Origin of the sequence: Rhizobium sp. Root1220, from assembly GCF_001426265.1 — a bacterium.
GTDB lineage: Bacteria > Pseudomonadota > Alphaproteobacteria > Rhizobiales > Rhizobiaceae > Rhizobium.
In genome coordinates, this window is record NZ_LMDG01000001.1 from 509,467 (window position 1) to 567,137 (window position 57,671).

The following is a 57,671-nucleotide window of genomic DNA, read 5'->3' on the forward strand; positions in this document are numbered from 1 at the left end:
CAGCAGCACTGGAGCGACCGCCTGAGGGACGGCGGCGAGCCGGAGACCTCGGGTGCCGACAACCTGAAGACCTTTGCGCTTGTCGAGGCGGCCTATGAGAGTGCCAAGACCGGCAAGCCCATCGACGTAGAGGCGATGCTGCGATGAGTTCCGAAATCTTCGCTCTCTACGGAACGCATGAAGCCGAAGAGCGTCCGGTTTCGCTTTCGGCCGGGCGCTTATCGGCCGATCTCGCCAACGGCAATCTGCGGACGATCCGTTACAACGGCATCGAGGTTCTACGCGCCGTCTCCTATCTGGTCCGCGACCGCGACTGGGGAACCTACAGCCCTCGTATCCAGAACCTTGTCGTCGACCAAGGCAGGGATACGTTTTCAGTCCGCTATACCGCCGGTTGCGCCGGGCCGGAGGATAGCGCACTTGCCATCTTCGTCCATATCGCAGCGACTGAGAACGAACTGACCTTCGATGCCGAAGCCCTCTCCCCGACGGGCTTCGAGACCAACCGCTGCGGCTTCTGTATCCTTCATCCGATTGTCGGAGTAGCCGGTGCTCCGGCGACGGTCGAGTATGTGGATGGCCGCGCCGTCGACACGGTGTTCCCCGATCTGATCGATCCTTGGCAGCCCTTCAAGGACATGCGGGCGATCAGCCATACGGTCGCCGACGGCATCACCGCGAGATGCCTGATGGAGGGCGACACTTTCGAGATGGAAGACCAGCGCAACTGGTCGGATGCATCTTACAAAACCTACGTGCGACCGCTCGCTCTGCCCTGGCCCTATAGGATCGAGGCCGGTGAAACGATGCGGCAGCGCATCGTGCTGACCATCAACGACCGGCGCCCTCGCAACCATCCGATAGCCCGTTCCTTAAAACCGCAAATAGCAGAAATAACCAAGGGTGAACGATCCGGCACGATGCCCCCCATAGGAGTTATCGTGACCCCGGCAGAAGCGCGCGCGACGTTGGCTTCGATGGAAATTCTGAACGAGGTCGCTCCGCAGCATATCCTCTTCCATTTTGACCCCGCCGCCGGCCATGGAGTGTCGGCACTTCGGGATTTCACCGCTCTTGCGAAAATCCATTCCGGTTCGACAACGATAGAGATCGCGCTACCCTGCGCAAAATCCCCCGCGCAAGAAGCCCGCGAGATCGCGGCACAAATGGAGTCAGTTGGTTTCGTACCCAATGCAATTGTCGTCTCCCCCTCCGTGGACAGACAATCAACGCCGCCCGGTAGCAAGTGGCCCGAATGCCCTCCGCTGGAAGAAATCTATGATGGCGCGCGGGCTGCATTCGGCGATGTCCGGCTCGGCGGTGGGATGCTGAGCTTTTTCACGGAACTCAACCGCAAGCCTGTGCCCGCGGAACATCTGGATTTCGTCGCGCACTGTACCAATCCAATCGTCCACGCCGCCGACGATCTGAGCGTCATGCAGACGCTGGAAGCATTGCCGTTCATCACCCGCTCCGTACGATCGACCTACGGTCACAAGCCCTATCGGATCGGCCCCTCGACAATCCCCATGCGCCAAAATCCATATGGCAGCAGGACAATGGACAATCCCGACGGAAAGCGGCTTCCCATGGCCAGTTTTGATCCGCGGCACAATGGCAGGTTTGCCGAGGCTTTCGCTTTTGCATATGCGCGGCAAGTGGCAGACGCTAACCTTGAATGCCTCACGCTTTCGGCAGTGACTGGACCTTTTGGCCTCATTGCCGGCCCGAGGGAACCCTCCAGTCCCGGTTCGCCTCGCCCGATCGTCAACACGATCAAGACGCTTTCGTCGCTGGCGGGCTGCCAATGGCTCGAATGCCGCTCATCAGCGCCCGCAAACGTCCTGGCTTTGCTCACCGTAGGGCCGACACGACGCCAGCTGCACCTTATCAACATTGCGCCGACACCGCAGCTCGTCGACACCAGCGCTTTGATCGCTGATCAGAGCAGCCCGCAGACGTTGCCACCTTTTTCCGTCGTATCAATTGGTGTCTAGTGAGCGCATGGTACGCCGCTTGGCCACGAGCGACCAATTGTGCGTTGAACGAGATCGCGGCCGGCTTCCCGGCGCCGACTGGTCCGTCGTTCCAGAAGCGCCGTCGTGCGGTTTGTTCATGCTCGTGTCCTACTTCTGCACGGAGAACCTTCGTGGGAGGCCGGGAGCTCCACGGCCCACTGCAGTGATGTTGCCAAGAGGTTGGAACCGTTCTGTCCGGTCGACATTCCCCTTTCCGAGTGCGCGCTGGGCCAACCGGACGCGACAGATATGGTGAACGCAGCGGTTTTTCCGGTTTCCCGCCGTGGTCGACGAAACGGCAGACGAGCGCCCCATCTGTCCGGCTCCGCCTCAACCAATTCGGGGGCTACATGAAGATCGCCACCTACAACGTGAACGGCATCAACGGTCGGCTGGCAATCCTTCTTCGATGGCTGAACGAGGACAAGCCCGATGTCGTGTGTGTTCAGGAATTGAAGACAACGGACGACAGGTTTCCTCGGCGGGAAATCGAGAAGGCCGGATACGGAGCGATCTGGCATGGGCAGAAAAGCTGGAACGGCGTCGCCATCCTTGCAAGAGGCCAGGAGCCGCACCTGACCCGGAAAGGACTTCCCGGCGATCTGGACGACAGTCATAGCCGTTACATAGAGGCGGCCGTCGAGGGTATGCTGATCGGTAGCCTCTACCTTCCGAACGGAAACCCGGCACCAGGGCCGAAATTCGAATACAAGCTGCGCTGGTTCAAACGCCTGCAGGACTACGCGTTGGAACTTCTCCAACTCGAAATCCCCGCCTTGCTCGTCGGCGACTTCAACGTGATGCCGACTGACCTCGACGTCTACAAGCCCGAACGATGGCTTGATGACGCCCTTTTTCGGCCTGAAGTGCGCAAGGCATACGCCGATCTCATCGCCCAGGGCTGGACGGACGCGATCCGCCATCTGCATCCGAACGAGCGCATCTACACCTTCTGGAAATACTGGCGAAATTCGTTCGAGCGCGACGCCGGGCTTCGGATCGACCACTTCCTGCTCAGTCCGGTCGTCGCACCACGGCTGAAGTCGGCGAGCGTGCGCAGGAAGCCTAGAAGCTGGGAACACACGAGCGATCACGCTCCCGTGATGATAGAGATCGATATTCCGAAACGGGATGAGGACGGATAAGTCACGACGGCACTTTCGACAAACCCGCGGCGTGCCGGGGCGATCTTAGCTTATCGCCGTGCGCTTAAATATAATTGACCTCGACGACTGCATACTCGACTCGGTAAACGACATTCGAACGGCCATAGTCAGTCACCTTTCGGCGAGCAACGTGAGCAGCCGCCTGCGGTCAGTTGAATCTACGCAAACGCAGGGCCACTAATGGTCTCCGGTCCGCCAAGGCCGTCCGGAGGCGGCCCTTGTGACCAACACTCGAAGTTCTTCGATCATAACAACCGCGCGAAAAGAGGCAGCTTGAAGCTGGACGTCGCTGCGTCCTCCCGCCCTCGCGTGCGACGCCCGCGACGCGACCCTGGATGATTCCGTGGCGGTTAGAGCCTCGATCTTGACGACCACCCACTGACCGATGGACACAAAACCAATGTGGTACGAACGACACTTCGCACATTTTCGCGGAACTATGTAACAAATGCCAAAGTTTCTTGCAGTGTCAGCCCCAGAGATTAACGAGAGTTGGACTGTGGAACGTTCGCGCTGCCTCGACAAAAATGCCGAGGTCAACCAAGTCTGGGATCGAGCGCCGTCGGCCGCCGCCGATACCATCGTCATGCAGCCGGCATTCACCTCGATTATATCTTGATCTGCCGCAAATAGCCTGCCTCCTTGCATCCTCGCACAATGGAGAAAACCTTTTCTCACTTGACAGTCATGCTGAGAAAAGGTTTTCTCTAGACGACGGAGGAGAAGTTTGCTGAGCATAGAGAACTCAAAAAAACGGGTGACCATACACGACGTTGCGGCGGCGGCTGGTGTAAGTATTTCGACCGCGTCAAAGGCCCTTAACAATACCGGACGCGTGGGGATCGAGACGCGGGAGCGCGTGAAGCGCGTGTCGGTCGAGATCGGCTTCCGGCCGAATGCGCTCGCCAGAGGACTGCTCAGCAAACGCAGCTTTACGATCGGACTCCTCACCAATGACACCTACGGCCGCTTTACGTTGCCGCTCATGGCCGGTGTCGCCGAAGCGCTGGTCGATCACGGGGTTTCAGTCTTCCTGTGCGCCATCGAGGATGATCCGGCGATGGGACAAATCCATGTCGAGGCGATGCTCGACAAGCAGGTCGACGGGATCATCGCGACCGGAAAGCGCATCGATCGCAGCTTGCCTGTCGATCTCTCGAATCTTCCGGTGCCGGTCGTCTACGCGTTTACAGAGGGCCGGGCCGATAGCGTGAGCTTTCGCTCGGACGACGGGCAGGGTGCGAAATTGGCGGTCGAGTGGCTGTCGCGGATCGGGCGACGGCGGATCGTTCATCTGACAGGTCCGGAAGCGTTTTTCTCGGTGCGGGAACGGGCTGCAGCCTATAGCGCCGCTACCGCTCACAAGGAGCCTGTCCTTTACGGCGTGTGGTCGGAAAGCTGGGGCCACGAGGCGGTTGCTCGGATCTGGAGTGCGCCCGGCGAGAAGCCGGATGCGTTGTTTTGCGGCAACGACCAGATTGCCCGTGGTGCGGTGGATGCCTTGCGCGAGCACGGGATCAAGGTGCCGGAAGAAGTATCGGTCGTCGGCTTTGACAATTGGGAAATTGTCGCGGCGCAGACGCGGCCACCACTGACGACGGTTGATATGGAGTTGAAGGAGCTCGGGCGGCAGGCCGGCTTGACCGTTCTGGCGCTTGCGGAAGGACGGCCTGTCGAGCCGGGCGTGCGGAAATTGCCATGCCGGCTGGTTGTCCGGCAATCATGCGGGGGGCAGCCCTCGGAAAAATGAGCAAGGGCGCTGAGGAGAGCGCCCGTTTGGGAGGAGTGTCATGATGAAGCGTTTATTGGCAGCGACCAGCATCGCTACCCTGTGCCTGGTGGCCAGCGCATCGGCCGCCGAAAAGGTGGAGATGTGGGTTCGCACAGGCGTCGGCGATGCCTTCAAGAAAACCGTGGAAGCCTATAACTCCAGCCACGAAAACCAGGTCGCGATGACCGAGGTGCCGTTTTCGGAGCTGGTGCAGAAGTATGCGACCGCGATTGCCGGTGGGCAGGCGCCCGACGCCCTGTCTATGGACCTGATCTACAATCCCGCCTTTGCGGCGGCGGGTCAGCTTGAGGACCTGACCGATTGGGCGAAGTCCCTGCCCTATTTCAATTCGCTGTCGCCGTCCCACGTCAAGCTCGGCACCTACCAGGATCGTATCTATGGCCTGCCCCTGTCTGTCGAGACGTCGGTCTTCGCCTGGAACAAGGATCTCTACAAGAAGGCGGGGCTGGACCCGGAGCAAGCGCCTAAAAACTGGGACGAAATCACCGCCAACGCCGAGAAGATCCGTGCTCTGGGCGACGACACCTACGGATTCTACTTCTCTGGCGGCGGTTGCGGCGGCTGCATGATCTTCACCTTCACTCCGCTCGTCTGGGGTTCGGGCACCGACATTCTATCCGCAGACGGCAAGACGGCAACCCTTGATACGCCGGCAATGCGCAAGGCCGTCGATATCTACCGTACCATGGTCAAGAAGGATCTCGTGCCAGCCGGTGCCGCCAGCGACAACGGCGCGAATTTCCTGAGCTTTACCAACGGAAAGATCGGTCAGCAGAGCCTCGGAGCCTTTGCTATCGGCTCACTGGTCACCGAGCATCCTGATATCAATTTCGGGGTAACGCTAATCCCAGGTGCCACTGGCGGTACGTCATCCTTTGCCGGCGGTGACAATTTTGTCGTCACCAAGGGCACGCCGAAGGTCGCCGCCGTCAAGGATTTCCTCGAATACATCTATTCCGAGGAAGGCCAGAAGATCATGGCCAAATACGGAAGCCTGCCGACACGCGGTGATATTGCCGAAAAGGTCCTGAAAGGCCTCGATCCGCGCTTGCAGGTTGGCATCGATGCGATCGCGGTGGCCAAGACACCCTATACGCTGCAGTTCAACGACCTGATCAACAGCGCCAACGGTCCTTGGGCGACCTTTGTCAGCGCGGCGATCTTCGGTGACGATGTGGATGGTGCCTTTGGCAGTGCGCAAAGCGAAATGCAGTCGATCATAGACAGCGGCCAGTAATCTCTCCCCAAGGCTGCTGTGACCGGAAGGCAAAAGTTCGCCTTCCGGTCACCCTTTCCAAGAACTTCCGCGGAGCCCCTGGATGACACTTTCCAGCTCGAACGTTTTGTTGCCCAGACGCAGACGGTCGCGCAGAACCGGCTGGCGCGGATTGGTCTACATCGCACCTGCCATGGCGCTCGTCATCGCATTCTTCGTCATCCCAGTCGTCTTCACTGGCTGGATGAGCCTGCACAATTGGCCCCTGATGGGCGGCACACGTTGGATCGGGATGAAGAATTACGTTCGCATGCTCAACGATACGCGCTTCCTGACCGCGCTACAGTTCACCGCCTACTACACCGTCATCGTCACCATCGCGATCTTCGCCGTTGCCTTTCCGCTGGCGATATTTGTCGAGAAGCAACGGCGCTTCGTCAGCGCATACCGCACCGTCATTTTCCTGCCGGTCGTCATCGGTCTTGCTACCGCCTCGCTGCTCTGGGTCTGGCTTGCAAATGTCGATAGCGGCTTCATTGGCCCCGCCCTGAAGGCGCTCGGCTGGGTGGACAAAAGCCCGAACCTGCTCGCTAACTTCGACAGTGCCTTCTTTACCATCATCGTCATGGTAGTCTGGAAGATCGCCGGGTTTACCATGATCATTCTGTTGACCGGCCTGCAGGCCATACCCGCCGAACTAACGGAGGCAGCCCGGATCGATGGCGCAGGCCGCTGGCAGCGTTTTCGGCACCTGAAGCTTCCCCTGATGCGCAAGACGATCGCACTGGCGCTGATCATTTCGGTTACCGGTTCGATCCTGGCCTTCGACCAGTTCTACATCATGACGTCGGGCGGGCCGCAGAACCGGATGATCTCGGTGGTCTACTACATTTTCAACCAGTCCTTCGTCTCCTTCAACCTCGGCTATGGCGCGGCGCTCTCGATCGTTCTGCTCGCAATTCTGGTCGCCATCAGCGTCGTCCAGCTCTGGCTCCTGCGCGTGCGGGAGGAAAAATCGTGACAGCCATCAAATCGACATTCGCCAAGCAGCGCCGTGCTCGTAGGGCTGCATGGTCGAACGGCGTCTATCACGTCACCGGTATCGCAATCTCCCTGTTCTTCCTGGCGCCCTTTGCCATCGCGTTTCTCGCGTCTTTCCGCCACGGCGCCGAAGCGGGCCTGCCGCCGCTGCCGCCATGGCCGACCAACGGTTTCCGCCTTGACGCCTATGGATCGCTCGATGGTTTCGGCGCCGGCATCTGGCAGCATATGTTGAATTCGCTGCTGGTTTCCCTTGCCACGGTGGTCTTGACCGTCATCGTGAGCCTGCTCGCCGGCTACGGCTTCTCGCGCTATCGGTTTCCGCTGAAAGACGTGCTGTTCGTTTTGATCATTGCCACGCTGATGATCCCGTTCCAATCCATCCTGACGCCGTTGTTCATCATTCTGGCGAAGCTTGGCCTCAACAATTCGCTGCTCGGGCTGACGCTCATCTACGTGACGCTGCAACTGCCATTCTCGGTCTTCATGATGCGCAATGCGTTTGATGCAGTCCCCAGGGAGATCGAAGAGGCCGCCCGCATCGATGGCGCACGCGATCTCAGGCTTCTGGTGCGGGTGCTTTTGCCGCTGGTGCTACCGGGCGTCGCGACAGTCGCGATCTTTGCTTTCCTGAATGCCTGGAACGAGTTCCTCGCGGCACTGATCCTGCTTTCCAGCAACGAGAAATACACGTTGCCGGTCCTGATGATGGCCGTGCGCGCTGGGCGTCTGGGCGCGGTCAACTGGGGCGCGGTGCAAGCCGGCGTCGCCGTCATGACGATCCCTTGCCTGATCGTCTTCCTGCTTTTGCAACGCTATTACATGCGCGGGCTGATGGCCGGCGCGGTGAAATGATCTCGAGAAACGGATGAAGCCATGCACATGATGAAAAAAGACCGCCAGTTTCGCCCTTTGCCCGTACCCAGTGTCGATATTCACGGCCTGTTCGGCGATCGCCAGAATGCGATTTGCGATACCACCGCCGAAACACTGCTCGACCGCTGCGTTGAGGCGGGCATGATCGATGCCATCGACACCAGCAAGGAAGGTCCCGGCATCGTCATTCCGATCCAGCCCTGGGGCGGCACGACGCAAATGTTCTGGGACTCGGATCTCGGCAAGTCGATCGAGACGGTCGCTTATTCGCTCTATCGTCGGAAAAACCCGAAGCTCGAAGCTCGTGTCGACGAGATCATCGAGATGTACAGCACGATGCAGGATGAGGACGGCTATCTCAATGCTTGGTTCCAGCGCGTCCAGCCGGACCGGCGCTGGACAAACCTGCGCGACCACCATGAACTTTATTGCGCCGGCCACCTGATCGAAGGCGCCGTTGCCTATTTCCAGGCAACCGGCAAGCGCAAGCTGCTCGACATCATGTGCCGCTATGCCAACTACCTGGTCAAGACCTTCGGCCGTGGCGAAGGCCAGCTGCGCGGCTATTGCGGCCATGAGGAAATCGAGTTGGCATTGGTGAAGCTGGCGCGTGTGACGGGTGAGAGAAAATATCTGGACCTCTGCAAGTTCTTCATCGACGAGCGCGGCACCGAACCGCATTATTTCACCCAGGAAGCGATCCGCGACGGACGCGATCCCGCTAACTTCATCCAGAAAACCTACGAGTACAGCCAGTCTCACGCTCCGGTCCGCGACCAGAAAAAGGTCGTCGGCCATGCCGTGCGCGCCATGTATCTCTATTGCGGCATGGCCGATGTGGCCACCGAATACTATGACGACAGCCTGACGGCGGCGCTCGATATCCTTTGGGACGATCTCGTCACCAAGCAGATGTACGTCACGGGTGGCATCGGGCCTGCCGTCTCCAACGAAGGCTTTACCGACTACTACGACCTGCCGAATGAAAGCGCCTATGCCGAGACTTGCGCCTCCGTCGGTCTTGTCTTCTGGGCAAGCCGGATGCTCGGGCGCGGCCCGAATCGGCGCTACGCCGACGTTATGGAGCAGGCGCTGTACAATGGTGCGATGGCGGGTCTGTCGCTCGACGGCAAGACCTTCTTCTACGAAAACCCGCTGGAAAGCGGCGGCAAGCATCACCGCTGGATCTGGCACCCTTGCCCATGCTGCCCGCCCAATATCGCCCGACTGCTCGCCTCCATCGGCTCTTACATGTACGCGGTCTCGGACGACGAGATTGCCGTGCATCTCTATGGCGAGAGCCAGGCCCGTTTCGAAGTCGACGGAGCGAATATCGGACTTTCGCAAAAGACGCGCTATCCCTGGCACGGCGCCATCGGCTTCGACATCACGACGGACCGGACGGCACGTTTCGGCATTGCGCTGCGCATTCCCGAATGGGCTGATGGTGCGACGCTAAAGGTCAATGGCGAAGCAGTCGATCTCAACGCTACCACGATCGACGGTTACGCCCGAATCAAACGGGACTGGAAGAACGGCGATCATATCGACCTCGACATTCCACTGGCGCCACGCGCACTCTTTGCCAATCCGCTCGTCCGGCAAGACGCCGGGAGGACCGCCCTGATGCGCGGACCGATGGTCTATTGTGTCGAGGCAACCGATAATGGCGACGGCTTGAATGGCATCAGATTGACGGGCAGCGTTTCGCAGGCGACGACGGTGGAGATGGCTGACCTCGGCGGCGCTGTTGCGCTTGATCTGCCCGTGACCCGCGACAAGGCTGACTGGGGCGACGCGCTCTATCGCACCCGCCCGCCTGAGACGGAGCCGGCAACGGCGCGTTTCGTACCCTATCCTTTCTGGGACAACAGAACGCCGGGCGAAATGCTCGTCTGGGTCAGGGCGGGCGAACGCAACGATGCGTGAGGAAGTAACCAGAACGGGGGTCGTGCTCACCGATATCCGAAAGAGTTTCGGCAATCTGGAGGTGATTCATGGCATCGATCTTCAGATCGTCGAAGGATCCTTCGTGGTTTTCGTCGGTCCGTCCGGCTGCGGAAAGTCAACGCTCTTGCGCATGATCGCCGGGCTTGAAGAGGTCACCGACGGAGAAATCGAGATCAAGGGACGCGATGTCACCGATCTTGATCCGTCCGATCGCGGCATCGCCATGGTGTTCCAGTCCTATGCGCTTTACCCGCATATGAGCGTACGTGACAATCTGGCGTTCGGCCTGAAAATGGCGCGGACGCCGGAGGCGGAAATCGAAGCGCGGGTCAAGGCGGCCTCTGCAATCCTTAAGATCGATCCGCTGCTCGACCGCCGACCCGGCCAGTTGTCGGGAGGCCAGCGCCAGAGGGTGGCGATCGGCCGGGCGATCGTGCGCAAGCCCGACGTCTTTCTATTCGACGAGCCGTTGTCCAATCTCGATGCCGAATTGCGCGTGTCTATGCGCATTGAGATCGCCCGGCTGCACAGGGAATTGCGCAATACGATGATCTACGTCACGCATGACCAGACGGAAGCGATGACGCTTGCCGACATGATTGTCGTCTTGCGTGACGGTCGGATCGAGCAGACCGGAAGTCCGCGCGAGGTCTATGAAAATCCCGCCAATATCTTCGTCGCCGGCTTTATCGGCTCACCGCGGATGAACCTCCTGAACGTGCAGTGGACGGGCGATGGATCGGTGCGTCTCGGCGCGCGCCAGATCCCGGTGTCACTCGAAACAGGGCCACTGCCGCCCGGTGAAAAGATCACGCTGGGCATTCGCCCTGAACACCTGATGGTCTCGACCGCGGGCGAAGGGATGCTGCAGGCCAGGGTTGATTTCTCGGAATATCTCGGTGGCACCCAGTTTCTGTACTGCCAGACGGAAGAAGGACAGGCGATTGTCGCGGAGCATCGGTCACCGGTTCCCGTTGACGCTGGCGACACCGTCCATTTTTCCTGGGACGGCGCGCAGCTGCGCTTTTTCGACAGCGCCGGCTTGCGCATCTATGACGTCGGCAGGCTTCGGGGCTGAACTTTAACAAGAGCGATCCACACAGAAACTCTGCTAGCTCTGAGTTAGCTTTCGTTCGGCGCTTCCTTGGTGATCGCCGACGGTGCCGATTGCTTGTTTTGGCGATCTCCGCTCGATCGGCTTGTCGGGGGCTGCTTTTCGATAGAGCAACGCCTGTCGGTGCTTTGGCGGCCATTTCTTGCTTCGTATTCCCACCAATTCTGTCTCCCCGCAAACGCCAAAGAACCTAAGCGACAAACCGAACGAGTAACGCATCTTCCCGGCGAAGAATTAGAAAATTTTTCGACATATCGCTCTGTTGGCGATTTGCTTGCGTCTCTACTTCCTGCAACGAACCGCTATAAAACTCCCGCTACGATATTAAAACATAAAGGGTTTTAAGATGTTGACCACTGGCCGCCGCCGATTGCTGGGCGCCGCACTTCTAACGGGGCTGATGTCCACCGCAAGCTTCAGCGCTGCGTTCGCAGAAACACCCGCGAACGCTCTTGTCGTTGCGCAGTCGATCGACGACGCCGTGAGCTTCGATCCTGCCGAAGGCTTCGAGCTGACAACAGTCCAGTCCTTCAATAACCTGTATCAGCGCCTGATCCAGTCGGACCGCACCGACGCGACCAAGATCATTCCGGGACTGGCAACGTCTTGGTCGGCTGGTTCTGACGGAAAGAGCTTGACCTTCAAACTCGACCCGAATGCAAAATTCTCGTCGGGCAACGCGCTTCGCCCCGAGGATGTCGTCTTTTCGCTTTCGCGTGCGGTCAAACTCAACAAGTCACCGGCGTTCATCCTGAACGAACTCGGCTGGAAGCCGGAAACGGTCGACAGTGCAGTCGAGAAAATCGACGGCAATACCGTCAAGCTGAGCTGGACGGCCGATGTCGGTCCGTCTTTCGCACTATCGCTACTGACTGCCCCGATCGCCTCGATCGTCGATGCGAAGGTCGTTGAGGCCGAGGTCAAGGACGGTGACTTCGGCAATGGCTGGCTGAAGACCAATTCTGCCGGCAGCGGCGCATTCACGATTGCCAGCTATACGCCGCACGAGGCACTGGTGCTGCAGGCGAACCCCGCAGCCAGCGACAAGCCGAAGCTGGAAACTGTCATCCTTCGCAACGTCCCTGACGTTGGCGCCCGCCGCCTGCTGGTCGAGCAGGGCGACGCCGACATCGCCCGTGGCTTGTCTGCCGACCAGATCGACGCGCTCAAGTCGAAGCCGGGCGTCAAGGTCCTGGCCGTTCCTTCGGCCCGCACCGACTACATCCTCATAAATTCGAAGGCCAATCCGACGCTGGGCAACCCTGCGTTCTGGGAGGCCGCGCGCTACCTCGTGGACTACAACGGCATCGCCACGGACCTGCTGCGCGGTCAGAGCCAAGTTCACCAGGCTTTCCTGCCTGTCGGCTTCCCAGGTGCGGTTACCGACACACCTTTCAAGCTCGATGTCGACAAGGCGAAGAAAATCCTTGCCGATGCCGGCATCAAGACGCCGGTGAAGGTTCAGTTCATCGTCTTCAATGACCAGCCCTTCCTGTCGATTGCCCAGTCGCTGCAGTCGAGCTTCGAAAAGGCGGGGATCGAGCTGGACATCCAGCCGGGCGTCGCCAGCGAGATCTACGCCAAGGGCCGCTCTGGTCAATACGAGATGACGCTACGCTACTGGATCCCGGATTATTTCGACCCGCATTCCAACGCCAGCGCTTTTGCGATCAACCGCGACAACTCGACCAACACGGCAGCGAAATATGCTGGCTGGGTGATCCCCGAGCTGACCGACGAGACCTTGGCTGCGGTCAAGGAACAGGATGCCGCAAAGCGCGTCGAGCTCTATCAGGACCTGCAAAAGAAACTGCAGAAGAGCTCGCCTTTCGTTTTCATGCTTCAAGGCAGCGATCAGGTCGTGCTAAGCGACAAGGTCAAGAACTACGTTCAAGGCCTGAATGCCGATCAGGTCTATTACGACAAGGTGGAAAAATAAGTGCAGGCTGCGGATATCCGCACGCAATCCGACATTGAAAACTCCCGTCAGCCGGCCGGCTGGCGGGGGTTTGCTTTGTTGTGGAGGCTGTCGCGCTGGCTCTGGTCCTTCGCGCTGACGCTGCTCGGACTTGCGATTGTGACCTTCGCGATGACGCGGCTGGCGCCGATAGATCCGGCGTTGCAACTGGTTGGCGATCATGCCAGCCGTTCCAGCTATGACGCTGCACGCCTGGTGCTCGGCCTCGACCAGCCGCTCCCGGTTCAGTTCTTGCGCTACCTGCAGGCAGCGCTGTCCGGCAATCTCGGCCAGTCGGTCTCCACAGGCCAGCCGGTCGCGCTCGACATCGCCCGCACTTTTCCCGCAACTGTTGAGCTGGCCACCGCAGCGATCATTCTCGGCGCCATCGTCGGACTTGCGCTCGGCATAGCCGCGGGCATGAAGCCGGGGACCTGGGTTGACGCAGTCTCGCGTGTTGTTTCGCTGTTCGGCTACTCCGTGCCGGTCTTCTGGCTTGGCCTGCTGATGCTGCTGCTCTTCTACGCCCGTCTGCATTGGGCGCCCGGCCCGGGTCGGCTGGATGTCGTATTCCAGTACACTGTCAAGCCTGTCACCGGTTTTGCCATCATCGACGCTTGGCTCTCGGGCAAAGCAGGCGCGGTTCGCGACGCGTTCGCGCATCTGGTGTTGCCGGCAACGGTATTGGCGCTCTATGCGCTTGCCGGCATCTCGCGGCTGACACGGGCCGCCATTCTCGCCGAACTTGGCCAGGAATATGTCACAATGGCACGTGCCAAGGGCGCCAGCCTCGGGCGCGTCGTCTTCGTCCACGTTCTGCCCAACATTTCGGGTGCGTTGATCACCGTCGTCGCGCTTGCATATGCGGGCCTGCTCGAAGGCGCCGTGCTTACCGAGACGGTCTTTGCCTGGCCCGGCATCGGGCGATATCTGACGACAGCGATGTTTGCCGGCGACATGCCGGCGATCCTCGGCGCGACGCTCGTTGTCGGCAGTTCCTTCGTGCTGCTGAATGCAATGACCGATCTGGTGGTCAGCACCATCCTAAAGGATCGGGTGCGATGAGCCTCGCCGTTCAAACAGTCGTTCGACCGGCATCGATCTTGCGACGCATCTTTCGCTCCCCGACCTCGGCAACCGGTGCGCTTATCGTTCTTGTGGTGCTTGCCACAGCGCTGCTCGCACCCTTGATTGCCCCCTACGACCCCAACCTGCAGGAAACGGCGAACCGTCTTGCTGCCCCTAGCACACAGCATCTCCTCGGCACCGATGCATTCGGGCGCGATCTCCTGTCCCGCCTGCTTTACGGCACCCGGCCAACCCTGCTTCTGGTGGTCTTCGTCATCGTTCTGATGGCGCCGATGGGTATATTCGTTGGCATTCTCGCCGGCTATTTCGGCGGTATCGTCGAACGCGTTCTGATGCGCCTCACCGACGTGGTCATGTCATTTCCGCGACTGCTGCTGGCCTTCGCTTTCGTCGCCATCATGGGCCCCGGGCTGCTCAATGGTGCGCTCGCGCTGTCGCTCACGAGTTGGCCTGCCTATGCGCGGCAGGCTCGGGTTGAGACTGCAGCGCTGAAACGCAGCGACTATCTAGCCGCCGCAGAGATGGTCGGCATCAGGGGCATCCGGCTGCTATGGGGACACGTTCTGCCGCTGGTTCTGCCGTCTTCCATCATCAGGCTGGCGCTCGATCTATCCGGCATCATCCTCGCCGCGGCCGGCCTCGGTTTCCTCGGTCTCGGCGTCAGGCCGCCGACTGCCGAATGGGGCTCGATGGTTGCGGAGGGGACACAGGTGATTTTCGATCAGTGGTGGATCGCCGCCGCACCCGGCTTCGCTATTCTCGTCACGTCGCTCGGTTTCAATCTCGTTGCCGACGGCCTGCGCGACATTCTGGACCCTCGCCATGACTGAGCACCTCCTTGCTGTGGACGGCCTCACTATCGCCTTTCCGTCAGATGCCGGTCCGATCCAGGTGGTGAAGTCGATATCATTTACAATCGGGCGCGAAATCGTGGCGCTGGTTGGCGAATCGGGCTCGGGCAAGTCGATGACCGGCCGCGCTATCATGGGTCTGCTGCCGCGCCGCGCCGAGGTGACTGCAAACAGCCTTTCCTTGAATGGTGATGATCTGCTGCGACTGAAGCCCAGCGCGTGGAACCGCCTGCGCGGCAGCGGCATGGGCCTCATCCTCCAGGATCCGAAATTCTCGCTCAACCCCGCCCACCGCGTCGGCCGGCAGGTCGAAGAGACACTTCTGCTTCACAGTGAGCTTTCCGCGGCAGAGCGCCGTAACAGTGCGCTCGATATGCTGGAGAAGGTCGGCCTCGCCGATCCCGCGCGCGTCTATGCCAGTTATCCTGCGGCCCTGTCGGGCGGCATGGGGCAGCGCGTCATGATCGCCGCCATGCTGATCAACCGGCCAAAGCTGATCATCGCCGACGAGCCGACATCCGCGCTGGATCAGGAACTGCAGGACCAGATCCTGACGTTGCTGCGTTCGTTGACTGAAGAATTCGGCACGTCATTGCTGCTCATCAGTCATGACCTGCAGCAGGTGGCACGCTATGCCGATCGGGTTCTGGTCATGCGCCACGGCCAGATCGTCGACCGACTTGCGGCCACCAGCCTTGCCGATGCACAATCAGCCTACACAAGGGGCCTCTGGGCCGCTCGTCCCTCAGCCGCCACCTATGGATCTCGGCTTCCCACGCTCGGCGCTGCCGGAGGCACCGCATGAGCGCGCTGTCGGTCGACAATCTCTCCATCGTCTTCAACGGCAAAGACGGAGGCTTCACGGCTGTCGATGCCATCAGTTTCGATGTCGCCGAAGGCGAGACCTTCGGGCTTCTCGGTCCGTCCGGCTGTGGCAAGACGACCGCGCTGCGCGCCGTCGCCGGTCTGAACCTTGACTGGAGCGGATCGATCAATGTGTTCGACACACCGCTGCGGCCCAACCGCAAGATAATCGGTCCGCTGCGTCGAGATATCCAGATGGTTTTTCAGGACCCCTACTCCTCGCTTCACCCACGCCACCGAATCCGGCGCATTCTCGGTGAGCCGCTGACCGTCGCCAAAATCGAAGACGTCGAGGCGGCGGTGCTCGCCGCACTTGATCGGGTCGGGCTCAAGGCCGACATCGCCGGCCGCTATCCGCATCAACTGTCGGGTGGCCAGCGACAGCGCGTTGCGATTGCTCGCGCATTGCTGCTGAAGCCACGGCTGCTGCTCCTTGATGAGCCGACGTCGGCGCTCGACGTTTCGGTGCAGGCCGAGATTCTCAACCTGTTGAACGATTTGAAGCGCGATTGTGGCATGACGCTCGTGCTGGTTAGCCATGATCGCGGAGTGGTGGCTCACATGTGCGACCGGGCCGTCGAGATGAGCAAGGGAACCATCCGACATGCCCTCGCACGCTCAGATCTCGAAATTTACTAGCGGCGTCCGGATCATTTATCCCCTTTCTGATGCGCCGATTGCTCGCCCAGTCGCGAGTTGTTCAGCAACATATGGTCCAGCGGGACGCGGCGTGCTCTGCGTGGTGTCAAGCTCGTTATCTCCGATGCTCAAGAAGGCATCAAGGCTGACAACCGAATGACGAGACCATCTAGCTCGGTTTGGCTTCGCGAGACCCGGCCCGCATACCCAACCAGCGCTTACTCCCCGGACCACTCATGCGTAATGGCAGGTGGCTATCCCGACCTGCGGGCTGTTCGATCACCATTCACAATGTACGAATGGGGGCACCATTCAGCCACGCGAGCAGGTTTTCCACCATGTCCCGGTAGAAGATCCCATAGGATTGCTCGGTCACGAAGCCGACGTGCGGCGTGCCGATCACGTTCGGGATCGTCCGGAGCGGATGAGCTGACGGCAGTGGTTCGCGATCGAACACGTCCAAAGCGGCTCCAGCGATCGTCCCCGCTTGGAGGGCGGCGATAAGCGCGGCCTCATCGACGAGTGGTCCTCGCGAGGTGTTTACCAGCCAAGCGGAAGGCTTCATCATCATTAGTTCATTGTGCCCGATGACACCCCTTGTGCGCTCTGACAGCACCAGATGAAGCGTTACCCAATCAGCTTGGCGAAGGAGTGCCTGTTTTTCGACGCGCCTGACCCCGGCGGCATTCGCCGCGTCGTCGGTGAGGTTCTGGCTCCACGCGATGACCTCCATCCCGAAGGCGAGGCCCACTTTGGCGATTTGTCGCCCGATACGCCCCAGGCCGATAATTCCGAGCGTGCTCCCTGAGATATCCAGCCCTACGTTGGTTTGCCAGCCCCCGCTCCGAAAGGAGGCGACCTCTGTGGTGACGTGGCGCGCGGCCGCGAGGATGAGTGCCCAAGTCAATTCAGGAGCACCTGACCCATTCGCGCCGGTCGCCGACACCGTGATGCCGAGATCGTGTGCCGCTGAAAGGTCGATCGACGCATTGCGTGCTCCCGTCGAGGCGATGAACCGGAGGTTCGGCAGGCGCTCGAGAATTCTTCTGGGCAGCGGAGTTCGCTCGCGCATAACGCACACGGCGTCGAACGGCAGGAGCCGTTCTGCGATGCTTTCCTCGTCATCGAGATGGTCATTGAAGACTGTGACCTCCGCCCGGTCTTTCACTGGCGTCCAGTCGGCGCTTTTTATGGCGACTCCCTGAAAGTCGTCCAGCACTGCGATCCTCTTCGTCACCATCTTGTTTACGACCTTCTTTCGTTCGCGAGTGGCGAGACCTCCGTCAGGCACCACTAGCGACCCTGACGATGACCTTGCCGAAGCTCGCGCCCTTCAACATCCCTACGAAAGCCGCAGGTGCGTTTGCAAGCCCTTCCACAACGTCTTCACGATACCTGATCTCGCCAGCTGCGACCCGCGGCCCGATTTCATTCAGGAAGGTGTCAAAGTGCTCAGCCGCGAATTCGGTCTGGATGAAACCTCGCACAAGAACGCTTCTTCTAAGAATGACGGACATCGTCGTCGGGAGGCGGTCGGCGTCTGTCTGTCCTGCCCCATTATACTGTGCAACGAGGCCACAGACCGGAACGCGAGCGAACTGGTTCAACCTTGGAAGCACCCCGTCCCAGACATGGCCACCGACGCTTTCGAAGTAGACGTCGATCCCCTGCGGGCAGGCGACATCTATGTCACTGGCAAAGTTCTTCGAGCGATGGTCTACGACCGCATCGAAGCCGAGCGCGTTTTTCACGAAGGCGCACTTGTCCGGCCCACCCGCAATCCCGACCGCCCTCGCCCCGGCGAGCCTTGCGAGCTGTCCGACCATCGACCCCACCGGTCCCGAAGCGGCGGCGACCGCGACTGTCTCGCCTGCCTTGGGTTGACCTATAAATTTGAGGCCGCTCCATGCGGTGAAGCCTGGCATACCAAGCACTCCGACCGCGGTAGTTATTGGGGCACCGTGCGTATCGACCTTCCGAAGGACATCGCCGTTGATGACCGCGCCAGTGCACCACCCGGTTCTTCCGCGGACGATCTCGCCCGGCGCGAACCCGTTATGTCTGGACTTGACCACCTCGCATATTGTCTCGCCTTCCATGATTCCGTCGACCGGGACCGGCGCGGCGTAGGATTTGGCGTCGCTCATGCGCCCGCGCATATACGGGTCGAGCGAGAGATAGAGAACGCGTAGTGTAACGTCACCAGCGCCCGCATCCCTCAGATCCGTCTCCTCCTGTCGAAAATTCTCAGCGGAAGGTTCGGCGGTCGGTCTGCTTGCTAGCACGATGCGTTTAATCGTCGTCATTGAGCGGCCCTCATTTGGTGTTTCGCGTGGCAGGGTTAGCCGCCTGCCGCCGCTGCGGGAGGCGCCCGGCAAACCGCCGACACCGTGCCCCGATCGATTACCATAACGCGGTGACCGCAGCCGTCACTCCCGCCAACGCAGTAACCGGCGCTCGGCGACGCTGGCGAGCCGGTTGAACGTGAAGCCGACAAGGCCGAGTATGATGACGCCGACCATAACGAGGGCCATATCGAAGCGCTCTCGGCCCGCGATGACAAGACCGCCGATGCCAGGGCCGACGGCCAGGAAATACTCCGCGCCGACAGTTGCCAGCCAAGAATAGATCAGGCCAAGGTGAATGCCGGTGGCAATCGAGGGGAGTGCGACCGGGAGATAGATGCGGCTGATCCTCTGCCAGGAGTTGAAACGAAGTGCGCGGCCGACTTCGACCAATTCGCGAGGCGCGTCCCGAATGCCATCGTAGGTGTTTAGCGCAATCGGAATGAATGCGGCGAGCGCAACAAACACGATCTTCGCCTGTTCGCCGAATCCGAACCAGACCGAGATCAGCGGTATCCATGCGAGCAGCGAGATCTGCTTTATGCCATTGAAGGTCGGCATCACGAGCCGGTCGGCAATCCTGACCACGGCAAGCAGCGTCCCGAAACTGATGCCAAATGCGGCGCCGATCAGAAATCCTGCGATGTTGCGTAGCAGGCTCGCGCCCAGTTCACCGGCCAATCCGTTGTCGATGATCTCGTGCTTTGCCGTCATTATAACGTCCTCGATCGGCGGAAGGAAACGGATATCGACCAGACCAAAGCGGCTTGATGCTTCCCATAGGACCAGAAGTAGCAGCGGCAGCGTCAGGCCCCTACGGATGCGGACGGCGGTTGATGTCTGTTCTGTCACCGTCAGTCCTCCACCTGTCGCTTCCAACGCCGGATCAGCACCTCGGAAGCTCCCAGTCCCCGATCCATTGCAAAGCCGATAATGCCGATGACGAGCATCGCGATGATCACGGTATCCAGCCAGAACATCTGGCGGCCCCAGACCAGCAGATATCCCAACCCTTCAGAGGAGGCCAATAGCTCGACGCCGACGAGCGACGTCCACGCATGCGTCAATCCATAGCGGATGCCGGTAAAAATCGATGGCACCGCACTCGGGAGAATGATCAGGCGCAGCGTCTGCCAGCGGCTGAACCGCAGCGCCCTGCCGACTTCCAGATACTTGCCGGGAACGCTGCGAATGCCCGAAAACGTGTTGAGCGTGACCGGCACAAGCGCGCCCTTGGCGATAATGATGATCTTCAAGGTCTCCTCGATACCGACGAGGAGCATGAGCAACGGGATCCAGCCAAGGGTTGGAATCTGGGCAAATGCAAGGAAGATTGGCTTTAAGTAGTCCTCAAAGCGCCGGGACAGGCCCATGGCGATTCCGAGGATCATGCCGAGAGCGGCACCGATCGCAAAGCCGATCACGACACGGCGCAAGCTGACACCGGCATGATAAAACAGTTCACCCGTCGAAATCATCTGACGTCCGGTATCAACGACGTAGGCGGGTGGCGGAAGGATCTGTTCCGGCAGCCAGCCGCATGCCGACGCGATCCACCAAAGTGCGATGAGAGCGACCGGGAAGAGGAACGCCTCTCCCCGGAGCACCCAGCGAATGACTGCGTGCGACCAAGTCCGCCGCCGCACTTGTCCTTCGAACTCCAAGCTGATCGCCATGCCAGGTCTTCCAATCTGCCAGATCAGGACGCCACCGGCTTGCCGTCGGCGCCGTAGGCCTGCCAGGAATTCTTCAGGCCAAGGCGTTCGATCGCACTGTTGAGATAGCGTGGCTCGAACCAGCCCTTGAGATCGACATCGCGGCGGATAAGACCATATTCTTTGCTCTTGGCGCCCTGCTCCGTATATTGGGAGACGAGCAGATCATCGATCAGCGGCGAGTTGCGGTAGGCGAGTGTGTCGCCCTTAAAATATTCCTCGAGAATTGGGATGGCAGTGCCCGATTTGTGCCAGAGCTCGAAGAGCGCAGCGCGGTTCGGCTCGTCCGACGACCATTTTGCCGCCTTGACGAAGGCGTCGACGACACGCTGGGTGATTTCGGGATGCGCATCGATAAACGCTTCGCGGCCGATGATACCTGCATTGCGGCCGAAGCGGGGATCGTCGCCCTTGGTCGTATAGATGACATCAGCAGCGCCCTTTGCGGCGAGATTGATGAGCTGCGTGTCGCCAAAGGCTGCATCGATATCCTTGCTGGTCAATGCGGCGACGGTTCCTGCGCTATCGAGATTGATCACCTGGACGTCACGTTCGCTTAGCCCATGGGTTTCCAGGATCTTGATCGCCGCGAGATGGCCGTTGGTCCCACGCTGCAAAGCGATCTTGCGGCCTTTCAGGTCCTCGACCGATTTGATGCCCGAACCCTTGGCGACTGCCAGATAGAGCGGTTTTCTCGCGCCGCTCGCCAGCAGATATTTGGTCTTCAGGCCAGTGGCCCGGCCGATCAGCGCCGGCAGATCACCCTGATATGCGAAGTCTAGCTGGTTGTTGGCAAAACCTTCGTTGACTGCCGGACCCGCGCCCTTGAAGAAGGTCCACTCGATCTTGACGTTCGGGTCGTTGGCAAATTCCTTCTCCAGGAATTCGCCGGCGCGTGCCGTGGCTGCCGATGTACCTTCCGAATAGGGCCGGTTGTCGACGCCGATTGCCGCGTAGCCAACATGGATGACAAGGGGATCCTCAGCTCGAGCGGGCGTTGATACCGCCGCGATCAGAATGGCAAGGCCGGCGGCCAGATGTTTGAACTTTAAGGGCGTCATGATGGTCTCCGTTGATGCTTATCGTGCGATGGCAATTGCAGGCCGCGGGCGAACCTGTTCGGGCATTTGGGCTGGACGCGAGACCGGGGTGCCGGCTTCGCCGGTCGCGTGAAGGCTCGTGAGCACGCGGTCCCGAACCGCTGCGGTTTCTGCGGAGGTTCGTCTGCGTGGCCGTTCCAGCGTGACGGGAACGATCTCGCGCACGCGACCCGGCCGGGGCGACATGACAACAACCCTGTCCCCGAGATAGACCGCCTCTTCCACGTCATGGGTGACGAGTACCATGGTGACGCCTTCCTTGGCCCAGATCTCCTGAAGTTCGTCCTGAAGCCTCGCCTTGGTGATAGCGTCGAGCGCGCCGAACGGTTCATCCAGGAGAAGGACATTCGGGCGACTGACCAGTCCGCGGGCGATGCCAGCGCGTTGCGCCATGCCACCAGACAGTTGATGCGGATAGACAGTGGCAAAGCCGCCGAGCCCGACGAGTTCGAGATGCTCGCGTACGAGTTCGGCTTTGCGAGCCTTTACAAGCTTGGTGTTAAGCAGGCCGAGTGCGACGTTCTGCTCCACCGTCAGCCAGGGGAAGAGGCGAGGCTCCTGAAAGACGATGCCGCGGTTGAGACTTGGCTCGCTAACATCAGCGCCAGCGTGGCGGATCTGGCCGGCAGTTGCGGCATCGAGACCGGCAAGCAGCCGCAGTAGCGTCGATTTTCCACAGCCGCTTGCGCCGACGATCGTAACGAATTCGCCTTTTGCAACGTCGACGCTGACATCGTCGAGTGCCGTCAGCGTATCGGTTCCTATCTTGAAACGGCGCGTGACATGGTCGGCTTGAAGGTGGGAGATGCTCATAATGATCCTACTCGGCTGCAAGAGGGGCTGTGGCCGGATGTTGGGGAACACGAAGCCCCAGATTCTGGCGAAGCGTCTTTCCTTCGTATTCGGTGCGGAATAGGCCCCGGCGGCGCAACTCCGGCAACACGAGATCGACGAAATCACGAAGGCCGGCAGGCAGATGTGCAGGCATGACGTTGAAGCCGTCAGCCGCTCCACCGATGAACCAGTGCTGCATTTCGTCGACGATCTGGGCCGGCGTTCCAACGATCTGCCGGTGTCCGCGTGCACCGGCGATCCGAAGATAAAGCTGTCGGATGGTCAGATTTTCGCGATATGCGAGGTCGAGCAGCAGGCGTTGGCGGCTTTTGCTGGCGTTGGTTTCCGGCAAAGCCGGGACTGGTCCATCGATGGGATAGGTAGAGAGATCGACGCCGCCGGTCATACCGCTCAGCAGCGAGAGGCCGACAACAGGGTGGATCAGCTCCTGAATTTCTTCGAATTTCTCTTCGGCTTCGGCCGTCGTCCGACCGACAACCGGGAAAATGCCGGGCATGACCTTCAGGTCTTCAGGATCTCGGCCGTACTTGCCGAAGCGGCCCTTGAGATCGGCATAGAAGGCCCGGGCATCCTCGAATGTCTGGTGGGCGGTGAACACCACTTCCGCAGTGCGCGCCGCGAGTTCCTTGCCGGGTTCGGACGAGCCTGCCTGGACGAGGACTGGTTGCCCCTGAGGTGAGCGTGCGACATTGAGCGGCCCGCGGACCTTGAAGAACGTGCCTTTATGATTGAGGACATGCTGTTTGGCGGGATCGAAGTAGAGCCCCTTTTGCTTGTCGCGCGGAAAGGCTCCCTCCTCCCAGGTGTTCCAAAGACCGGTTACGACATCGGCAAATTCCTCGGCGCGTTCGTAACGCTCGCCGTGGGCATAATGTTCATCACGGCCGAAATTGTGCGCCTCGTGCTCGCTTGACGACGTGACCAGGTTCCACCCTGCCCTTCCGCCGCTGATATGGTCGAGGGAGGCAAACTTACGGGCGATATGGTAGGGTTCATTGTAAGACGTCGATGCGGTCGCGACGAAGCCGATATTTCGCGTTACCGCCGCCAGTGCCGACAGAAGCGTGATCGGCTCAAACTGGGCAACATACCGGGTGGCCGTTCGGCTCAGAGCGTCGATATCCGTTCCTCGCGTGCCGACCCCATCGGCCATGAAGATAAGATCGAACTTGCCACGCTCGGCGAGCTGCGCCAGCTCAACGTAATGTGCGAAGTTGGAACCTGCGTCCGCCTGGGCATCCGGATGACGCCAGGCGGCGATATGGTGTCCGGTCGGGTAGAGAAACGCGCCGAGCCTGAGTTGGGATCTTTCGCCCATTTCGATCTCCGTTCGAAGGAACGGTCAGGGTAGATCAAGAAAATAAAAGCTATAGAAAAGATATTCTATTTCGCACACCTTCAAGGAACTTTTGTAGTTGGAAAGTGCCTGCTCCAGCGGGCATGTTTCCCGTCCACACTGTGATCCGTGCATTGCCAAGGAGATACGAATGACTTTGTCCGCGCCCAGCACGCCGGAAAAAGACAGACTGACTGCATTGGCGGCGAGCCGGTATCGCAACGGTCAAAAGCTGTCCGCAAGCTGGAACGAGGCGCTGGATGCAATCCTCAGTCATCGCAGCGTTCGCAGCTACCTTCCGCAATCTGTGCCCGACAATATAATCGAAATCGCGGTCGCGGCGGGACAATCGGCACCAACTTCATCGAACCTTCAGGCGTGGAGCGTGATCGCCGTCGAGGACAAGGATCTTCAGGACAGGCTGAATGCCGTCGCGGGCAACCAGCGTCAAATCACCGAGGCACCGCTTCTTCTGGTCTGGCTTGCCGATCTGGCCCGGTCGCGCGGCATTGCAACGGAGAAGGGCAGGACGGCGGATGGCCTCGATTATCTTGAGAGCTTTCTGCTCGGCGTCATCGATGCCGCGCTAGCTGCACAGAATGCCGTAGTAGCGCTCGAGTCCCTTGGCTTCGGCACCTGTTACATCGGTGCTATCCGCAATGATCCGGAAGCGGTTTCGCGCGAATTGGGGCTGCCTGATGGGGTATTCGCGGTCTTCGGCCTGACTGTCGGATATCCCGATCCCGCCCGGCCAGCAGACGTCAAGCCAAGGCTTTCCCAGCAAGCGGTCTTGCATCGCAATCGCTACGATCCGACGGCACATCGAGCCGCCCTCGTGGACTACAATCACGCGCTCGGCAGCTTTCAGAGAGAGCAGGCGATGCCACCGGCCGACTGGACCGAACAGGTCAGCAGCCGCATTGGCACAGAGACCGCGTTGAAAGGCAGGCACGTCCTTAAGGGCGTCATTCGCAAGCTCGGCTTCACGCTCAAGTAATCCGGTGGCCTTCATGGCGCACGAAACAGCCCATAAATCGATAAGCAGGCAGACGCATGAGCAACACCTCCGAATTCCTCTGGTATATTCCAAACGATGTCAGAGCTGGTCACCGCGGCGATAGCGCGACCCTCGACCACAACAGCCTCGAAACGCTGACGGAGCAAGCCCGCGCACTTGAAGAGCACGGCTGGAAAGGCGCCCTGATCGGCACCGGCTGGGGCCGGCCGGACACGTTTACCGTTGCGGCCGCAGTGGCGGCGCGCACAACGACCTTCGAACCGCTGATCGCAATTCGACCAGGCTATTGGCGGCCCGCGAATTTTGCGTCTGCTGCGGCAACACTAGATCATCTGAGCGGCGGCCGGGTCCGCGTCAACATCGTCTCGGGTCAGGACAATCTTGCCGCCTACGGAGATAGCGAGGGCGATCAGGCACATCGCTACGCCCGCACGAAGGAGTTCATGCGCCTTGTCCGCCGTCTCTGGACCGAAGAAAACGTCACATTCTCGGGCGGCCACTTCAGCGTAGAAGGTTCGACTGTTCAGCCGCGCATCACAGAGAACGGCCACCGCCGCCATCCGAAGCTCTATTTCGGCGGCGCGTCGGACGCGGCCGAAACAGTCGCTGCGACCGAGGCCGACGTCCAGCTTTTCTGGGGCGAGCCGCGCGATGGCGTCAAGGAGCGCATAGAGCGCCTGAAGGCACTGAGCAAGAAGCTTGACCGAGACCTCGCCCCATTGGAGTTCGGCCTCAGGATCACCACCCTCGTCAGAGACACGCGGGAAGAGGCCTGGGCCGATGCCGAGAAGAAAGTTGCGGCGATGGCGGCCGGCCAGGGAGGCACCTGGCAGGACCATCGCTTGACAGTCGCCGTCGGCCAGCGTCGCCTGCTCGAACTCCACGAACGCGGCGATGTACTCGACGACAACCTCTATACCGCGCCGGGAAAATTCGGCGGCGGCGGAGCGGGAACCACCTGGCTCGTCGGCTCGGCCGAAGACGTTGCCTCATCGCTGCGCAAGTACGAGGCGCTTGGCATCACCCATTTTGTTCTCTCGGACACGCCTTATCTCGGGGAAATCAAGCGCCAGGGAGAGCAGCTGCTGCCGCTCATGAGAAAATAGACAGATGCACTGCCGGTTATCCGGTATTCTGTAAGCCAGAGGTTTGTCAAACCGAGATTGCGAGCCGCGCCACGCCGGGCATCATGGATAGAATTGATCACAAGATTCTGACCCAAGGCTAGCTTAACGCAGACATTCACGGTCCCGACCGAACTGGAAGGCGGACCTCCACCGCGCCTTCTTGGCGCCGGGTGCATAAGCTGAGAAAGATAAATCGTCCACCAACGGGTAGCGCTTCCGGCTTCAAATGGGTCAGATTGGCCCAGCGCGTACCAGTCCATATTGAACTCGATGCACCGCTCCCGGTAGAGAACATGCCCAGCCCGCGGGTAAACACGCTCAATGATAACTCCCCGGACTGTGGTATTGTTGCTCTCGTATCGCGCGAAGGTACTTCGGTTGCCATCGACGCCCGGACCGGACTCTCAACTTCCCCGTTATCGACCCTCGCCACACAGATTGGCATGGAGTTATATGATGGGTTATCTAGGTGCGTGCAGGCATATTCTGGAGCTCGGCGAGAGAAAATGACGCCGGTCTCTCAACCATGCCTTTGCCGCGGGATGCGGGATGCGGGAAGTTTAGGGGTTCGAGCGTGTTACGGGAAGCAGCGACATGGGTCGCCGACAAATGGCCGCTGTTGAGTCGGCGCGCCCGGCGCGCCGCCAGTCAGTCATGAAGGCCTGCTCGAAATGACCTGAAACAAGCTAGTGATTGGAGAGACCGACCGTCATCGATGACCGCGAGGTCCAAAATGACGGCGTTTGCCACCGTCATGGGGACGACAAGCGACTGAGACTCGCCTGGCTCGCCCCGCGAAACAACGATTTGGTGGTCAGGCGGGGGCTCTATCCTCGCGGCACTGTCCGTCAGGGCAAGTGTCCTAACGCCCCTCGCGGCGGCGACGTGGCGCACTTCTCGAACGATCGATGGTGAGTTTCGAAAGGCCAAGATCCACAGAACGTCGTCTTTGGAAAGGCCGTGTAACACCTCAGGCAACTGATGCATCGAGCTCCCAATATCGACGGCGTCGTAACCTGATCGGACCAACCTGAGTGCAATGAGCGACGACAGGGCCGAGGAATGTCCGCGCCCTATGATGTAGATGCGACGACGGCAATCACGCAGGCTCTCGGCAAATGCGCGAATGTCGGCGTCGGAAATGCTGGCTCTCAGGCGCTCCAGAGCGGAGATCTCGCTGTCGAGGATGGATGCGAGAAGGCCGCCTTCCTCCGCCCGCACCAAACGGGCCGCCATGCGAGCAGCGGAACTTTCGAAGTCGTTGCCTCCGTCCCGCAAGCTGCTTTGCAGGAACGCCCGGAACTCAGGATAGCCTTTGAAGCCCAGACGCCGGGCAAGCCGGACAGCCGAGGCGGGATGTACGCCCGCGCGAGACGACACGTCCGTTCCGTTTTCCATTGCCGCGCGTATCGGATCACGAATCATGACGTCAAGGAGACGGGTATCGGCTGCGGTTAGTCGCGAGGAATTGCGGTTTATCAGATCGCTCAGCAGCAAGGGCGACGCGAGGGTATCCTTCATGCATGACCCGATGCGGTTGTTGCACGGACCCGATCAGGACCAAATTCCACCCTCTCGCCACTTGCATCGTCGAAGAACAGCACTTGCTCCAGGTCATAGGTGATCCAGACATCTGCTTTTCCCGGCGGAACATCCTTGCGCGGAGCATTCACGGTCAAACGTCCCGCAGGGGTGTCGCAATGCAAAAGGACGTCAGACCCAGTAAGTTCCGAAACGGTGATACGTGCCGGGAAGGCTGGTTGCGACGGCGCGGCCAAGTGAACTGAAAGCATGTCCGGACGGAGGCCTGCCGTCAGACCTGGTACTCCGTCCCAGCCCGGCAACATTGCCGCTGGGAGCAGGTTAATTGGCGGCACTCCGAGAAAGCTCGCCACAAACCTGTTCCGCGGTCGGTCATAGATCACTTCGGGCCGGTCGAATTGCAACAGGTGGCCGTCCTTCATGACAGCTACGCGGTCGGCCAACGACAACGCTTCGGTCTGATCGTGGGTGACATAGACAATTGTCGCTCCGAGTTGACGGTGCAGTTCTTTGATCTCGGTGCGCATCGCTACCCGGAGCGAGTTGTCGAGGTTGGAAAGCGGCTCGTCCATCAAGAATATCGATGCGTTGCGGGCCATCGCACGCCCCATCGCCACGCGCTGGCGCTGACCTCCCGATAGGGCCCCTGGCTTACGGTCGAGGTATGCCTCAAGCTGCAATGCCTCCGCCACGTTTTCGGCCCGCAGATTGCGTTCGCCTTTCTTCATACCGCGTAGTTCCAGACCGAAGGCGATGTTCTCACGCACGGTCATGTGAGGATACAGCGCGTAGTTCTGGAAGATCATCGCGATGTCGCGATCCTGCGGTGCAACGTCATTTGCTATGCGGCCACCGATTTTGATCTCGCCTTCCTCGCAGCGGTCAAGACCGGCCATGAGGCGCAGCAATGTGGATTTGCCGCACCCGGATGGCCCGACGATGACCACAAATTCACCAGGCTTGATGTCCATCGAGACCCCGTGCAGCACCCGTGGACCGTTCGGATAGGACTTGCGAATATCGCGAAGCGAGATGCCACTCATGCCTTGCCTCCGGCATGGAATTCCTCACGCACGGCTATCGCGAGGGAAGGGCGGTCCGTGGTGAACACTTTGGTCCCCAGTTCCAGGGCCTTTTGTATCTGGTCACGCGTATGGGCTGCCCAGCAACCGAAGTGCAGGCCCGCCTCAGTCACGAATTTTGTCAATTCCTTGTCCGCCGTGTCGATATGAACACCGATCTCGGGGATGTCATGCAACTTGCAGAGCTCGACAATGCCCCTTGGACCAATCTGCTTGAGGACCGGAGGGCTTACAAGCCAGAGCAACGGACGGTCGGTGGCCTTAGACAGATCGTCGATCGACTCGACCAGAAATGATGAGAACGTCGTCCGCTCAAGCATCGATTGCCGCTCAAGCAGCGATACGACTTGTCGCACGAATCCCTGGTAAGGGAGGCCGTCGACGCTCGGTTTGATTTCGCATCGTAAGTTGACGTGGCTGTCTGAATAAAGCGCACAGAGCTCATCCAGGGTCAGGGGATGACCGCCTGAGCTGTACTTGATCGTTGCCTGGCGCACCTGGTCCAGTGTCATACTTGCGATCGCGCCGCACATGTCGGTGGTCGCGTCGAGGGTCGCGTCGTGATGGACGACGATATTGCCATCGGACGTCGGATGGACGTCGAATTCGACCTCGTCCAGCCTCATTCTTGCAGTTGCGGCGAATCCTTGTGGCGTGCTGTCGCCGAATTCGAGAGTGCCACCACGATGGGATGCTATGCGCGTCATTTCAGCGTTGTCCTTGTCATTTTACAGCGCCCATGGTGATGCCGCGCACGAGGTGGCGTTCAACCATGAGGAAACCAAGAAGAACCGGGAGGATGGTGATCGTCGACGCCGCCATCACGAGTGGCCAGTCAACGAGGCCCTCGCCTGGATTGATACGATAGAGGCGGGCGAGACCGATCTGGAGGGTGTAGAGGTCTTGCTTGCCGACGGCGACCAGAGGCCAGATGTAGCTGTTCCACTCGGTCATGAAGATGTAGAGCGCCATCGACGCGATCGCCGGACGTGAAAGTGGCACGATGATACGCCAGAGGACCTTCGACGGCGTCGCGCCGTCCATGTAGGCGGCTTCGTCCAATGCTTTCGGGATGCCGCGGATATACTGCCGGAGAAAGAACGCCGCAAAACCGTTCGAGATCGCCGGCAGAATCAGCCCAGCATAGCTGTCGAGCAGGCCAACCTTGGCCAGCGTAAGATAGTTTGGGATGAGGGTGATGTGGCTCGGGATCATCAAGGTGGCGACGGTCGCGGCGAACAGAAAGTTTCCGCCCCGAAAGTTGAACCGCGCGAAGGCATAGGCCGCCATAGTCGCAAGCGTAATGCCGAGAACTGTGACGAGACCAGAGACGATGATGCTGTTGAGCAGGTAGCGCGCAAAGTTGAACTCGCCAAATGCGCGTGTGTAGTTGTCTACCGTGAAGCTCACCCCGCCGCTGTAGACGGCGTCAACCGTTTGGAATGACATCCAGATCGAATAGAGCACTGGCGATAGAAAGAGGACGCCGGCTACGAGCGCGAGGAGGGCAATCAGTGGATTGTCAGGCTTCATAGTGAACCCTCCGGCCGATGATACGAGACTTCAGGAGCGCCAGAGCAATCAGGAGAATGAACAGCAGGACAGCGAGGGCCGAACCCCGTCCGATGTCAAACAGCACGAAACCAATTTCATAGAGAAGGTTGACCAGCATGTCGGTCGACCCGGCGGGTCCACCATGGGTCATCACGTCGACGATGGTGAAGACTTGGAACGCCTCGATCACCGATATCACCAGCAAAAAGTAGGTCGTCGGCATGACCAGCGGCAAGGTGACCCGGCGGAAGACACGCAGCCACTTGCCTCCGTCGATTGCAGCGGCATCGTAGAGCTCCCGTGGAATTGCCTGAAGGCCAGCAATGTAGATGACGACGTCATATCCAAGCTGTTTCCAGGTGTTGACGAAGATAAGCACCCAGAGAGCCAGGTGGGGCTCCTGCAGCCACTGAACCCTGCCGAGACCGATTTTGACCAGGAGGGCGTTGACCATTCCATAGTCGGTCGCGAATACCCAGGAGAAAACAACGCCGATGGAGACGGTCGAGGTCACCGACGGCAGAAACAGTGCGCCGCGAAGAAGTCGTGAGGAAACGTTCTCTCGCGCCAGGAAGCTGGCGATCACGACCGCGAGCCCCAGGCGCAGTGGAACGGAGAGGATGGTGAAGAGCGCGGTGACTCGCAGGGAGTTCCAAAGCTCACTAGACGAGAGCAGTTGCTCGTAGTTGCGCAGGCCGACGAATGGCATGTCGGGGGACAAGAAGTTCCACTGCCTGAAGCTCAGATCCAGACTCATTATGATCGGAATGTACGTAAATACCGCGATGAAGAGCATCAGCGGCGCTACGAATAGATACGGAGTGAGTTTGCGAAACATCGTATGGGAATCGCCCGGCAAGCAGGAAGCATCCTGCTGCCGGACCCTTTGTGAGATCAGTTGCCAGCCCGCTTTTCTTCGTCTCGCGTTTGCTCAGCGAAGTCCTTCATGGTCTCATCGACGCCGCGTTGGCCCAGGGCCATCGCCTCCCACATCTTGTATTCGGTGGAGCGCATCCAGCTGACGACTGTGGTCCTTGCCCGTCCATGCGCTACCGGGAGCGAGTTAATCGCCACATCGATGCCAGGCTGCGTCGCGAGTGCTTGCGTTGCGGCAGGCAATGCGGCACTTTTCTTGTTGATAGGAAGGTAGCCCGTTGCGGCAAACCAGGTCGCGTTCGCTTCCGGAGAAGCGGCGTAGCTGATGAACTTGTAGGCGGCGTCCTGGACCTCCTTCGGAGAGGTTGCAAGGATACCAATTCCAGCACCGCCGATAGGAACCGAGCAGGTCTTGTTGCAAGGCATCGGACGAACGGCCAAAGCATCGCCCAGCGCCTTCTTGGATCCAACGTAGTTGCCAGTCGAGTTCATCATGATGCCGACTTTCTTGGCCAGGAAGGCGTCACCTCCCTTATCTTCGTCGGTCACGCCATCAGGCGATGCAACCTTCTTCTCGTGCACGAGGGATGCCATCCATTGATACGCCTCGATCGTGTTGGGCTTGTCGAGCAGGATCTCACCGGTCTTCGGGTCGACGAGCTCACTGTCATTGGACATGACCACGCCCCAACGGGCGAACTGACCTGGCGCCGCGATCCCGGAGATGCCCTCGGAACCCAGCTTGTCAGTGATCGTCTTGGCAGCGGCGGAAATGTCATCGAAAGTCTTGAGCGGCGTGTCCTCCGAGAGGCCGGCACGCTTGAAGATGTCTTTGTTGAAATAGACGACTGGCGTCGAGGAGTTGAAAGGCACGATGAAGTTCTTGCCGCCGATTACGCCAACTTCCTTCGCGTAGTCGTAGAGATCCTTCTTCAGTGGATCCGCGTCGAAGTATGGGGTGAGGTCTGTCAGCACGTTGTTGTTGGCAAACAAGCCATAGCGCGTGACTTCCAGGATAACCGCGTCCGGTGCGCGTCGTGCTGGAATGGCAGCCTGAAGCTTGGCAACGATATCGTTGTAGTTTCCAACGAACTCAGCCTCGACTTTTACGTCGGGATTTGCCGCCTCGAAATTGCTGATGACCTTGTTCAGGGCTTCCCCGTTCCCCTTGCTGAAGGCGTGCCAGAACTTGACTGTGGTTGCGGCGTCTGCCGCGCTTACCGTGCTTAAAAAAACGGCGACGCCGGCCGCCAGGACCGTCTGCAATTTCCGTGACATTGATTTCTCCTGCTGCAAAACAGATTGCAATGGAGAGCGTCTAGTTGCCACGCACGACAGCCATTTGACCGTTGCGTGAAGTTTCGATGACGGCCCGAAAAAGAGCGACGTCCACGACGCCGGGCCGAATAATGGCGCGATACCGCTCCAAGGATTAGGCTCAGGACCTATTAAATCACTTGTATCGCTTTTCTGTCTTTGATTCATTGGGATCGAATGGAGAGGCTGTTATGAGTGATTTGATGCTTCTGCCGGAGGTGCAGATGCGCCGGATCGGGCCTTGCTTTCCGCTGTCGCACGGTGTGCCACGCATCAATGACCGGCAAATGCCGCTCAGATGCTCGACGCCTTTCCCACCGCCAAGACTTTGCTTGCCGACAAAGGCTATGACGCCGACTGGTTTCGAGACGCCCTTGCCAAGCGCAAGATAACCGCCTGCATTCCCTCAAGGGCCAACCGCAAGGTGGCAATCCCGCATGACCGCGTGCTTTACAAAAAAAACGCCACAAGATCGAGAACATGTTCGGCAGGCTCAAGGACTGGCGTCGCATCCACACCAGATACGAGCAGCACGCGCGTTGGAGCATTGCACATCGACGACAGGCCGCGCATTGCGGCCTGGGCACCATTCCTACTTAGGTTGTTGCTTCCTTGATTGTTCAAGGATTGTCGGCTGTTCGCTGCTACACAGTAGTGGCAAACTTTGGCAATAGGCGTGGCAGGAACGACAGTCCGAGAGAGGTCGATTCTAGTCCGATATAGACGGCAAACTCCTCTTGAACTCCTGCTGGCAGCGATAGGCATTTTTTCCTTCCATTGCCGTCCGATTGGTGCTTAGCTGTCGGCGTTGGGTGCTTACAGATGTTCAAAATGGCGGTGCATCATGGCACTCCTGACATTTTTCTAGATCGGTACAACAAGGTCACCTCAAGGGGTCTGAGAACTGGCGTCCGTCGTCGCTCAGTCACCGATGTCGATATTGGCTGGGGCTGACGGAGCTTTTTGAGACGGCGCATCCTGTGGGACCAAAACGGCTTAGGCATATCGCGGCACTTAACGAGACAAGTAAATACTTCGGCCCGTAGGTGGCCGGCAATATATTGCAGAACAGTTATTGAGGACAAAGACAGTGATTATCGTTCACGTCGCGGTGGCGGCGATTCTTTCCATGGGCATCCCATTTGCCATTGCACGGGAAATTAAACGCAAATGCCGCCTCGAAGGCGACGACCCACGAGGCGGTGACAACCTGCTGATTGTGGGGGCTACCGTCGCGGGGATGTTTGCAGCGGTCCTTTACTTGTCGCGCCATATGACCTTGGACGATATGTGACTTTTGACGATGAGATGGCGCGGCTTAAAACACGCCTGTGTGCGTACTTTTTCTTCGTCGATCACCAGCGCAGATATCGTCGCCCGATGAGGCCGCCGATTGCCGTAACAGCAGCGATGGCGATCATGTACCAGGTTGCCACGAAAAGCGGGCTGTCGTCGGGGCAATGCCAGGCATAGATGGCTGCCGCGAGCGCGCCGGCGGCAAAGCCCGCTGTCGCGCCTGCAAGTGACGGGCGCGCGGGCGCGCCGACTTTCAGCGCCAGGAGAAAGCCTGCAAGCGGTGCAAGCGACAACACCGGGATGAACACCAGGCAAAAGCGCGCGTTATTGCCCACGAGGCTTGTCTCCCACGCACCTGGCGGCACCACTGCAAGTTCCGAGGTTACCGCGGTGACCAACATCGCCAATGGAATGAAAAGAGCCACAACACTGGCTTTCAGCTCGGCACCAGGCCGGCCGATACGGAACACCACGCCACAGGCGGTGATAGCGAGAACGAGCGTAAAGGCGATCTTGAAGAGAACGCGCACTGTTTCGAAAACGCTTGCCATGTTGTGGCGAATGCCGATCGTCGAGAGCAAGATCGAGCCCGAGACGACGACACCGGCCACCAACGCCAAGATCAGTGCCCGTCCCAGCCGCGCGCGGACCGGCGCATCTTCCACCAGCAGGCTGATCAGGTCATTCGTCTTCACGTGTCTCACTCCGGTATAGAGCTGCGAGCGATTTCAAAGCGCGATGAAGCGAAACGCGTACTGCTCCTTCAGTCATATTCAGCCGCTCGGCCGTTTCGCGAACGCCTGCACCGTCAATCGAAATTGACCGGACAATGTCGCGCTGCGGGTCCCTGAGCCTCGCGAGCATGCGCTCTGCGTCGAGCCGATCCAAGGCATCCGTTTGTTCGTCCGCTTCCAGCGTCGCGATAACATCCTCGATCGGGACGTTCACATGCCGTCCGCGGCGGCGCAGGCTGTCAATCAACTTGTTGCGTACAATGGTCGATAGCCAGGGTCCAATCGGGCGCGCCGCATCCCAGGTTCCTCGCTTCAAATGGACCGCAAGCAATACTTCCTGCACCACGTCCTCCGCCTCGCTCGCGGGCGCGCCGAGTTGATCGCAGCGTCTTCGTGCCATGGCGCGCAGATGCGGCGTGACCGCCGCAAGGAAGCGGTGGTACGCCTTCGTGTCGCCCTTAAGGGCGCCGCGCATCCATTCGCTCCACGCCTCTTCACGCTCCGAATACTTCAACGTCAGTACCCTATACGAACAGGCGCACCTCTCTGTTACCGAGGGCTCTGAAATAGCGCCGCAAAGCCTTGGTCGCACGCGTTTTCTCCTGCATTCGCGCGCGCGGCAAGAGCCTCGGCGAAAAAATGTGGAGCGGGGGCAAAAGCACCCCGTCGATCGTTCCATATGAGTGAGGCCGGCTGCGGGTCAGCGGACAGGCTGATAGTGGCCGCGCAAAGGCACTTTCACGCCGCGGCTTTCCAAGCCATCACCGTCGCAGACATAGACAAGCGTCGGTATGCCGCCCGACCGGAAAATCTGGTCATGGCGACGCCGGATCAACTGCGTCTCCGTCCTGCAACGATACTGCTCTTCGTCCTTCGGCTCGGGCTGTGCCCTGACGCCCGGCAAATTCGGGTAGGGGTAGATCAACTGGGGATGCGCTTCGCCGGCGCGTTTCCAATCGGTCGCAAAACTTGCCTCTGGCGCAACGCCGCCGGATGCGAGCGTCAAAACCGTCAGCAAAACCGTTGGAAACCGCATCCTCATCGCCTTGTCGGGGGATCCACTTGTTCGTCCTCATCTTTGGATGTAGGCAGCCAGGAGCACGACATCAAGCGGTCGCACGGCGGTCGAGCATGCTGCTGCGGAGAAGTGGGATCAGACCGGTCGGCGAAGATAGCTTCTGATCACCGGATGGGCGACGAGACCCGCGAGGATCGCGAAGGCGGCACCAGCGGTGAAGCCAGCGAAGAAGCCTCCGATGATCCCGGCGACCAGGATGACTTTCTTGGCGGGACCATCGGCCTTCACCGGCGGCTCTGCTTCGGAGATCAGGCGGGTGTTGCTGCGCACGAGGTTCTGTTCCTCGTTCGTCTGGCCAGAGCGCTTGAGAACGGCTTCATAGATGTCGCGCGCCGCCACGGACTTGCGCTGCAGTTCATTGAGTTCGACCTGCTTGTCGGACGAATTGACCTGAAGCGCCTTTTGGACCGTCAGTTCCCTGGAGACCGCATCCTCTGCCTTCTTTGCCTGATCGTATTCCGCGCGGGCCGACGCTCTCAGGCGTTGCAGTTCTCCCCGGATCTCATCGGCAGTGCTTTGCAGCGACGATCGAGCCGCCTGCAGGCGCGGATGACGGCCGCCCAGCTGGCTTTCAAGGCTACCGACGACCGCCGCCTGGGACGAGTATTGCTGGCGCAGGCTGGCCAGGGCCGTTGAAACGCCGCCTTGATCTCCCTGACCGTTCGCGACGACCTGTTCGAAGCTCAGTCTGGAAGCGGCATCGGCCCGTGTTTTCGCCTGAATCGCCTTGTCTTGCACCGTTACCAGCAATGCGTTCAGCGAAGTCAGGCGCTGGTCCGAGATCAGGCCCTGCTGGGTCGCCGTCAGGTCGTTGTCGGCGCGGTAGGTTTCAACAGCCTGCTCTGCCTCCTGCACCTTGCGGCGAAGGTCGTTGAGGCGGCCGTCGAGCGCACTCGAGGTGCTTTCATAGAGGCCATTCGAGGCGCTGCTCTCTTCTTGAAGAAATGAGGCGACCACCTGATTGGCGAGTTTTGCGGATTTCTCCGGATCTTTCGTCGTGGCCGCGAGAGAAACGACATAGGTGGTCGTCTGTCGCGTGATGACGACAGCCTTTTGCAAAGCGCCGATCACGGCCGCTCCATCGGTTCGGCCGCCTATGAATTCCGGGTCTTCATAGAGGTTCAGTGCTTCCGCGACGCGCCGCAAGACATTCCCCGATGTCAGAATCTGGACCTGGCTGTCGACCAGAGCCGAAACCATGTCGGGTGAGACACCCGATGACGAGGCAGAGGGATCTACCGGGCCAACGTTTCGCGGATCGAAGTAGAGGCTGGCGGTGGCCGTGTATTTTTGCGGAACAAGGGGCGCGACCACGGCACCCGCGAGAGCGCCGACCACGGCGAGACCGAGAACGATCCGGCGGCGGTTCCAGATGGCGGTGACAGCGGTGCCCAGGTCAAGGAGCGGGCCGGCAACTTGAACCGTGGCGGGTTGGACCGGTGTGACCTCGACCAGCGGCTCCGGTTGTTGCGGGCCAGCTTGCGGCGGTGCCGGTGCAGGGGTGTCCGGCGCAAGGGTATCGACAAATTCCGTCCTCGGTCGCGCGAAATCGGCGGGCCGCAAGGCAGGGCTGCGCGCACGCTCGACCTGCGGCGCGGCGTCCTCCGGCTCGTGGCTGCGCCACTGTGGCAGCCGACTGACCCTGTTTCTGTCGATTTGGCTCATGAATTTGCTCTTGCACCCAACCGCATCCGGTCGTGCTGCTCCTGACTTTAGAAATTCTTAGCTAACGGACCGTTAAGCTGGAGCCGACATCCGAACCAGCGGCGACCGTCGCAATCAAAAGCGCTAAGCATGCTCTTTCTGGAAAAATCAAAAGTGCGTCTGGTGGTGCTGCTTGCGATGGCAGCTTGCGCTTACCCGCTTGCCGGCCATGCGTCGCAGAAGGCACCGCTCTGCTACCGGGGGGTCAACCTCTCCGGAGCGGAATACGGCGATCGCACCGGGACATACGGGACCAACTACACCTACCCCACCGAGGCGACCGTCCGATACTTCGCCGCCAAGGGCATGACTGTCATCCGGCTGCCGGTCCGCTGGGAGCATCTGCAGCCCTCTCTCGGCGCCGCGCTCGATGTCGACGAGCTGCAACGCCTGACGGATACCGTCGCCTCGATACGCCATAACGGCATGTCGGCGATCATCGATCCGCACAACTTCGCCTATTACGACAAGACCCGGATCGGCATTCCGCCGGTGACCTCCGTCGCCTTCGCCGAATTCTGGGCTCGGCTGGCGGTCGAATTTGCCAATCAGGACGGTGTGATTTTCGGGCTGATGAATGAACCGCACGACATTCCGGCTACCGACTGGCTGAAGGCGGCAAACGCCGCAATTCGGAGCATCCGCGCTGTCGGCGCCAAAAACCTCATTCTGGTGCCAGGCACCGCATGGAGCGGTGCTTCGAGCTGGCAGGACGACATCATCGGTGGCGCCAACGGCACGGTGATGATGGGTATCCGCGACACGGCCGACAACTACGCCTATGAAGTGCACCAGTATCTGGATACCGACTCGTCGGGAACGCATGCCACCTGCGAGGGCGCAGAAACCGCGATCAACGCCATCGCGGCGATGACCTCCTGGCTCAGGGAAACCAAGAAGCGAGGGTTTCTCGGGGAGTTCGGCGTATCGTCGCACAAGCCCTGCGTCGAAGCCGTCGATACCATTCTCAAGCAGATTTCGGACAACAGCGACGTCTGGTTGGGCTGGTCCTATTGGGCCGCGGGCGATTGGTGGCCGCACGACGAGCCCTTCAATGTGCAGCCGCACGGCGGCGACGAGCGCCCTCAAATGACGATTCTTACCCGCGCGACGGCGGTCGAAGGCACGGCCCCGCCGAGCTGCCTGGCCAGCCCGCAGCCGAGAGGTTGAGATGAAAGCCGGATTGGCCCTGGCCGAAGGTACGGACCTGGCGCGAGACGTTCCCGGAACCCGCAACAGGAGCCAAGTCGCGGTGCAACGGATCGACTATCCCGTTCTGGTACTGGGCCTTCTTTCGGTCCTTTACAACGGTCTGCTTGCCTACATAAATCACAATATTTTTCCGCTCTCGATGACGCATGTCGCGGCCAGCGAGGGCCTCATCATGGCAGGCGCCGTCCTCTATCTTTTGAAAAGGGGGATATACGAGGACGACCTGCCCGGGCTCCTCTTCATGCTCTTCACGCTGGTTGTGACGATCTACGTGAGCGTGCTGAACAGAATGGCGTTCATCGACCATTTCCGCAACGTATTGATTATCTTCTGTTTCGCCGGCCTCGGAAGTTGGAGCAATGAAAGAACGTTGAAGCTGACCTTCCGGATCGCCGCGCTTGCTGTCCTGATCTTCCTGATCTTCGAGATCGTGGATGTGAAATTCTACGTCAGCCTGGTGCATCCATCCGATTATTTCGCCAACACGCGCGGTCTCAAACCCTACAGCTTCAACACGACGGGTCTCTTTCAGAACGCTCTTGGTTTTCCGGGCCGGTTCTCGTTCGGCATCATCGACCACCGCTCTTCGTCGATCTTCCTGGAACAGGTATCGCTTGCCAACTTTTGCGGTGTGATCGCGGTCTATCTCATCTCCATGTGGGACCGGCTGTCGCGATGGGACCGGATGCTGATGATTGCGACATCGCTGCTGATTCTGACCACCAACGACACGCGGACCATGCTGATCTTCAGCCTCGCCTGCATTGCCGGCTACTTCGTGTTTCCGATGATCCCGAAGCTGTTCAGCCTGATGCTGATGCCGCTGATCGTCGCCGCCGGTTTTCTGGTCTACCTGCGGGAGCCGAACGCTACCGGCGATAACTTCACCGGGCGTATCAACCTGACGATGAAGAAGCTGATGGAGATCGATCCCCTGGCGCCGTTGGGCCTATCGGTCGATCGAATCGCAGAGTTTGCCGACAGCGGCTACGTCTATCTGCTCTATGGCGCCACCATCTTCGGCGTGATCGCCTTCTGGCTCTTCGTCTGCCTCTATCCAGCCGGCACGACGCCAGCGCAGCGCCGCGCGGCCCATTCACTTTCTCTTTTCATTTTCCTGAATATGATGATCGGCGGAACGGCAATCTTCTCGATGAAAATTTCCGGGCTTCTCTGGCTTGTGATCGGTTACATGCGTTTCGTGGACAAGCCGCGTGTCGGGTGAGCCGTCGGGACATCGTATTGCGTTAGAGCGCGGCCCATATCAGCGATGGCGCCGCGGTATCGAGGGGAGCGCTGGCTCAATGCTGTTCCAGCTTCAATATCTGCGCGCGATCGCGGCGCTGATGGTGGTCTATTTCCACTCCGTCCTGCAGTTTCAGAAGGTCGATGCGACGTTCGATCCGGCACGCTATACGTTCGGAGAAACAGGCGTCGACATCTTTTTCGTTCTGAGCGGCTTCGTGATGTGGCTAACCACGCAGGGGCGCACCATCTCTCCCGTCGAATTCTATCGCCGACGTATCAAGCGCATCGTTCCGCTCTATTGGCTGGCCACACTGTTTTCGGCCACTGTGGCGTTGCTGGCGCCTTCCATCCTGAAATCCACCGTCTTCGACATTCCGCATTTTTTGGCATCGCTGTTTTTCCTCCCCTGGAGAAATCCAGCGGATCCCACCTTGATTGCACCGATTGTCGTTCCCGGCTGGACTCTGAACTACGAGATGTTCTTCTACCTCGTCTTCGCTCTGTTGCTGCCGGTTCCCGAACGCTGGCGCGTTCCCGCCATGGGCGCGACCTTTGCCGTCATTCTTATCGGTTGTCATATTTTGCCGGCGACAACAGCAACCACCTTCTACGGCGAACCGATCATCCTCGAATTTCTGGCGGGCGTGATTCTCGGCTGGCTATACGCGAATAAAATCCTTCTGCCGCGAAACCTGGCCTGGGCTGCCCTTGCACTCGGAGCGGTATTCCTGCCGTTGAACGAGGCGCTGGTGGGGCCGGCCGGGCGATTCTACGCGTGGGGCATACCCGCCGTTTTCATCGTCTACGGTGCCGTATCGATCGATTTTTCGCGGTTGCCTCTTATCGGCTGGCTGAGCTATCTCGGCGACTGCTCCTACGCCATCTACATCACGCATGCCTTCACGCTGGCGTTTGTCAGAGTCATCAGCGGGCATTTGCCGATCGGCATACTGCACAATCCCGCTTCTTTCGTGGCCATTTGCCTCGTTCTTTCATCTGTCGGCGGGGCGGTGATACACGAGATAACGACGCCGAGGAAAAAGCCGGCCCTCGCCTCGTAGAATGAATCGGTACGGCGGGGATGCGAGTTTCGACGCCGCAAGCGGAACAAGCTTTAGAACGATCTGCCGTAAATTGGACTGATGACGAGAGCAGGCCTTCCGGCGAGCGCCGCAAAAGGGACAAGAAACATGACGAGCTACGTACTGACGGTGACCTGTAAATCGACGCGCGGGATCGTCGCGGCGATTGCGAACTATCTTGCCGACCAGGGCTGCAATATCGTCGACTCGTCGCAGTTCGACGATCTAGACACCGGCCGATTCTTCACCCGCGTCAGCTTCATTTCCGAGGAAGGCGTCAAGCTTTCCGCTCTCAAGGAGGGTTTCAAGCCGATTGCCGGGAGATTTGAGATGGAGGCGGAAATTCATGACGGCACCAGCCGCATGAAGGTCTTGCTGATGGTTTCCCGCTTCGGCCACTGTTTGAACGACCTGCTCTACCGCTGGAAGATCGGCGCGCTGCCGATCGATATCGTCGGCGTGGTTTCCAACCACTTCGAATACCAGAAGGTCGTCGTCAACCACGACATCCCTTTCCACCACATCAAGGTGACAAAGGAAAACAAGCCGCAAGCCGAGGCCCAGATCCTCGACGTGGTCGAGCAGACCGGCACCGAGCTAATCGTGCTTGCCCGCTACATGCAGGTTCTCTCTGACGCCATGTGCAGGAAGATGTCGGGTCGCATCGTCAATATCCATCATTCCTTCCTGCCGAGCTTCAAGGGTGCCAATCCCTACAAGCAGGCCTACGAGCGTGGTGTGAAGCTGATCGGCGCGACAGCGCACTATGTCACCGCCGATCTCGATGAAGGTCCGATCATCGAACAGGACACCGCCCGCATCACCCATGCCCAGAGTGCCGACGACTATGTTTCGATCGGTCGTGATGTCGAAAGCCAGGTTCTGGCGCGCGCCATCCATGCCCACATCCATCACCGTGTCTTCCTGAATGGCAACCGCACGATCGTGTTTCCCGCGAGCCCGGGCAGCTACGCGTCCGAGCGCATGGGGTAATATAGTCCCCACCTCGCAGTACTCCGTCATCGGCAGCAGTGCAGTCGTTCTGCTTGCCGGTAGCAAGGCATCGATTATCTGCTTACTCTGCGAAATCGAATCATGCCGCGGGGGATGCCATGACCGACGATACGCTTGCCGACCGTATGACGCTGCCGCGCCCGGACGTGACAGCGGCGGAAGCAGGCGACATTCTTCAGTCGCGCTACGGTCTGTCCGGAACCATCGAAGACCTCGGCAGCCAACAGGACCGCAACTACCGGGTCGATACCGGCGAGCGGCGCTATGTGCTGAAAATCTGCCACATGGCCTACGAGACGCTGGAGCTGGAGGCGCAGAACGCCGCGATCCAGCATATCAGCGCAAAGGAGGATGCGCCGCGGGTTCCGCGCGTCGTGACGTCGACCGACGGGCAGGACATCGTCGCCGTCACGGTGCGCGACCAGACGTTTCAGGTTCGGGTGCTTGAGTATCTCGAAGGCGAGGGCCTGACCGGGCGCAAGTACCTGCCGGTAGCCTCGGTCTCGGCGCTTGGCGCCCTGTGCGCACGGCTGGCGCAGTCGCTTGCGGACTTCACCCATCCTGGCCTCGATCGCAGCCTGCAATGGGACTTGCGCCGGGCCGGGCCCGTTGCCGTTCAATTGCTTTCCGCAATCACCGACAGCGCCGCGCGCGATCGCATCGCCAAAACCATGGTCGCGGCGGTGCGCCGTATCCAGCCTTTGGCCCCATCGCTTCGCCTGCAGGCGGTGCATCATGATGTGACCGGCGACAACGTCGTCAGCCATCGCGACGCTCAGCGCCGCCTGATACCGGACGGCGTTATCGATTTCGGGGACATCATTCGCGGGTGGCTGGTCGGCGATCTGGCCGTCACCTGCGCATCGCTGCTTCATCAGGCCGATGACGACCCCTTCTACATTCTCCCGGCCGTCGTGGCCTACCACGAGGTCTATCCCCTCCAGGAGGAGGAATTGCGAGCGCTCTGGCCGCTCATCGTCGCACGTGCCGTCATCCTGGTGGCGAGCGGCGAGCAGCAGATTTCCATCGATCCGGAAAACGACTATGTGCGCGACAACCTCGCATTGGAGCGCCGCATATTCGATACTGCCGTGTCCGTACCCTTCGAACTTATGGAAACGGCGATCCTGCGGGCGGTTGGCCTCGAATCGGTGGCCGTCAACATGCAGGACTGGCAACCCCTGCTTCCGGATATCGATCCGGAAACCATCGCCTATGTCGATCTCGGCGTTCAAAGCCCGCATTTTGCCGCCGGCAACTGGTCACAAGCCGATATGGACTGGCGTCTGCTTGCCCGGTCGGCTGCTGAATCCGGCACAGCAGCCACACGCTATGGCGAGTATCGATTGTCCCGCGCCGGTATTCTGAGTGCCAAGCCGTCGGCGACCCATGCGCTGCATGCCGACATTTGCGTGCCTGCGGGCAGCGCCGTTGCCGCTCCCTATGCCGGAAGGATCGATTGGAACAATCACCACCTCGTCCTGGCCGGGGAAGGGGTCAGTCTCCACATCGACGGTCTCGATCTGTCGCTGGAGAATGGCGTCGATGTCGAGCCGGGGCAGGTCATCGGCGCCGTGTCGGGCGAGCCATCATCCCTTGGCGGGCTGAGAGTTCAGCTCTGCACGTTGCAAGGCTTTCAGCCTCCGCTCTTCAGCCCGCCGCATAAAGTGGTGGCGTGGTCGGAGCTTTGCCCATCCCCTGCCGCACTTCTCGGTGCGTCCGTCGAAGCGCCGAAGCCCGGCAGTCCGAAGGTTCTTGCCAATCGCCGCAGTCACCTGGCCGGACCGCAGAAGAATTACTACGACACGCCGCCACAGATGGAGCGCGGCTGGAAAGAACACATGTTCGATGTCGAGGGGCGGGCCTATCTCGACATGGTCAACAACGTCACCGTTCTCGGCCACGGTCATCCTCGCCTGGCGGAGGCGATCAGCGAGCAATGGTTGCGGCTGAATACCAATTCACGTTTTCACTATGCGGCAATCGCCGAGTTTTCGGAGCGATTGGCTGGCCTGGCGCCGGAAGGGCTCGACACGGTTTTCCTGGTCAATAGCGGCTCCGAGGCAAACGACCTCGCGCTGCGTCTTGCCTGGGCACATACCGGCGCCCGCAACACACTCTGCCTGCTGGAGGCCTATCACGGCTGGTCGGTTGCCAGTGATGCGGTCTCGACATCGATCGCCGACAATCCACAGGCGCTGACAACACGGCCCGAATGGGTGCACGCAGTCACATCGCCGAACACCTATCGCGGTGAGTTTCGTGGTCCGGACTCGACGGCCAGATATCTGGAAACGGTCCTGCCGGTCCTGGAAGCGATCGATTTCCGGGACGAGCGCCTTGCCGGTTTCATCGCCGAATCGGTCTACGGCAATGCCGGAGGCATTTCGCTTCCGGATGGTTATCTTGCCGCCGTCTATGCGCAGGTGCGCGCCCGCGGCGGTGTCTGCATCGCGGACGAGGTGCAGGTCGGTTATGGCCGGCTTGGTCACCATTTTTGGGGCTTCGAGCAGCAGGGCGTGGTGCCGGACATCATCACGGTCGCCAAGAGCATGGGCAACGGCCATCCCATCGGCGCCGTGATCACCACGAAAGCCATCGCCGAATCCCTGGAGAAGGAAGGCTATTTCTTCTCCTCCACGGGTGGCAGCCCCGTAAGTTGCGTCGCCGGACTGACGGTCCTCGATATTCTGGCTGACGAAGGCTTGCAGGAGAACGCGCGCAGGGTCGGCGATCACCTGAAGGAGCGCCTCGCAGGGCTGGTGGAGCTCTATCCGATCGCCGGCGCGATCCACGGAATGGGCCTGTACCTGGGCCTCGAATTGGTACGCGACAGAACCACACTGGAGCCAGCAAGGGAGGAGACGTCCGCAATCTGCGATCGCTTGCTCGACCTCGGCGTCATCATGCAGCCGACCGGCGATCACCTCAATGTGTTGAAGATCAAACCGCCGCTTTGCCTGACGGTCGAAAGCGCGGATTTCTTCGTCAGCGCGCTTGAAAAGGTACTTTCCGAGGGCTGGTAGGCACCCGCACCGCCGTTAACCATTTCGGTCATTTCGAGGCCCGGCGCTTTTTAATCAAAAGCGCCATTGCCGGAATCAGCAGGGCTCCCTATGTCTGCTCCGGTGATTGAAGGAGCCGTTTCCGACTGTCACGCGAATTGCACAAAGTCTTGATAAAGGTCTTGCAGGCAATTCGAGTATCGTGGAATTAAATTTTCCGAATCGTCGATATTTTGACACGCTTCGGAATATGTTTCTGACGACTGCTATGTATTATCTACAAATAGAGTAGATTACTAAAGCCAGTCATCGCCGACCCAGCAAGCTGGGCCAGAAGCAAGCACAAGGCCAAGAAAGGAACGAGACATGACAGACATTGATATTCTCGCCGATTTCCTTGGGCGTTCCGTGCTGGGCTGTGACCGTCCGGGCGCCCTCTCCCGCCCGAACTGTCGAATGTGACGTTCGTCCGCTTACAACGGTATCAGACAAGTCAATTCGCCATCGCCTGCGCACCTCGCGCGGCAGGAGTTCTACGCATGAAAAAAGAAGTCATCGAGTATGCAGGCGTTCCGGTAGGGATCGTCATTCCGGACGAAAACCGGCTGAAGTTCATAGCCGTGAAGTTTCACGTTCATGATCTGGACGAGCAGCATTTCAGTTCGCCGGCGGAAGTGAAGCTGGCTATTCATGATCTGATGACGCGCCGGCATCCCAAGCCGATCCATGCCTGAAAGCATGAGGCAGCCACGGCCGAACGGCCTCCTGAAGCTTTTGACCGGTCCCGCCAACAGCAGGGCCGGTCTTGTTTTTTGATCGTCCTTGCGATCCTATCGTGCGCTTCCGTTTCAATGAAGGTTCGTGCGCGTGCTTAACCTCCTCACCGATATCGACGGCGTGTCGATTGGCCACGCGACCGATCTGAAGCTTGGATCAGGTGTGACGGCTATTGTCTTCGATGAGCCGGCAACAGCCTCCGGGGTGGTGCTTGGCGGCGCGCCGGGCGGACGTGACACCGCACTTCTCGATCCGTCGATGACTGTGGGTGAGGTGGATGCCCTGGTACTCTCCGGTGGCTCGGCATTCGGGCTTGATGCAGCCGGCGGCGTCCAGGCCGGCCTTCGCGAGGTTGGCCGAGGTTTCCCCGTCGGCAATGTCCGCGTTCCGATCGTGCCCCAGGCAATCCTGATGGACCTTCTGAATGGTGGCGACAAGGACTGGGGGACACATTCGCCCTACAGAGACATGGGCTATGATGCCTTCAAGGCCGCCAGGAAAGGGAAATTTGCCCTGGGCACCGTTGGCGCCGGAACAGGCGCGACGACCGCGACCTTCAAGGGCGGGTTGGGGTCCGTAAGTGCGGAGACAGACAGCGGCCTCAGAATATCGGCCGTGGTCGCGGTCAACGCACTCGGCTCGGCGACAGTGGGCGAAGGGCCTCACTTCTGGTCAGCTCCCTTCGAGCGACACGGCGAATACGGCGGTCTCGGACTGCCATCGCGGCCGTCGCCAAGCGACACAGCAATGCGACTGAAGGGTATGAGCACGACAGCGACCACGATCGGCGCCATCGTGACGGATGCCGTGTTGACCAAGCAGGAGGCGCATCGCCTTGCGATCATGGCGCATGACGGGTTTGCGCGCGCGCTGTTGCCGGCGCACCTGCCGCTGGACGGCGACACCGTCTTTGCGGCCTCGACAGGAAAGAAACCGCGCAACGGAATGAGAGACTTCCTGGAGCTTTGCCACCTTGCCACACTGGTTATGGCCCGCGCGGTCGCGCGGGGCGTCTACGAGGCGACGGCACTTCCCGTCGAAGGGGCGCAGCCAGCCTGGCGCGACCGCTATCGGGATCGCATGTGATCGCGTAGATAGGACTGATATTGCCTGAACTGGCGGAGTCGATAGAATGCAGATCCGGGCCTTGATGTACTTCGACGAGCTGGTACGCACCAACTCTATGCGCCAGGCCGCGGAAAATCTCAACGTCGCGCCGACCGCGATCAGCCGCCAGATCGAGAACCTTGAGTATCATTTCGGTGCGCCGCTGGTGGAACGCAGCGCGCGCGGCGTGAAGCTGACCGCCGCCGGCGAGCTGCTTGCCGCCCGCGCCGGCCGGACGCTGCGCGAACTTGATCATGTCGGCCAACTGATCGAGGATCTGAAGGGTCTCCAGCGTGGCCGCGTCAGCATCTATGCCAATGGCGCAACGGTCGCCAACCTGCTCGCTCCAGCGCTGGCGGAATTCAGCCTGAAATATCCGAAGCTGCGTTTCGCGGTGGCGATCACCAGTGCGCGTCAGGCTATTGAAGCCGTCAACGGCGCCGAAGCCGATATTGCCGTAACCCTGTTCGCCCCGCCAATGTCTGGAACAAAGGTCCGTCTTCGTACCGAAATTGCGTATGACCTGATCGTCTCCCCCGCTCATCCGACGGCGGGAATGACGGAGGTCGGCCTGAAGGACATCGCCGAATATTCACTGGCGCTGCCGGATCAGTCTTTCGGCTTCCGTCAAGCCTTCGATGCGCTTCTCGAAAAGGAGCGCTTGAGTTTCGAACCGGTTTTTGTCACCAGTTCTCTGGAAATGTTGAAGGAGCTGGTATTGAGCGGCGCGGCGGCCACCCTGCTCCCGGCGCTGACGGTTCGACGCGAAATCGAGGCAGGCCAGCTTTGCGCTGTCCCGCTCACTGCAAGGAATGCGATCCGCACGCATGTCGACCTCTGCGTGGCGCCCGATCGCCAGTTGTCCTTTGCCGCAACCAAGCTTCTCGACTTCATCGAGCGGTTCATACGCGAGCGCGCCGACGGAACACGGCAACCGGCAGCATAGGGCTTGGGGCTTGCATCCGGCAGCGATTTCCGGTGTAGCTATTTCAGCTACACGGAGCACACAAAATCAACATTGTGTGTGCACTGCCGGAATGACACTGTAATTGCAAAAGCGTCGTTGCCACGCGCGGCGGCCACACAGGGGAACATGATGATCAAGGCTTCGCTCGCGCCATCCGCGCGTCTCTTTCGGCGTCTTTCCCTCGGTGCGGCCACGTCGGCCGGCCTCGTCGTCCTGAGCCTGACACCGGCGGAAGCCGCGAAGACCACGCTCAACCTCGGAATGACTGTCGAACCGACGGGCCTTGATCCGACAATCGCCGCCCCCGTCGCAATCGGTCAGGTGACATGGCAGAATGTTTTCGAGGGATTGGTCACGATCGACGAAGCCGGCAAGGTCCAGCCCCAGCTGGCAAAAAGTTGGGAAATCTCCCCGGATGGCCTGACCTATACCTTCAAGTTGCAGACGGGTGTGACATTCCACGACGGCGAGGCGTTCGATTCCGCTGCCGCAAAGTTCGCGCTCGAAAGGGCTCGCGGCACCGATTCCGTCAACCCGCAAAAGCGCTTCTTCGCTTCCATCGCCTCGATCGATACCCCGGATCCGGAAACACTTGTCCTGCATCTCTCGGAGCCGGCTGGCAGCCTGCTTTATTGGCTGGGGTGGCCCGCCTCGGTGATGGTCGGACCGAAGAGCGCCGACACCGACAAGACAAAGCCGATCGGCACCGGCCCGTTCAAGTTTCTGAACTGGGCCAAGGGCGACAAGGTCGAGCTCGAGAAGAACACCGGCTACTGGAACAAGGACACATCGCTAAAGCTCGACAAGGTGACATTCCGGTTTATCGCCGATCCCCAGGCGCAGGCCGCGGCGCTGAAATCCGGCGATGTCGATGCGATTCCCGAATTTGCGGCACCGGAGCTGATGAGTTCCTTTGACGGCGACGAGAGATTGGCCACCAGGATCGGCAATACCGAGCTCAAGGTTGTCGCCGGCATGAACAATGCCAGGAAGCCGTTCGACGACAAGCGCGTAAGGCAGGCGCTGATGATGGCCATCGACCGCAAGACGGTTATCGACGGAGCATGGTCCAGCCTCGGCACACCGATCGGCAGCCACTATACGCCGAACGATCCCGGGTTCGTTGACCTGACCGGCACGCTGCCCTACGATCCCGCGAAAGCGAAGGCGCTGCTCGCCGAAGCCGGCTACCCGAATGGTTTCACGTTCACGATCAAGTCGCCGCAGATGGCCTACGCGCCGCGCAGTGCGCAGGTCATGCAGGCCATGCTTGCCGAAATCGGTGTGACGATGAATATCGAGCCGACAGAATTTCCCGCCAAGTGGGTGCAGAACGTCATGAAGGATCGAGACTACGAGATGACGATCGTTGCCCATGCCGAGCCGATGGATATCGATATCTATTCGCGAGATCCCTATTACTTCAACTACAAGAATCCGGTTTTCAATGATCTGATGAAAAAGGTGCAAGCCACGTCTGACCCCGCCGAGCAGGTGAGGATCTATGGCCAAGCCCAGAAGATCCTCGCCGAGGACGTGCCGGCGCTCTATCTTTTCGTCATGCCGAAACTCGGGGTCTGGGACAGGAAGCTGAAAGGGCTTTGGGAGAACGAGCCGATTCCCTCGAACGTGTTGACCAATACATCCTGGGAAGACTAAGCGGCTGACTGGACGAGGCGGCGAACAGCGATGGACAAGACATGATAGCGCTTCTGTCTCGCCGCCTTGCTGGCCTGCTTGTCACGCTGGTCGTCGTCTCGCTGTTGATCTTTGCAGTGATGGACTTTCTGCCGGGGGATCCGGCGTCGATCATGCTCGGCACCTCGGCTTCGCCGGAAACACTTGCAGCACTGCGTCATGAGCTCGGGCTCGATCAGCCGCTGCTGCTTCGCTATGGGCAATGGCTCGGTGGCGTCGTTTCGGGTGATCTCGGACAGTCTTACACCTACGGCGTCCCCGTTGCGGGACTGCTGATCGAAAGGCTGGGGGTCACACTGCCCTTGGCACTGATCGCAATAGCGCTTTCGGTGGCCATTGCCATTCCCCTCGGCGTGCTTGCGGCATCGCATCGTGGCGGCTTGCTTGACGTCATCGCAACGATCTTTTCGCAGGTCAGTATCGCGGTTCCGGCGTTCTGGATCGCGCTGCTGCTAATCATCCTGTTCTCGACGACGCTCGGCCTGATACCAGCCGGCGGATTTCCAGGGTGGAGCGCCGGGACGTGGCCGGCGATAAAGTCGTTGCTGATGCCGGCGGTGGCACTCGCTTTGCCGCAGGCAGGCGTTCTGACGCGCGTCACCCGCTCGGCGGTGCTGGAAACGCTGCACGAGGATTTCACGCGCACGGCGCTTGCCAAGGGGCTGTCTCGGCGAAAAGTTCTCTGGCGCCATTCCGTTCCGAATGCACTCATCCCGATCCTGACGATCCTGGGGCTGCAGTCCACCTTCCTGGTTGCTGGCGCCGTCCTTGTCGAGAACGTCTTCAATTTGCCGGGTCTCGGACGGCTTGCCTACCAAGCGCTGTCCCAACGAGACATCATCGTGATGCAGGATGTCGTGCTTTTTTTTGCCGCGCTCGTCATCATCATGAATTTCGTTGTCGATCTCTCCTACATGGTTGTCGACCCACGCTTGCGGAGGGCTGCCTGAAATGCCGCCCATCGTTTCGACTCAGATCGCCGCTCGTCCGCGCCGCTTCCGAATTAGTCGGCGAATGAACCTGGTCGTGGGGGGCAGCATCATTGCGTTGCTGTTGGCAGTCGCATTGATATCGCTCCTCTGGACGCCGGTTCCGCCGGCGAAGATGCAGATCATCCACAAGCTGCAGCCACCGCTTGCTTACGGCATCCTCGGCACTGACCAGTTCGGTCGCGACGTTCTTTCGATGCTGATGGTCGGGTGCTGGAATTCACTCTCCATCGCGATTGCTGCGGTCGCGATCGGCGGTACACTAGGCTCCATTGCCGGCATCGCGGCGGCTGCAGTGCGCGGTGCTTTTGAGGGCCTGCTGATGCGCATCTGCGACGTCATCTTCGCGTTGCCGCCCATTCTTTCCGCCATGATGCTCGGCGCTTTCCTCGGTCCCGGCCGCGCGACTGCTATCATCTCCATCGCTACGTTCATGATCCCGGTTTTTGCGCGTGTCACGCTGGCGACGGCGCTTCAGGCCTGGAGCCGAGACTACGTGCTTGCCGCCCGCGCCATCGGCAACAGCCGTTTCACAATCTCGATGCGGCACGTGCTGCCGAATATCATGAGCCAGATCATTGTACAGGCAACGATTCAGCTTGGGCTTGCTGTGTTGACCGAGGCCGGCCTGAGCTTTCTCGGCCTTGGGATCGCGCCGCCGGCACCGACCTGGGGACGAATGCTCGCCGATGCGCAAACCTATCTCGCGCTTGCACCGTGGCTGGCAGTCCTGCCCGGCCTGGCGATCGCACTCTCCGTCTTTGGCTTTAACATGCTTGGCGACGGGCTGCGTGACGTGCTCGATCCGCGTGAAGCCCGCCGATGAACTCGCTGGCCGAACCTCCCGAGAGACCTTGTGATGACTGAAACCGATCTTACGATTCGTGAACTCAGACGCCGGTTTACCGACAAGAGCCTCTCTCCTTTCGAGTACTGGCTGGCGCTGGAGCACCGTATCGATGCATGGGAGCCCTCGATTTGCGCGCTATACGGCTATGATCCGGAGTCTGCCCGCGGCCAGGCCCGCGCCTCCACAGAGCGCTGGATGAAAGGCGAGACACTGGGTTCGCTCGACGGCATTCCGACGACACTCAAGGAGCTGATTGCCACCAAGGGGCAGCCGGTGCCTCTGGGCACGAAGGCGAGCGAATTGAAGCCCGCGGCCGAAGACGCCCCTGCCGCCGCGAGGGCTCGCGAGGACGGCGCGATCGTCTTTGCCAAGACCACGTGCCCGGACTACGGCATGCTGTCCTCCGGTCTCTCGAGTTTCCATCCCCTCACCCGCAATCCCTGGGACACGACGCAAAACCCGGGCGGATCGAGCGCGGGAGCTGCGGCTGCGGCTGCCGCCGGCTACGGTCCCCTGCATATCGGCACAGACATCGGTGGTTCGGTACGCTTGCCGGCCGGCTGGACCGGCGTTTTCGGCTTCAAGCCAAGCCACGGGCGCATCCCGGTCGATCCCTATTACGTCGGACGCTGTGCAGGCCCAATGACGCGGTGGGTGGAGGACGCTGCCTATGCGATGGCGACGCTTTCCCGTCCAGACTGGCGTGACGGCACCAGTCTGCCGCCAAACATGCTCGATTGGATGGACCTCGACATCGATGTGCGCGGCCTGAAAATCGGCTTGATGCTCGATGCCGGTTGCGGTCTGCCGGTTGACGCAGAGGTACGGACCGCTGTCGAGGCGGCAGCAAGACGGTTCGAAGGCGAGGGCGCGGTCATTGTTCCCGTAGCGCCAGTGATGACCCGCGAGATGCTTGATGGTCTCGACACATTCTGGCGAGCACGTTTCTGGGGCGATATCGAGGGCCTCAGCGACGAGCGCCGCAGCAGTATCCTGCCCTATATCTACTCCTGGGCGAAAGGTGGTGCCGGTGTCAGCGGTGTCGAAGCCGTCAGGGGGTTCAATCAGACGATCGAGATGCGCAAGAGCTGCGGCCACCTGTTCACGACCGTCGATGCCGTTATTTCCCCGACCAATCCGATCGTGTCCTACCCGGCGGAATGGGCATCACCGACCAACGACCCGGCGCAACCATTTGAGCACATCTGCTTCACCGTCCCGTGGAACATGTCCGAACAGCCGGCGTCGTCGATCAATTGCGGCTTCTCGAAAACCGGCATGCCGATCGGCCTGCAGATCGTCGGCCCTCGCTTTGACGACATGCGCGTGCTGAAGCTGTCCAAGGCATTCGAGGATTGGACGGGTGGAATCAAAGCCTGGCCGAAGCCACCAGTCAGATGATCGGACGGCGGTAGCCGGTCGGCTGCTCGTATAGCCAGCCGATCCGTTTGACCGCATCCTGGAAATTCTCCCGGGCGACCGTCATCGTATGGCCGTTGGCATGGATGATTGTCTCCGGATCCTCCATCGTGGCAACATGACCTTTCCAGAACACGAGGTCGCCGCGGCGCAACTCGTCGCGGTCGATCGGCACGCCGAGCGACACCGCCTGCATGTCGGTGTCGCGAGGCGCGCTGGTGCCTGTCATCGATAGAGACAGCTGCATGAGGCCGGAGCAATCGATGCCGAGGCCGGAGCGTCCGCCCCAGAGATACGGTGTCTCCAGGAATTTTGTGGCGACTTCTACATAATCTTCGCCGTGTTCCGCGTCGAGCGACCTTACGTGCTTGGCAAAGATCGCCGAACCGTCTTCCAGCATCGCATAGTGGTTGCCGCGCGCCTCGGTCGCGCCGACAATCCGCACCCGGCTCCCCATAGACAGGATGGCCTTGTACGGTTTGCGCAGTTCCGGCTCCTGATAGAGAAAGGTCCTCTGCACCGTAACGATATGGGTAGGAGCAGGCTCCGTCTCGTTAAGCGCATTTTCCTGCAGATATCCGACATAGCCATCGGACGCAGCCTTGACCCAGCACCAACCGTTCGCGCGGTCGAATACGGTGACGACTTCGCCAAGCAGCAGTTCGGTATCGACCCCCCTGGCGAGATCCGGTGCAGGTCGCAAGCCGACGACCGGCACCGCGACGCGGGCCGGCGTGCCGGTTACGAAACGCAGTGCTTCGACGCGGCCTTCGAGGCTGGCGTCGGCAAGATCCGGGCGATAGGCGTGGAGGCGGCGGTCGAGCATCGTCATGTCATTCCTCTCAAGGCGTCACACGGCGGCCATGTTTGCGCACCAGATCGCCCAGTTTCTCCAGATAGAGCGCGCCGCCAACGGTGCGCTTTATCACGACGTTTCTTTTGTCGCGTTCGTCGCGCGCTCGATCGACTAAACCCATCTGACCCATCGTGTCCAGCGCCCGGGTGATGACCGGCTTGGTCACGTTCAGCGTCGCCGCCAGTCCGCGCACTGTATGCGGCGGCGGCAGGAGATAGATATGCAGCAGGATGGCCATCTGGCGCAACGTCAAATCGCGGTCGTCGTGGCGTACCTGATCGAGTGCCACGCCATGCCACAACCCAAGCGCCTGCGAGGCAGTCAGTTCGATCGCCACAGCTTCTCCCGAAATTCGTCGCGCTAGTGTTTCATTTTCAGGCCGCTCGATGCGCAATGCAACGGGGCGACAAATCTGCCGCCCCGTAAAGTGAATAAAATTCTAACAATCGTCTCAGCGCACGCTTTGGCGAATGTGTTGATAGAGCGCCCGGATCGCCTGCGCTTCGCCACCTCCCGGCGAATGGGGCCGCTCCGAGGGAGCCCAGCCGTAGATGTCGAAATGTGCCCAGCTTTTCGTTTTGCTGACGAAACACTTCAGGAACAGGGCGGCAGTGATGGCTCCCGCCATGCCGCCCGCCGGCGCGTTGGTGATGTCTGCGAACTTTGCCCGGATATCCTTTTCGTAGCCGGCATAGAGCGGAAGCTGCCAAAGCGGGTCGTCCGTCTCCAGGCTGGCGTCTGTCAGAGCATGTGCGAGATCCGCATCGTCCGTGAAGAACGGCGGCACGTCGGGACCCAGTGCTACCCGTGCGGCACCGGTCAGCGTTGCCATATCGATAAGCAGGTCCGGTGCGTCTTCATCGGCATAAGCGAGAGCGTCGGCCAGAATCAATCGGCCCTCGGCGTCGGTATTGTCGATCTGGACCGTCAATCCCTTGCGGCTTCTGTAGATATCGCCCGGGCGGAATGCGTTCGACGATATCGAATTCTCGACCACGGGAACGATGACACGCAGGTCGACCTTGAGCTTCGCATCCATGATCATCAACGCCAGGCCCATGACATTTGCGGCGCCGCCCATGTCCTTCTTCATCAGCAGCATGGAAGAGGCTGGCTTGATGTCGAGGCCGCCGGTGTCGAAGCAGACACCCTTGCCGACGAGCGTAATCTTGCGATGCCCCTTCTTGCCCCAGCGCAGCTCAAGCAGGCGCGGTGCATCTGCGCTGGCGCGACCGACGGTGTGGACCAGCGGAAAGTTCTGCCTGAGATCTTCGCCGCTGACGACGGAAATATCGGCCTTGTAGTGAGCCGCCAGGCCGCGGAATGCGGCCTCCAACTCGTTTGGACCCATGTCGTTCGTGGGAGTGTTGATCAGATCGCGGGCGAGGAACACCCCGGCGAGTTGGCGCTTGATATCCGCACCATCCGCATCGCGCGGAATCATCAGCGTCGCTGCGGCGGATTTCTCTGACTTGTAGCGATCGAATCGGTAGCTGCCGAGGCCGAAGCCCAACGAGAGGCGGTTCGCCGTCAGCGGAGCGGTTTCGATATGCCAGTCACCCGCCGGGAGAGCGCGCGCGAGTTTGCCGGTGATATAGGGCTGCTCGGAAGGATTGGTGCCAAGCCCGAAGAGGGCGCCACCGAGATGGCCTTCTGCAGTGGGGATCAGCAGCAGCGAACCGCTTTCCGCCTTGTAGCCCGCCTTCTTGGCCCAATCCAGTGCAATCGGATCGATCGTACCGGTTTCGATGTGCGCGGGGGTTACCGCGAAGATCGGCAGCGTTGAACCGCCTTTTGTATTAAACCGGGTCGGTCTCTCGATGAACTGATAGGGGGCCATTTTCTTCCTTCGGGCATCCGGGAATCGCATCTTAACGGTCCGTTAGGGTTAACAGACTATTGCTGGAGTGAAGATTGCGTCAGAGCCTTTCCCTGTTCCGTTTCTAGGTCAGACGCCAATTTCGGATCTCAGGGACCCTCCATGCCTGCTTCGGCCTACAGTTCGATCAAAACCCGCATATTCCAGGCTGCTGCAACCGCGATGGTCGTCTTGACCCTAGCTAGTTGTACGACGACCAAAGACAAGATGACTACCGGATCGGTCCCGAAGTTGACCAAACCGGTCGAGGCCATGGACGACACCGAGGTACGCAGCGCTATTGACCGCGTCGGCCAGGCTTATGAGAAAAACCCGCGCGACGCCGTCAACGGCGTGAACTATGCGAACCTCTTGCGCACTGCAGGCCGGGATGCACAGGCACTTGCCGTCATGCAACAGGTCGCAATCGCCAACCCGACGGATCGAAACGTCCTTGCTGCCTACGGCAAGGCGCAGGCGGCGGCCGGTCAGTTGCAGCAGGCGCTCAACACGATCGGCCGTGCCCAGACACCCGATCGTCCCGACTGGAAGCTGATCTCTGCAGAAGGCGCGATCCTGGATCAGCTCGGCCGCTCAGCCGAGGCGCGTCAGCGGTATCGTGATGCACTCGATATACAGCCGACAGAACCCTCGATCCTTTCCAACCTGGGTATGTCCTACGTGCTGACCGGCGATCCACGCACCGCCGAAACCTATCTTCGCCAGGCCGTCGGTCAGCCCTCCGCAGACAGCCGAGTCCGCCAGAATCTTGCGCTTGTTGTCGGATTGCAGGGTCGCTTCCCGGAGGCTGAGGAAATTGCGCTGCGCGAAATGTCGCAACAACAGGCCGACGCCAACGTCGCCTATCTGCGCTCGATGCTGTCCCAGCAAAATTCATGGCAGAAGCTTGCCGCAAAGGACAATGGCAACGCCAGCACCGGAACGAACTGACGGTTTTGCCAGCCGCTCGGGCGAATGAGTATTGGGACAACAATCGGATTGCGGTCGTTCTTGCGCCCGACAATCTTCGGTCGGCCGCGATATAACCGTTCCTTCACTACGTCACTTCACCTGATCTTTGAGCTTTTTTGAAATGCGTAAGGCACTCAAGGAAGTGAGGTCAGTATGAAAGAGCTTGAAGTTTCATCGCGGATCATCAGGTCCGTCTATTATAGCCAGGAGGACGGCGGGCTGCGCATATGCTTCAAAAATGGAGAAGAGCGGCTCTTTACCGGAGTGACCGAAGAGGCCGCCACGGCACTGGTCGATGCACCGTCGCCGGGCCAACACTACATCGATTACATCCGGCATCAATTCAAGCGGGTTGCCTATTGAGGCTGCAGGCGTGGCGGCGCCAGGTATCCCAATGGATAGTCTCGGGTGGCCGATAGCGTCGACCATTGGCTCGAAGGCGTATCGCCTTTTTGCCACGGTCCCAGGACCGACGGACCAGCGTATCCTGTTCGCGCTGGGAGGGACATCACCATGGTGGGCGAAGGCTGGAAGGTAAATGTTGCCGTGGGCGACACGCAGCAATTTCTGATTGGGTGCCCCAAGGATGCGCTTGAATTTCTGGATCGACACTGGCCTTGCGACGGCGGACCCCTTCACAGTCGAGCTCGCCTCAAATGCCAGGCGAGTGACATGCGGCTGACCTCCGAAGACTCTTCCCGCCTGCCGTTTCTTGCGGCCCTGATCGAGGCTCAAATTCCGTTCGTATGATGTCTCGCTGACGCCTTTGCCAAATCTTTAGCGGCAGAAGCTATGCTCTCCCAGTTTCCGAGATCCGGTTGACGGGGGGCGTGCAGGCAATGACACGGCAAAGACGACGACACATCATCCAAACGCGAAGAACGGCGACCGGACTGATGCTTGCCGGTACGATCTCCTTTCTTGCTGGAATGACGGACGCGACCGGTGTTGCGCTTACCGGGGATTTTGTATCGTTCATGACAGGCAATACGACCCGGGCGGCACTCGCACTTGGCGGCGGCAATCTGTACCACGGCGCCGTTCTGCTGTCAGCTATCGTCATCTTCGTTCTGGGCAATGCCGGCGGAATCGTGGTTGCCCATCGCGCCGACCGGCGCATTTTTGTGGTGCTGGCCTGCGTCAGCGTGATACTGGCCACCGCGTCGTTGATGACACACGACGATCTGAAGGTGTTCCGCTTTTACATGATCGTCGCGTCGATGGGCATGGTCAACGCAGCCGTCGAGCAAATCGAGGGACTGCCGATCGGGCTAACCTATGTTACGGGGGCACTCTCCCGTTTCGGCCGCGGTATCGGGCGCTGGATCGTCGGAGACCGCCGCCTCGACTGGACAGTCCAGATCG

At 60.0% G+C, this 57,671-nt stretch carries 52 protein-coding genes and 1 pseudogene (2 of these 53 only partly in view); 33 read left to right on the forward strand and 20 right to left on the reverse strand.

Annotated elements, in window-relative coordinates; genetic code table 11:
• The 14 genes from ASC90_RS02510 to ASC90_RS02575 all read left to right on the forward strand — a co-directional run.
• Window positions 1-147, forward strand: the final stretch of a protein-coding gene (locus tag ASC90_RS02510) for a Gfo/Idh/MocA family oxidoreductase (RefSeq protein ID WP_056534983.1). The gene continues 888 nt to the left of window position 1, outside the view; the window shows 147 of its 1,035 coding nt (coding positions 889-1,035); its start codon lies beyond the left edge, outside the window; the stop codon is at window positions 145-147.
• Entirely contained in the window at window positions 144-1,997 is a 1,854-nt protein-coding gene (locus tag ASC90_RS02515) for a hypothetical protein (protein WP_056534985.1), read from the forward strand. Before ASC90_RS02510 ends, ASC90_RS02515 begins: the two co-directional genes overlap by 4 nt.
• 371 nt (window positions 1,998-2,368) lie before the next feature.
• Window positions 2,369-3,163 carry an exodeoxyribonuclease III gene (gene xth, locus ASC90_RS02520; RefSeq protein WP_056535248.1) on the forward strand — a complete coding sequence of 265 codons (795 nt, stop codon included), beginning with the start codon at window positions 2,369-2,371 and terminating at the stop codon, window positions 3,161-3,163.
• A 778-nt stretch (window positions 3,164-3,941) separates the two neighbouring features.
• Window positions 3,942-4,934: a LacI family DNA-binding transcriptional regulator gene (locus tag ASC90_RS02525; RefSeq protein ID WP_244480277.1), complete on the forward strand. Its 993-nt coding sequence runs from the start codon at window positions 3,942-3,944 to the stop codon at window positions 4,932-4,934.
• A gap of 40 nt (window positions 4,935-4,974) precedes the next feature.
• Window positions 4,975-6,213: a sugar ABC transporter substrate-binding protein gene (locus tag ASC90_RS02530; protein ID WP_056534989.1), complete on the forward strand. Its 1,239-nt coding sequence runs from the start codon at window positions 4,975-4,977 to the stop codon at window positions 6,211-6,213.
• 82 nt (window positions 6,214-6,295) lie between these two features.
• Window positions 6,296-7,213, forward strand: a complete 918-nt coding sequence (locus ASC90_RS02535) for a sugar ABC transporter permease (RefSeq protein ID WP_056534991.1) — start codon at window positions 6,296-6,298, stop codon at window positions 7,211-7,213.
• A gap of 5 nt (window positions 7,214-7,218) precedes the next feature.
• Window positions 7,219-8,088, forward strand: a complete 870-nt coding sequence (locus tag ASC90_RS02540) for a carbohydrate ABC transporter permease (RefSeq protein WP_056535250.1) — start codon at window positions 7,219-7,221, stop codon at window positions 8,086-8,088.
• A 21-nt stretch (window positions 8,089-8,109) separates the two neighbouring features.
• Complete coding sequence (locus ASC90_RS02545) at window positions 8,110-10,038, forward strand: glycoside hydrolase family 127 protein (RefSeq protein WP_056534993.1); 1,929 nt, start codon at window positions 8,110-8,112, stop codon at window positions 10,036-10,038.
• A complete protein-coding gene (ugpC, locus tag ASC90_RS02550; RefSeq protein WP_056534995.1) occupies window positions 10,031-11,137 on the forward strand; it encodes a sn-glycerol-3-phosphate ABC transporter ATP-binding protein UgpC in 1,107 nt (368 codons plus the stop codon). Before ASC90_RS02545 ends, ugpC begins: the two co-directional genes overlap by 8 nt.
• A gap of 436 nt (window positions 11,138-11,573) precedes the next feature.
• Window positions 11,574-13,112, forward strand: a complete 1,539-nt coding sequence (locus tag ASC90_RS02555) for an ABC transporter substrate-binding protein (protein WP_056535252.1) — start codon at window positions 11,574-11,576, stop codon at window positions 13,110-13,112.
• Window positions 13,113-14,195 (forward strand): ABC transporter permease, encoded by a 1,083-nt coding sequence (locus tag ASC90_RS02560; protein ID WP_244480278.1) that lies wholly within the window; start codon window positions 13,113-13,115, stop codon window positions 14,193-14,195. It begins immediately after the preceding gene.
• Entirely contained in the window at window positions 14,192-15,049 is an 858-nt protein-coding gene (locus ASC90_RS02565) for an ABC transporter permease (protein WP_056534997.1), read from the forward strand. The genes ASC90_RS02560 and ASC90_RS02565 overlap by 4 nt, the downstream gene beginning before the upstream one ends.
• Window positions 15,042-15,875 carry an ABC transporter ATP-binding protein gene (locus tag ASC90_RS02570; RefSeq protein WP_056534999.1) on the forward strand — a complete coding sequence of 278 codons (834 nt, stop codon included), beginning with the start codon at window positions 15,042-15,044 and terminating at the stop codon, window positions 15,873-15,875. Before ASC90_RS02565 ends, ASC90_RS02570 begins: the two co-directional genes overlap by 8 nt.
• Complete coding sequence (locus tag ASC90_RS02575; RefSeq protein ID WP_056535002.1) at window positions 15,872-16,573, forward strand: ABC transporter ATP-binding protein; 702 nt, start codon at window positions 15,872-15,874, stop codon at window positions 16,571-16,573. The genes ASC90_RS02570 and ASC90_RS02575 overlap by 4 nt, the downstream gene beginning before the upstream one ends.
• A 286-nt stretch (window positions 16,574-16,859) precedes the next feature.
• Here ASC90_RS02575 and ASC90_RS02580 read toward each other — a convergent pair whose 3' ends face one another.
• From ASC90_RS02580 to ASC90_RS02610, 7 genes are all read right to left on the reverse strand, one after another.
• Entirely contained in the window at window positions 16,860-17,813 is a 954-nt protein-coding gene (locus ASC90_RS02580) for a D-2-hydroxyacid dehydrogenase family protein (protein WP_056535254.1), read from the reverse strand.
• Window positions 17,814-17,856: 43 nt separating this feature from the next.
• Window positions 17,857-18,879: an NADP-dependent oxidoreductase gene (locus ASC90_RS02585; RefSeq protein WP_056535004.1), complete on the reverse strand. Its 1,023-nt coding sequence runs from the start codon at window positions 18,877-18,879 to the stop codon at window positions 17,857-17,859.
• Window positions 18,880-19,002: 123 nt separating this feature from the next.
• On the reverse strand, window positions 19,003-19,770 hold the full coding sequence (locus ASC90_RS02590; RefSeq protein WP_056535007.1) for an ABC transporter permease: 768 nt from the start codon (window positions 19,768-19,770) through the stop codon (window positions 19,003-19,005).
• 2 nt (window positions 19,771-19,772) lie between these two features.
• A complete protein-coding gene (locus tag ASC90_RS02595) occupies window positions 19,773-20,594 on the reverse strand; it encodes an ABC transporter permease (protein ID WP_082519774.1) in 822 nt (273 codons plus the stop codon).
• Between the two features lie 23 nt (window positions 20,595-20,617).
• The gene (locus ASC90_RS02600) at window positions 20,618-21,694 is read right to left on the reverse strand and encodes an ABC transporter substrate-binding protein (protein WP_056535009.1); all 1,077 of its coding nucleotides are present in this window, start codon (window positions 21,692-21,694) and stop codon (window positions 20,618-20,620) included.
• An 18-nt stretch (window positions 21,695-21,712) separates the two neighbouring features.
• A complete protein-coding gene (locus ASC90_RS02605; RefSeq protein WP_056535011.1) occupies window positions 21,713-22,546 on the reverse strand; it encodes an ABC transporter ATP-binding protein in 834 nt (277 codons plus the stop codon).
• A gap of 7 nt (window positions 22,547-22,553) precedes the next feature.
• The gene (locus tag ASC90_RS02610) at window positions 22,554-23,906 is read right to left on the reverse strand and encodes an LLM class flavin-dependent oxidoreductase (RefSeq protein WP_056535013.1); all 1,353 of its coding nucleotides are present in this window, start codon (window positions 23,904-23,906) and stop codon (window positions 22,554-22,556) included.
• A 169-nt stretch (window positions 23,907-24,075) separates the two neighbouring features.
• On the opposite strand from ASC90_RS02610, the gene ASC90_RS02615 reads away from it, so the two are divergent.
• Both ASC90_RS02615 and ASC90_RS02620 read left to right on the forward strand, forming a co-directional pair.
• Window positions 24,076-24,921 carry an NADPH-dependent oxidoreductase gene (locus ASC90_RS02615; RefSeq protein ID WP_056535015.1) on the forward strand — a complete coding sequence of 282 codons (846 nt, stop codon included), beginning with the start codon at window positions 24,076-24,078 and terminating at the stop codon, window positions 24,919-24,921.
• A 56-nt stretch (window positions 24,922-24,977) separates the two neighbouring features.
• Window positions 24,978-26,048 (forward strand): LLM class flavin-dependent oxidoreductase, encoded by a 1,071-nt coding sequence (locus ASC90_RS02620; RefSeq protein ID WP_056535017.1) that lies wholly within the window; start codon window positions 24,978-24,980, stop codon window positions 26,046-26,048.
• Between the two features lie 669 nt (window positions 26,049-26,717).
• Here ASC90_RS02620 and ASC90_RS02625 read toward each other — a convergent pair.
• Genes ASC90_RS02625 through ASC90_RS02650 form a run of 6 tightly spaced genes read right to left on the reverse strand, consistent with a single transcriptional unit; the run spans window position 26,718 to window position 32,401 of the window.
• Window positions 26,718-27,590, reverse strand: a complete 873-nt coding sequence (locus ASC90_RS02625; RefSeq protein WP_056535019.1) for a MurR/RpiR family transcriptional regulator — start codon at window positions 27,588-27,590, stop codon at window positions 26,718-26,720.
• The gene (locus ASC90_RS02630) at window positions 27,587-28,654 is read right to left on the reverse strand and encodes an ABC transporter ATP-binding protein (protein ID WP_056535021.1); all 1,068 of its coding nucleotides are present in this window, start codon (window positions 28,652-28,654) and stop codon (window positions 27,587-27,589) included. The genes ASC90_RS02625 and ASC90_RS02630 overlap by 4 nt, the downstream gene beginning before the upstream one ends.
• The gene (locus ASC90_RS02635; protein WP_056535023.1) at window positions 28,651-29,400 is read right to left on the reverse strand and encodes a glycerophosphodiester phosphodiesterase family protein; all 750 of its coding nucleotides are present in this window, start codon (window positions 29,398-29,400) and stop codon (window positions 28,651-28,653) included. Before ASC90_RS02635 ends, ASC90_RS02630 begins: the two co-directional genes overlap by 4 nt.
• Window positions 29,401-29,416: 16 nt before the next feature.
• Complete coding sequence (locus ASC90_RS02640; protein WP_056535025.1) at window positions 29,417-30,226, reverse strand: carbohydrate ABC transporter permease; 810 nt, start codon at window positions 30,224-30,226, stop codon at window positions 29,417-29,419.
• The gene (locus ASC90_RS02645) at window positions 30,216-31,085 is read right to left on the reverse strand and encodes a sugar ABC transporter permease (protein WP_056535027.1); all 870 of its coding nucleotides are present in this window, start codon (window positions 31,083-31,085) and stop codon (window positions 30,216-30,218) included. Before ASC90_RS02645 ends, ASC90_RS02640 begins: the two co-directional genes overlap by 11 nt.
• 56 nt (window positions 31,086-31,141) lie before the next feature.
• Window positions 31,142-32,401, reverse strand: coding sequence for an ABC transporter substrate-binding protein (locus ASC90_RS02650; protein WP_056535029.1), 1,260 nt, complete (start codon window positions 32,399-32,401; stop codon window positions 31,142-31,144).
• Between the two features lie 361 nt (window positions 32,402-32,762).
• Here ASC90_RS02650 and ASC90_RS29585 point away from each other — a divergent pair.
• Window positions 32,763-33,040, forward strand: a pseudogene (locus tag ASC90_RS29585) (transposase); the annotation flags it as partial.
• Between the two features lie 490 nt (window positions 33,041-33,530).
• Window positions 33,531-33,734, forward strand: coding sequence for a hypothetical protein (locus ASC90_RS02660; protein ID WP_056535031.1), 204 nt, complete (start codon window positions 33,531-33,533; stop codon window positions 33,732-33,734).
• Between the two features lie 61 nt (window positions 33,735-33,795).
• On the opposite strand, the gene ASC90_RS02665 is transcribed toward ASC90_RS02660, so the two are convergent.
• The 4 genes from ASC90_RS02665 to ASC90_RS02680 all read right to left on the reverse strand — a co-directional run bounded on the left by ASC90_RS02665 (window position 33,796) and on the right by ASC90_RS02680 (window position 37,213).
• Window positions 33,796-34,431, reverse strand: a complete 636-nt coding sequence (locus ASC90_RS02665; protein WP_056535033.1) for an NrsF family protein — start codon at window positions 34,429-34,431, stop codon at window positions 33,796-33,798.
• A complete protein-coding gene (locus ASC90_RS02670) occupies window positions 34,418-34,984 on the reverse strand; it encodes a sigma-70 family RNA polymerase sigma factor (protein ID WP_056535035.1) in 567 nt (188 codons plus the stop codon). The genes ASC90_RS02665 and ASC90_RS02670 overlap by 14 nt, the downstream gene beginning before the upstream one ends.
• Window positions 34,985-35,170: 186 nt before the next feature.
• A complete protein-coding gene (locus ASC90_RS02675) occupies window positions 35,171-35,506 on the reverse strand; it encodes a hypothetical protein (protein WP_056535037.1) in 336 nt (111 codons plus the stop codon).
• Window positions 35,507-35,623: 117 nt separating this feature from the next.
• Window positions 35,624-37,213 carry a GumC family protein gene (locus ASC90_RS02680; protein ID WP_056535039.1) on the reverse strand — a complete coding sequence of 530 codons (1,590 nt, stop codon included), beginning with the start codon at window positions 37,211-37,213 and terminating at the stop codon, window positions 35,624-35,626.
• Window positions 37,214-37,390: 177 nt separating this feature from the next.
• Between ASC90_RS02680 and ASC90_RS02685 the strand changes: the two genes are divergently transcribed.
• The 12 genes from ASC90_RS02685 to ASC90_RS02740 all read left to right on the forward strand — a co-directional run bounded on the left by ASC90_RS02685 (window position 37,391) and on the right by ASC90_RS02740 (window position 52,602).
• The gene (locus ASC90_RS02685; RefSeq protein ID WP_244480286.1) at window positions 37,391-38,422 is read left to right on the forward strand and encodes a glycoside hydrolase family 5 protein; all 1,032 of its coding nucleotides are present in this window, start codon (window positions 37,391-37,393) and stop codon (window positions 38,420-38,422) included.
• 1 nt (window position 38,423) lies between these two features.
• Window positions 38,424-39,689 carry a hypothetical protein gene (locus ASC90_RS02690; protein ID WP_244480279.1) on the forward strand — a complete coding sequence of 422 codons (1,266 nt, stop codon included), beginning with the start codon at window positions 38,424-38,426 and terminating at the stop codon, window positions 39,687-39,689.
• A 79-nt stretch (window positions 39,690-39,768) separates the two neighbouring features.
• The gene (locus ASC90_RS02695; protein ID WP_056535043.1) at window positions 39,769-40,773 is read left to right on the forward strand and encodes an acyltransferase; all 1,005 of its coding nucleotides are present in this window, start codon (window positions 39,769-39,771) and stop codon (window positions 40,771-40,773) included.
• A gap of 129 nt (window positions 40,774-40,902) precedes the next feature.
• Window positions 40,903-41,787 (forward strand): formyltetrahydrofolate deformylase, encoded by an 885-nt coding sequence (gene purU / locus ASC90_RS02700; protein WP_056535045.1) that lies wholly within the window; start codon window positions 40,903-40,905, stop codon window positions 41,785-41,787.
• Window positions 41,788-41,906: 119 nt separating this feature from the next.
• Entirely contained in the window at window positions 41,907-44,834 is a 2,928-nt protein-coding gene (locus tag ASC90_RS02705; RefSeq protein WP_056535047.1) for an aminotransferase, read from the forward strand.
• A 518-nt stretch (window positions 44,835-45,352) separates the two neighbouring features.
• Window positions 45,353-45,547 carry a hypothetical protein gene (locus ASC90_RS02710; protein WP_007529092.1) on the forward strand — a complete coding sequence of 65 codons (195 nt, stop codon included), beginning with the start codon at window positions 45,353-45,355 and terminating at the stop codon, window positions 45,545-45,547.
• 133 nt (window positions 45,548-45,680) lie between these two features.
• Window positions 45,681-46,676, forward strand: a complete 996-nt coding sequence (locus ASC90_RS02715; RefSeq protein ID WP_056535257.1) for a P1 family peptidase — start codon at window positions 45,681-45,683, stop codon at window positions 46,674-46,676.
• Window positions 46,677-46,722: 46 nt separating this feature from the next.
• Complete coding sequence (locus ASC90_RS02720) at window positions 46,723-47,643, forward strand: LysR family transcriptional regulator (RefSeq protein ID WP_056535049.1); 921 nt, start codon at window positions 46,723-46,725, stop codon at window positions 47,641-47,643.
• Between the two features lie 150 nt (window positions 47,644-47,793).
• A complete protein-coding gene (locus ASC90_RS02725; protein ID WP_200950833.1) occupies window positions 47,794-49,323 on the forward strand; it encodes an ABC transporter substrate-binding protein in 1,530 nt (509 codons plus the stop codon).
• Between the two features lie 41 nt (window positions 49,324-49,364).
• Window positions 49,365-50,312, forward strand: a complete 948-nt coding sequence (locus ASC90_RS02730) for an ABC transporter permease (RefSeq protein WP_056535052.1) — start codon at window positions 49,365-49,367, stop codon at window positions 50,310-50,312.
• 1 nt (window position 50,313) lies between these two features.
• Complete coding sequence (locus ASC90_RS02735; RefSeq protein WP_056535054.1) at window positions 50,314-51,177, forward strand: ABC transporter permease; 864 nt, start codon at window positions 50,314-50,316, stop codon at window positions 51,175-51,177.
• 33 nt (window positions 51,178-51,210) lie between these two features.
• Complete coding sequence (locus ASC90_RS02740) at window positions 51,211-52,602, forward strand: amidase (RefSeq protein ID WP_056535056.1); 1,392 nt, start codon at window positions 51,211-51,213, stop codon at window positions 52,600-52,602.
• Here ASC90_RS02740 and ASC90_RS02745 read toward each other — a convergent pair.
• The 3 genes from ASC90_RS02745 to ASC90_RS02755 all read right to left on the reverse strand — a co-directional run bounded on the left by ASC90_RS02745 (window position 52,595) and on the right by ASC90_RS02755 (window position 55,316).
• Window positions 52,595-53,452, reverse strand: a complete 858-nt coding sequence (locus ASC90_RS02745; RefSeq protein WP_056535058.1) for an NlpC/P60 family protein — start codon at window positions 53,450-53,452, stop codon at window positions 52,595-52,597. The genes ASC90_RS02740 and ASC90_RS02745 overlap by 8 nt on opposite strands.
• Window positions 53,453-53,462: 10 nt before the next feature.
• Window positions 53,463-53,813, reverse strand: a complete 351-nt coding sequence (locus ASC90_RS02750; protein WP_056535060.1) for a MarR family winged helix-turn-helix transcriptional regulator — start codon at window positions 53,811-53,813, stop codon at window positions 53,463-53,465.
• 114 nt (window positions 53,814-53,927) lie between these two features.
• A complete protein-coding gene (locus tag ASC90_RS02755; protein ID WP_056535062.1) occupies window positions 53,928-55,316 on the reverse strand; it encodes a M17 family metallopeptidase in 1,389 nt (462 codons plus the stop codon).
• 141 nt (window positions 55,317-55,457) lie between these two features.
• Here ASC90_RS02755 and ASC90_RS02760 point away from each other — a divergent pair, with 141 nt between their 5' ends.
• The 3 genes from ASC90_RS02760 to ASC90_RS02775 form a co-directional block, all read left to right on the forward strand.
• A complete protein-coding gene (locus ASC90_RS02760) occupies window positions 55,458-56,285 on the forward strand; it encodes a tetratricopeptide repeat protein (RefSeq protein ID WP_056535064.1) in 828 nt (275 codons plus the stop codon).
• Window positions 56,286-56,459: 174 nt separating this feature from the next.
• Entirely contained in the window at window positions 56,460-56,669 is a 210-nt protein-coding gene (locus ASC90_RS02765; RefSeq protein WP_056535066.1) for a KTSC domain-containing protein, read from the forward strand.
• A gap of 476 nt (window positions 56,670-57,145) precedes the next feature.
• A protein-coding gene (locus ASC90_RS02775) for a YoaK family protein (RefSeq protein WP_056535070.1) crosses the window boundary here: on the forward strand, window positions 57,146-57,671 show its 5' portion. Its footprint extends 191 nt past the window's final position; the window shows 526 of its 717 coding nt (coding positions 1-526); it begins with the start codon at window positions 57,146-57,148; the stop codon falls past the right edge of the window.

Coding starts and splice junctions, on each gene's coding strand:
- ASC90_RS02515 (WP_056534985.1), top strand. CDS start 144: ATGAGTTCCGAAATCTTCGCTCTCTACGGAACGCATGAAGCCGAAGAG.
- xth (WP_056535248.1), top strand. CDS start 2,369: ATGAAGATCGCCACCTACAACGTGAACGGCATCAACGGTCGGCTGGCA.
- ASC90_RS02530 (WP_056534989.1), top strand. CDS start 4,975: ATGATGAAGCGTTTATTGGCAGCGACCAGCATCGCTACCCTGTGCCTG.
- ASC90_RS02535 (WP_056534991.1), top strand. CDS start 6,296: ATGACACTTTCCAGCTCGAACGTTTTGTTGCCCAGACGCAGACGGTCG.
- ASC90_RS02545 (WP_056534993.1), top strand. CDS start 8,110: ATGCACATGATGAAAAAAGACCGCCAGTTTCGCCCTTTGCCCGTACCC.
- ugpC (WP_056534995.1), top strand. CDS start 10,031: ATGCGTGAGGAAGTAACCAGAACGGGGGTCGTGCTCACCGATATCCGA.
- ASC90_RS02555 (WP_056535252.1), top strand. CDS start 11,574: ATGTCCACCGCAAGCTTCAGCGCTGCGTTCGCAGAAACACCCGCGAAC.
- ASC90_RS02565 (WP_056534997.1), top strand. CDS start 14,192: ATGAGCCTCGCCGTTCAAACAGTCGTTCGACCGGCATCGATCTTGCGA.
- ASC90_RS02570 (WP_056534999.1), top strand. CDS start 15,042: ATGACTGAGCACCTCCTTGCTGTGGACGGCCTCACTATCGCCTTTCCG.
- ASC90_RS02575 (WP_056535002.1), top strand. CDS start 15,872: ATGAGCGCGCTGTCGGTCGACAATCTCTCCATCGTCTTCAACGGCAAA.
- ASC90_RS02580 (WP_056535254.1), bottom strand. CDS start 17,813: ATGGTGACGAAGAGGATCGCAGTGCTGGACGACTTTCAGGGAGTCGCC.
- ASC90_RS02585 (WP_056535004.1), bottom strand. CDS start 18,879: ATGACGACGATTAAACGCATCGTGCTAGCAAGCAGACCGACCGCCGAA.
- ASC90_RS02595 (WP_082519774.1), bottom strand. CDS start 20,594: ATGGCGATCAGCTTGGAGTTCGAAGGACAAGTGCGGCGGCGGACTTGG.
- ASC90_RS02600 (WP_056535009.1), bottom strand. CDS start 21,694: ATGACGCCCTTAAAGTTCAAACATCTGGCCGCCGGCCTTGCCATTCTG.
- ASC90_RS02605 (WP_056535011.1), bottom strand. CDS start 22,546: ATGAGCATCTCCCACCTTCAAGCCGACCATGTCACGCGCCGTTTCAAG.
- ASC90_RS02610 (WP_056535013.1), bottom strand. CDS start 23,906: ATGGGCGAAAGATCCCAACTCAGGCTCGGCGCGTTTCTCTACCCGACC.
- ASC90_RS02615 (WP_056535015.1), top strand. CDS start 24,076: ATGACTTTGTCCGCGCCCAGCACGCCGGAAAAAGACAGACTGACTGCA.
- ASC90_RS02620 (WP_056535017.1), top strand. CDS start 24,978: ATGAGCAACACCTCCGAATTCCTCTGGTATATTCCAAACGATGTCAGA.
- ASC90_RS02625 (WP_056535019.1), bottom strand. CDS start 27,590: ATGAAGGATACCCTCGCGTCGCCCTTGCTGCTGAGCGATCTGATAAAC.
- ASC90_RS02630 (WP_056535021.1), bottom strand. CDS start 28,654: ATGAGTGGCATCTCGCTTCGCGATATTCGCAAGTCCTATCCGAACGGT.
- ASC90_RS02635 (WP_056535023.1), bottom strand. CDS start 29,400: ATGACGCGCATAGCATCCCATCGTGGTGGCACTCTCGAATTCGGCGAC.
- ASC90_RS02640 (WP_056535025.1), bottom strand. CDS start 30,226: ATGAAGCCTGACAATCCACTGATTGCCCTCCTCGCGCTCGTAGCCGGC.
- ASC90_RS02645 (WP_056535027.1), bottom strand. CDS start 31,085: ATGTTTCGCAAACTCACTCCGTATCTATTCGTAGCGCCGCTGATGCTC.
- ASC90_RS02650 (WP_056535029.1), bottom strand. CDS start 32,401: ATGTCACGGAAATTGCAGACGGTCCTGGCGGCCGGCGTCGCCGTTTTT.
- ASC90_RS02675 (WP_056535037.1), bottom strand. CDS start 35,506: ATGCGGTTTCCAACGGTTTTGCTGACGGTTTTGACGCTCGCATCCGGC.
- ASC90_RS02680 (WP_056535039.1), bottom strand. CDS start 37,213: ATGAGCCAAATCGACAGAAACAGGGTCAGTCGGCTGCCACAGTGGCGC.
- ASC90_RS02685 (WP_244480286.1), top strand. CDS start 37,391: ATGGCAGCTTGCGCTTACCCGCTTGCCGGCCATGCGTCGCAGAAGGCA.
- ASC90_RS02690 (WP_244480279.1), top strand. CDS start 38,424: ATGAAAGCCGGATTGGCCCTGGCCGAAGGTACGGACCTGGCGCGAGAC.
- ASC90_RS02695 (WP_056535043.1), top strand. CDS start 39,769: ATGCTGTTCCAGCTTCAATATCTGCGCGCGATCGCGGCGCTGATGGTG.
- purU (WP_056535045.1), top strand. CDS start 40,903: ATGACGAGCTACGTACTGACGGTGACCTGTAAATCGACGCGCGGGATC.
- ASC90_RS02705 (WP_056535047.1), top strand. CDS start 41,907: ATGACCGACGATACGCTTGCCGACCGTATGACGCTGCCGCGCCCGGAC.
- ASC90_RS02710 (WP_007529092.1), top strand. CDS start 45,353: ATGAAAAAAGAAGTCATCGAGTATGCAGGCGTTCCGGTAGGGATCGTC.
- ASC90_RS02720 (WP_056535049.1), top strand. CDS start 46,723: ATGCAGATCCGGGCCTTGATGTACTTCGACGAGCTGGTACGCACCAAC.
- ASC90_RS02725 (WP_200950833.1), top strand. CDS start 47,794: ATGATCAAGGCTTCGCTCGCGCCATCCGCGCGTCTCTTTCGGCGTCTT.
- ASC90_RS02730 (WP_056535052.1), top strand. CDS start 49,365: ATGATAGCGCTTCTGTCTCGCCGCCTTGCTGGCCTGCTTGTCACGCTG.
- ASC90_RS02735 (WP_056535054.1), top strand. CDS start 50,314: ATGCCGCCCATCGTTTCGACTCAGATCGCCGCTCGTCCGCGCCGCTTC.
- ASC90_RS02740 (WP_056535056.1), top strand. CDS start 51,211: ATGACTGAAACCGATCTTACGATTCGTGAACTCAGACGCCGGTTTACC.
- ASC90_RS02745 (WP_056535058.1), bottom strand. CDS start 53,452: ATGACGATGCTCGACCGCCGCCTCCACGCCTATCGCCCGGATCTTGCC.
- ASC90_RS02755 (WP_056535062.1), bottom strand. CDS start 55,316: ATGGCCCCCTATCAGTTCATCGAGAGACCGACCCGGTTTAATACAAAA.
- ASC90_RS02760 (WP_056535064.1), top strand. CDS start 55,458: ATGCCTGCTTCGGCCTACAGTTCGATCAAAACCCGCATATTCCAGGCT.
- ASC90_RS02765 (WP_056535066.1), top strand. CDS start 56,460: ATGAAAGAGCTTGAAGTTTCATCGCGGATCATCAGGTCCGTCTATTAT.